We start from the raw sequence: 56,587 nt of genomic DNA, 5'->3' as shown, positions 1-56,587 counted from the left end.
GCGGTCACCAGATACTGTCCGGTGTTCTGCACGGCGAGTCCGCGTCCGCTCCATTCCGGTCCGACGTACTCGGCTATGGCGGTGAACGCCAAGCCGTTGTCGGCCACCGAGATGACACTCGCCACCGCCATGAGCGCGGGCGCGAGTGGGCTGTCGAACCAGTCGGCGATCGCGAGCGCGGACATGGCGGCGACACCGGCCACCGCGATCACGCGGACCGGTCGCATCCGCGACATCCAGGCGTCCGACCACCGTCCGGCGACGATCCGGCCCAGTGCACCGATGATCTGGGTCACGGTGATCAGGGTTCCGGCGCCGGCCGGTGACCACCCGTGCGCGACGATCAGCCAGGTCGGTACGAAGGTCCACAGCATGGACTGGGGGATGACCAGCAGCATGCTGACGATGTGGATGCGTGCGAGGAAAGAGTTGTCGCGGTAGGGATTCGTGCGCGGGGGAGGGTTGCCGACCGTCGACGCGGGAGCCGGCCGACGCGGCGGATCGGTGATGCCGACGACCACCGCGACGAGTCCTGCAGCAGTCACCACGGCTGGGATCGCCAGTGCCGCAGCGGGTCCCGAACTCGCTGCGACAACCGGCATGGTGAGAGCGCAGACGCCGATCCCCAGCGGTTGTGCCATCTGCCGGATGCCCATCGCAGTCCCACGCTGGTGTGCGGGAAACCAGCCGACGACGATGCGACCGCTGGCACCGTTCGCCGCCCCCGAGCCGAGACCGCCCACGAAGAGCGCGGCACCCACGACGGCATAGGACGCATCGGCTGACGCGGCGACGGTCGCCCCGGTCGCGCCGGCGAGCGAGATCGACAGCGACAGCAGGAGGATCCGTCGTTCGCCGTAGCGGTCCAACAGGATTCCCCACGGGATCGTCGCCGCCATCAGTCCGACCGTCGGGATCGCGGCAAGCGCCGAGGCCTGGGTGAGGGTGAGTCCGGCGTCGGTGTGCAGCGTGGGGATCAGGTAGGCGACACCGCTGACCACACAAGTCGTGGTGAGCGCGGCGAGCAGCGAGCACCCGAGGATGATCCACCTTCGGGCAGTGGTGATGTCGTCGACATCGGTCATGGTCTACTCACCTCGCTGCCTGTCCGGACCCGGTGAACCGGGGTTGGATTTCTCAATATATGAAACAGTGTGACCACATTGTAAAACCGGCACCGACGTCCGCCAACTCGTCTCCCAACGTGTGGGATCGGCGGTGCGATAGGGTCTGGACATGCGCTTAGGTCGAATTGCGAGTCCTGACGGCGTGGCCTTCGTGTCCGTCGAGGGCGACGGAGACGACGCCGTCGTCAAGGAGATCGCCGAACATCCCTTCGGTACGCCGACGTTCACCGGCCGGTCGTGGAAGCTGGCGGATGTCCGGGTGTTGGCGCCGATCCTCGCCAGCAAGGTGATCTGCATCGGCAAGAACTACGCCGCACACGCGGCGGAGATGGGCGGCGAGGCGCCCGCCGACCCGGTGATCTTCCTCAAGCCCAACACTTCGATCATCGGCCCCGAGGTGCCCATCGTGCGTCCGCCGTCGTCGCAACGGGTCGATTACGAGGGGGAGCTCGCGGCCGTCATCGGACGCCCGTGCAAGGACGTGAAGGCCGCGCAGGCCAAGGACGTGATCCTCGGATACACGGTCGCCAACGACGTAACCGCCCGCGACCACCAGCAGGCCGACGGTCAGTGGACCCGCGGCAAGGGGTACGACACCTTCTGTCCGCTCGGCCCGTGGATCGACACCTCGCTCGATCCGTCGGACGTCGAACTCGTGACGGAACTCGACGGCGAGGTCAAGCAGCGGACCCGGACGTCGCTGATGCTCCACGACGTCGGTGAGATCGTCGAGTGGATCTCGCGCGTGATGACCCTGCTGCCCGGCGACGTGATCCTCACGGGCACCCCGGAAGGGGTCGGGCCCATGGTCGCCGGTCAACGTATCTCGGTGACCGTCGACGGTATCGGTACGCTCTCCAACCCGGTGGTGGACAAGTGACAGCTCCCAGCACGGCCCGTGTCAACGGGATCGACATCTCCTACAGCCTCGCCGGGTCGGGCCCGCTCGTGGTCATGGTCATGGGAACCGGAAGTCCCGGCCGCGTCTGGAAGGCGCATCAGGAACCCGCGCTGGTGAAAGCCGGCTTCACCGTCGTGACGTTCGACAACCGCGGTGTCGCACCGTCGTCGGAGTGCGCCGAGGGTTTCACGCTCGACGACATGGTCGCCGACACCGCGGCCCTGATCGAACACCTCGGCCGCGGTCCGGCGATCGTGATCGGCACCTCGTTGGGTGCCCGGATCACCCAGGAGCTGGCGCTGGCCCGCCCCGACGTGGTCAAGGCGGCGGTGATGGTTGCGACGTACGGCCGCAACACCCCACTGCAGGAAGCGATCTCGGCCGGTGAGCGGGCCCTCTACGACAACAAGATCAAGCTGCCACCGGAGTACGAGGCCGCCATCACCGCGCATCTCAACCTGTCGCCGCACACGCTCGACGACGACCGCACCGCGCGAGACTGGCTCGACATCATCGGCTTCTCCCAGCAGACGATCACCCCGGGCGTCCGCGCACAGCTCGAACTCCACAACAAGGAGTCCAACCGTCTCGCGGCGTACCGCGGCATCACCCGGCCCGCGCTGGTCGTCGGATTCGCCGACGACCGGACCCTGCCGGCGAAGCTGGCGCGCGAAGTCGCCGAGGCCATTCCAGGCGCGGAGTACGTCGAGATCGAGCGGGCCGGTCATTTCGGTTATCTCGAACAGCCGGCCGAGGTGAACCGGGTCCTGGTGGAGTTCTGCGAGCGCCACCGGGCCTGACGGCGGGCGTGCGGGGGCGGCGGTCGGCTTCGATACGCTGAGCCTCATGACCAGTAGTGAGGCCGTTCGCGTCCGATTCTGTCCATCCCCGACCGGCACTCCCCACGTGGGACTCGTGCGGACCGCGCTCTTCAATTTCGCGCAGGCCCGGCACGACGGTGGCACCTTCGTCTTCCGCATCGAGGACACCGACTCGTCGCGAGACAGCGAAGAATCCTACGAGGCCATCCTCGACGCTTTGCGCTGGCTCGGTCTCGACTGGGACGAGGGGCCGGAGGTGGGCGGACCCTACGGTCCCTACCGGCAGTCCGAGCGGCGGGAACTCCATGCCGACGTCGTCGCCCGCCTTCTCGAGGCCGGCGAGGCCTACGAGGCGTTCTCGACCCCGGAAGAGGTTGAGGCCCGGCACCGCGCCGCCGGACGCGACCCCAAGCTCGGGTACGACAACTTCGATCGTGACCTGACGCCCGAGCAACGTGCGGCCTACCTCGCCGAAGGACGTAAACCCGTTGTCCGCCTGCGGATGCCGGACACCGACCTCACCTGGGACGATCTCGTGCGCGGCACGACGACGATCAAGGCGGGTACCGTTCCCGACTTCGCGCTGACCCGTGCGACCGGCGATCCGCTCTACACGCTGGTCAACCCGGTCGACGACGCGATGATGAAGATCACCCATGTGCTGCGCGGCGAGGATCTCCTGTCGTCGACTCCGCGGCAGCTCGCGCTGTACGACGCGCTGATCCGAATCGGCGTCGCCGACGCCGTGCCGGCCTTCGGGCACCTGCCCTTCGTGATGGGTGAGGGCAACAAGAAGCTCTCCAAGCGCGACCCCCAGTCGAACCTCTTCCACCATCGCGACCGCGGTTTCATCCCCGAGGGTCTGCTCAACTACCTCGCGCTGCTCGGCTGGGGTTACAAGAGCGATGTCGACGTCTTCAGCCTGGCCGAGATGATCGCGGCTTTCGATGTGCGACAGGTCAACTCGAACCCCGCACGGTTCGATCAGAAGAAGGCCGACGCCATCAACGCCGAGCACATCCGGATGCTCGAGGTCGCCGACTTCACGGCGCGGCTGCGCTCGTATCTCGTCGCGCAGGGCAAGCTCCCCGAGAGCGCCGACGACGAGACCTTCGCGGCTCTGGCCGAACTGGTGCAGACGCGTATCCAGGTCCTCGGCGACGCGTGGGACCTCATCTCCTTCGCCTACGTCTCCGACGACGAGTTCACGATCGACGAGAAGGCGGCGAGCAAGAACCTGGGCGCCGACGCGGTGCCGGTCCTGGACGCCACCATCGCCGCGGTCGAGTCGCTGGACTCCTTCACCACCGCCGCACTGCAGGACGCACTGAATGCTGCGCTGGTGGACGATCTGGGGCTCAAACCGCGCAAGGCGTTCGGTCCGGTACGCGTGGCGGTGACCGGCTCCCAGGTCAGTCCGCCGCTCTTCGAATCGATGGAGATCCTGGGTCGCGACAAGACGCTCGCGCGGCTGGCCTCGGCACGGGAGATCGCAGCCAAATAGTGCCGCTGAGCTGCACGTTTGTGGACTTACGGTGACCCTTTGATACTCTCTTTCTCGGCAGTTTTCCGCAAGGAGAATCAAGCCAATGGGGTATGGTGTAATTGGCAACACAGCGGTTTCTGGTACCGCCATTCTAGGTTCGAGTCCTGGTACCCCAGCGGACAGAAAGAGATCGAGACCGTGCTAAGGTCTTGATCGCCGGAAGTTCCCATGGCCCCGTCGTCTAGCGGCCTAGGACGCCGCCCTCTCAAGGCGGTAGCGCGGGTTCGAATCCCGTCGGGGCTACGAGAAACACCCTTCCTCTGCCATGCAGGGGGAGGGTGTTTTTCATTGCGCGACAGACCATCTCGTCCGTGTTGCGATAATCACACCGAAACACGGACGAGGGTCAGAAGGTGTCGCGCCGGGACTGCGGTCAGAGGAATTCGGCGGTGGTGCCCGAGGCCGGCATCTCGGGGATGCCGAGCTTGCGGTGGTCCCAGGAACGGGTGCGGGACGGACGGATCCGGACGGCGACGCGCTTGTTCATCATCTGCTCGACGAATGGTCGCGATTCTTCGGTGTAGGGCGCTGTGTAGCGTTCCCAGACGCTGATGCCGACCTTCAGGCACGAGTCCGGGTCGTCGAGGATCTCGGCAGTGCCCTCGAAGGTGACGCCGCGCAGTGTGTCGTAGGTGTCACCGTCCTCGATCATCACCGAGCACCGGTTGTTGCGACGGATGTTGACTGCCTTCTGCGACTTGGATTTGGTCTCGAACCAGATTTCGCCGTCGATGATCCCGTACCACATCGCCACGAGGTGGATGCTCCCGTCCGCTCCGGTGGTGGCAAGGGTCGCGGTCCGGCTGCGCGCCACGAACTCCGCGATCTCGGCCTCGGACATGACGATCTGATTGCGTTGGTTGACTCCCATTCCCCGACGCTAGCCCACCGGCGGGTTCATCGGAACCGCTCCGGGTGCAACGGCTCTGGGTCAGGGACGTGCGGCCTGGAGGCGTTTGTGGATGGCGTCGGCGGCGGCGAGCAGATCGGCGGCCCAGCGTGCACCGGGTCGTCGGCCCATCCGGTCGATCGGCCCGGACACCGAGATCGCGGCGACCACGTCACCGTTGCCGTCGCGCACGGGAGCCGACACACTCGCGACTCCGGCGGCGCGTTCACCGGCACTCTGGGCCCACCCGCGCCGGCGGATCTCGTGCAGTGCGCGCTCGCTGAAGACGCTGTCCGGCACGAGCGCGCGCTGGGTGGCAGGGTCGGCCCAGGCGAGGAGGACCTTCGCCGCGGACCCTGCGCTCATGGGGAACCGGGTGCCCACCGGCACGGTGTCACGCAGGCCGGTCGGTGGTTCCATCGCGGCGACGCAGACGCGTTCGGCACCTTCGCGGCGATAGACCTGAACCGATTCGCCGGTGATGTCGCGGAGCCGGGGGAGGACCATGAGAGCCGACTCGGTGACGGGATCGTGTGCCGAGGAGGCGAGTTCGCCGAGGACGGGGCCGGGCTGCCAGCGGCCGGTGACATCCCTGGTCAGAAAGCGGTGCGTCTCGAGTCCGACGGCGAGTCGATGTGCCGTCGCCCGGGGCAGACCGGTGCGTTCGCAGAGTTCGGAGAGATTGCACGGCGCCTCGGCGATCGCGTGCAGCACCGCCACGGACTTGTCGAGCACTCCGATTCCGCTGCTGACCGCGGATGCGGTATCCTTTCCCATAGGACGATACTAGCTGTCCAAATAGTGAGATGCACGTTCGAAACACAGCCAGAACGTCAACACCGCGTGCAGAGTCCGAAGAACCCGAGCAGATAACGAGTGAAGCCATGAGCAACAGCCCAGCCCAGCCGCTGACTCTCGCCGAGAAGGTGTGGCGCGACCATGTCGTCGTCCCCGGTGACGTCGATGCGTCCGGCAACACCAATCCCGACCTGATCTACATCGATCTCCACCTCGTCCACGAGGTCACCAGCCCCCAGGCCTTCGAGGGTCTGCGCCTCGCCGGTCGTCCGGTCCGCCGACCGGATCTGACCATCGCGACCGAGGACCACAACGTCCCGACGGTGGACATCGACAAGCCCATCGCCGATCCCGTGTCGCGGACCCAGGTCGACACGCTGCGCAGCAACTGCGAGGAATTCGGCGTCCGCCTTCATCCCATGGGTGACGCCGAGCAGGGCATCGTCCACGTGGTCGGGCCGCAGTTGGGCCTGACCCAACCCGGCATGACCGTCGTGTGCGGTGACAGCCACACCTCGACGCACGGTGCCTTCGGAGCGATCGCGATGGGTATCGGTACCAGTGAGGTCGAGCACGTCCTGGCGACGCAGACCCTCTCGCTGCGCCCGTTCAAGACGATGGCGATCAATGTCGACGGCGAGCTCCCGCCCGGTGTGACGAGCAAGGACCTGATCCTCGCGATCATCGCGAAGATCGGCACCGGCGGCGGGCAGGGTTACGTGCTGGAGTACCGCGGGGAGGCGATCCGCAAGCTCTCCATGGAAGCGCGGATGACGGTGTGCAACATGTCGATCGAGGCAGGCGCCCGGGCGGGGATGATCGCACCCGATGAGGTCACCTACGAGTTCCTCAAGGGCCGCCCGCATGCCCCGTCGGGTGCCGATTGGGATGCTGCCGTTGCCTATTGGGACAGTCTGCGCACCGATCCCGGTGCCACCTTCGACGCCGAGGTGCACATCGACGCCGCCTCGCTGACCCCGTTCGTCACGTGGGGGACCAATCCGGGACAGGGTGCACCGCTCGGCGCCGCGGTACCCGACCCGGCGGAGTACGGCGACGAGGTCAAGGCGAGTGCCGCGGCCAAGGCGCTGGAGTACATGGGCCTCGAGCCCGGAACGCCGCTGCGCGACATCAAGGTCGACACGGTCTTCGTCGGCTCCTGCACCAACGGGCGGATCGAGGACCTGCGCGAGGTCGCCGGCATTCTCAAGGGGCGCAGGGTCGCGGACGGGATGCGGATGCTCATCGTGCCCGGTTCGATGCGGGTGCGTGCACAGGCCGAGGACGAAGGACTCGGCGAGATCTTCCTCGCGGCCGGCGCCGAATGGCGGCAGGCCGGGTGCTCGATGTGCCTCGGCATGAACCCCGACCAGCTCGCCCCGGGCGAGCGGTGTGCGTCGACCTCCAACCGCAATTTCGAAGGGCGCCAGGGCAAGGGTGGCCGAACGCACCTCGTGTCTCCGGGAGTGGCAGCGGCCACCGCGCTGCGCGGCACCTTGTCCGCGCCCGCCGACCTGGACTCGCAGCCGGCGCCCGCCGATCTCGGTTGAGTCACGGTCCGACCCATATCCCAGCCACATCATTCGAACAGGGGCTTTTCTCATGGAACCGTTCACCGAACACACCGGTATCGGTGTCCCGCTGCGTCGCAGCAACGTCGACACCGACCAGATCATCCCGGCCGTCTATCTGAAGCGGGTGACGCGCACCGGCTTTGAGGACGGTCTGTTCGCCGGTTGGCGGACCGATCCCGACTTCATCCTCAACAACGAGCCCTGGAGCCGCGGGTCGGTCCTGGTCGCCGGTCCCGACTTCGGCACCGGGTCGTCGCGTGAACACGCGGTCTGGGCGCTGTCCGATTTCGGCTTCCGCGTGGTGATCTCGTCGCGTTTCGCCGACATCTTCCGCGGCAACTCGGGCAAGGCGGGTCTGGTGGCCGCGCAGGTCGAGCAGCCCGACGTCGAACTGCTGTGGAAGCGCCTCGAGGAGAATCCTGGCCTCGAAGTGACGGTGAGCCTTGTCGATAAGACGGTCACCGCCGGAGACCTCGTGGTGCCGTTGGCAATTGATGACTACACGCGGTGGCGTCTGATGGAGGGTCTCGACGACATCGGACTCACGTTGCGCGAGGTAGAGGCGATTTCCGAGTACGAGTCGGCGCGTCCGGCATTCAAGCCGCGCACCCTCGCGGACTGATTCCGCACCGCCGCGGCGGGGTCATCTCGCCGCGGCGGCACCGTCGTGAGCTGCCATGCCATTTCGCAACACGGCGTCCTAATTGGCGTGGAAGATGGACGTTTTCACATCCGACGTTTACCGTGTGTTGGTAGCTGGCCGAAACTCGGTCAGATCAGCTTGCGGAGGTACTCATGAACAAGGCGGAGCTCATTGATGAGCTGACCAAGAAGCTCGACGCGGATCGCAAGACTGCGACTGAAGCCGTCGAGCTCGTCGTCGACACGATCGTGCGCGCAGTCAACAAGGGCGAGAGCGTGACGATCACCGGCTTCGGCGTATTCGAGAAGCGGAAGCGCGCACCGCGCGTCGCCCGTAACCCGCGCACCGGCGAGACCGTCAAGGTCCGCGCGACCTCGGTGCCGGCGTTCCGTCCGGGCGCTCAGTTCAAAGCTGTTGTGGCGGGCAAGCAGAAGCTGTCCGCGACCGGTCCGGCTGTGAAGCGCGGAAGCGGGGCCACCACCACGGCAGCCAAGAAGGCTGCGCCGGCGAAGAAGACGGCCGCCAAGAAGACGACCGCCGCCGCCAAGAAGACCACGGCGGCCAAGAAGGCTCCGGCGAAGACCACGGCGGCCAAGAAGACCACCGCGGCCAAGAAGGCTCCGGCGAAGACCACGGCGGCCAAGAAGACCACCACCGCGGCGAAGAAGGCTCCGGCCAAGAAGGCGGCGCCGGCGAAGAAGGCCACCGCCGCAAAGAAAGCTCCGGCCAAGAAGACTGCCGCGAAGAAGACCGCGGCGAAGAAGACCACCCGTCGCTGACCTGCGGACAACCGCGGTCGACGATCCCTATTCAGCCCCCGGCGTACTTCCCCCGCCGGGGGCTGAATCGTGTTCGGGGTCAACCGGCGGGGGGCGCGGGAACTCAGGCTGTCGGGAGCGGCCCGGCGATGTGATCGGCCGCCACCAGCCGGCCGTCGAACAGGGACAGAACCCACACACTGCCCTTGCGGTTGGAGGCCTTGGGAAGCGGGATCGAGTCGCGCTCGGACCACCAGTCCATGAGGGGCGGGATCACCTTGCCCTGACTGCAGACCGCCAGGGTCGACGTCGTGTCGGCGGCGAGTTCGAGGATCCGGCGTTGCGCCGCTGCCGGATTGGTCCGATACGTCTCCTCCGACAGATCCGGCTCGCTGTGCAACTCGACCCCCAGCCGGTCGCGTAGCGGTTCCAGGGTCTGCTCACAGCGGACGCGATCGGCCGAGTGCACCCGGCTCGCCCCGAACGCGATCAGCAATGGGGCGAGGGCGGCGGCTTGCGCCCGGCCGAGTTTGTCGAGGGGCCGCAACCGGTCGTCGCCCTTGTAGGTCGAGCGCCGGCCGGCCTTGGCGTGCCGTACCAACAGGAACGTGTGCAGGTCCGCGGGTAGCCGCACGAACTCCTCGAGGATCGTGCGATCGAGCGGATAGCTCAACATCTCCCGGGCCTCGTCGACGGGGAGCCACCGCAGCTCGTCGACCTCGTGCCCGGCGACGAACTCTCCGTCGGACGCTCGCGCCGACCAGTAGCGCACATGCTTGCGGGTACTGCCGAGGTCGTAGTGGACGTCGTCCAGGTGCCGGCCGAGAACGACGTGTTGGCCCGTCTCCTCGGCGATCTCGCGCACCGCCGTGTCGATGAGGGTCTCGCCCGGCTCGGCCTTTCCCTTGGGCAGCGTCCAGTCGTCGTACTTGGGGCGGTGGACGACCGCGATCTCGACATCGTCGATCTCGGCGGCATCGTTCCCGGTCGGACCGGGGACAACCGGTCGCCAGACCACACCGCCGGCGGCCCACACCTCATTCGTCTTCTTCGCCATGTCGATGGTGATCGTAGAGGTCGAAGGTTACGCGTCGGTGCCGGTCACGAACTGGTCTCCGGCCGACGACGATTGCGCCGCATCATCTGTCGCTGATGGTCGCGCACCTCTTCGCCCTCGGCAGGTGAGGCCACCCAGCTCCCGTCGGACTGCAGGACCCAGCAGCGGGTCCGCGGATCGAGGGCGGAGGCGAAGATGTCACCGAGTTCACCGGCCAGACGCTCGTCACGGACGTTCACCATGACCTCCACGCGCCGATCGAGATTGCGGTGCATCATGTCCGCGCTGCCGAACCAGTACTCGTTCTGCGCACCGAAATACAGGATTCGGGAATGCTCGAGGAACTGCCCCAGGATCGACCGCACGTGGATGTTGTCGCTGTAACCCTCGACCCCGGGCCGCAGCGCGCTGATGCCACGGACGACGACGTCGACGGGTACCCCGCTCTGCGAGGCCCGGTACAGCGCATCGATCACCTGCTCGTCGACCAGTGCATTCGCCTTGAGCTGGATTCTCGCGCGCGTGTCGCCGTCGCGGAACAGCTCGATCTCGCGATGGATCCGTTTGATGATGCCCGCCCGGATGCCGTGCGGCGCAACGAGGATGTTGCGGTATTCCTGCTTGCGGGAGTAGCCGGTCAAGGTGTTGAACAGGTCGGTCAGGTCGGCGCCGATGTCGGGGGCGGCGGTCAGCAGGCCCACGTCCTCGTAGAGCCGCGCGGTCTTCGGGTTGTAGTTGCCGGTCCCGATGTGGCAGTACCGCTTGATCGTCGAGCCCTCGCGACGCACCACCAGGCAGGTCTTGCAGTGGGTCTTCAAACCGACGAGGCCGTAGACGACGTGGACGCCGGCCTGTTCCAGTTTGCGGGCCCACTTGATGTTCGCCTGCTCGTCGAAGCGGGCCTTGATCTCCACCAGCGCGACGACCTGCTTCCCGGCCTCGGCGGCGTCGATGAGCGCGTTGACGATCGGGGAGTCGCCGGAGGTGCGGTACAGCGTCTGCTTGATGGCCAGGACCTGCGGGTCGGCCGCGGCCTGCTCGATGAACCGCTGCACGCTCGTCGAGAACGAGTCGTACGGATGGTGGACGAGTACGTCACCGTCGCGAAGAGTAGAGAACACGCTCTTGGGTGTCTCTCGCTCGCCGAACGCGGGGTGGGTGGCGGGGACGAACGGACGGTCCTTGAGATGCGGGCGGTCGAGCGCGTAGATCTCGAAAAGTGATGACAGATCGAGGAGTCCGGGCACCTGGATGACGTCGGCGGGGTCCACCTCGAGCTCGCGCAGCAACAACTCGAGCATGTGCTCGCTCATGTCGTCGGCGACCTCGAGCCGCACCGGCGAGCCGAACCGACGGCGCGCGAGTTCTCGCTCGAGCGCCTGGAGGAGGTCCTCGTCGCGGTCCTCTTCGACCTCGAAGTCGGCGTTGCGGGTGATCCGGAAGACGTGGTGCTCAACGATTTCCATACCCGGGAACAACGTCCCGAGGTTGGCCGCGATCAGACTCTCCAACGGTAGGAACACCGCGCTCCTGGCGGCCTTGTCGTCGTCGGACGCCCGAGCGGGCGACAGCCGGTCGACGCGGATGAAGCGGTTCACGTTGTCCGGTACCTTGACCCGCGCGAAGTGCTCGCCGCTCTCGTTGACGTCGCGGACCGTGACCGCGAGGTTCAGCGACAACCCGCTGATGTACGGGAACGGATGAGCGGGGTCGACCGCCAGGGGCGTCAGGACCGGAAATACCTCGTCCTGGAAATAATCGGTCATCCGCGCCTGCTGCTCGGCGGTGAGCTGCGACCAGGACACCACGTAGATGTCGTTGTCGGCCAACGCCGGTCGGACCGAATCGAGGAAGACGCGCGCGTGCCGGTCGGCGACGGTCTGCGCGCGTCCGGCGATGCGCATGAGTTGTTCTCGCGGCGACAGGCCGTCGGCGGACCGGACCGACAGGCCGGTCTCGTCGCGCCGCTTGAGTCCGGCCACCCGCACCATGAAGAACTCGTCGAGGTTCGAGGCGAAGATGGCGAGGAACTTCGCACGATCGAGGAGCGGCAGGGAGGTGTCCTCGGCGAGTGCGAGCACCCGGGAGTTGAAGTCCAGCCAGCTCAATTCCCGGTTGAGGTAACGGTCCTCGGGCAGGTCGGCGGATTCGTCGGGCACCAGGGTGGCGGCCGGCGGGGCATGCGGGATCGGTGTCGTGGTGACCGTGGCGGTCTGCGATACGTCATCGTCGGCGGGGCTCACCCCCCAATGATGACCCATCGCCGTCCCCGGCGTACACGCCCGCCGGTCGGACGCTTGTCGATTGCGGGTCGGGGTCAGAGATGACGCAGCGCAGCGACGGTGTGCGGTCCGAGGCCGAGCTCGCGGGCGACGCCCAGGTCCGCCGCGGTGTCGACGTCGGTGCGCAGGTCGGCCCACTCCCGGCCGGCCGGGTCGAGTTCGACGGCGCCGGCGGCCCGGTGGGCGGCCGCCGAACCGGGACCGAAACGGGGAGCGGGGACGCCGGTACCGGTGCCGTGCAGCAGCACCGTCCCGGATCCGTCCCGGTCGGTGACGAAGCTCGAGCGGTGTTCACCGGCGGCGCGCAACACGGCGGCGACGGACGTGCTCGTCGCCGCCGGCAGATCGGCCTGCACGTACATCAGGCCCGTCGACTCGGGCCACGCCTCGCGCGCCCAGCGCGCACCCTCGACGAACGCGGAGTTGAGACCGGCGTCCGCGGGTGCCCGGTGCGGCGACTCGCTCAGGCCGCGCATGCCCGAGCGCCGCGCCGCGGCGAGCACCTCGTCGTCGGGGCTGACGACGACGAGCCGAGAGATCCCGGCGCCGCGCAGGGCGTCGACGGTGTCGAGGAACATCGCCAGGACGAGGGAACCCCGGGCGACGGGGTCGTCACCCTCGAATGCGGTGGACAGCGTCGCCGCCAGTCGTGACTTCGCGCGGTGCAGATTCTTGACCGCCAGCACGGCCGCGACCGACGTCGCGACGGGCTCGTTGCCCCCCGCGTCGACGACCGTCGAGTCGGCGCCCGCGCCGACGGTGCTGTGTTCCATGCCGACCATCATGATGCACCGACCCCTGGTCGGTGACATTCCGGGTCGGCCATACCCGGCAGGCACTAGGGTGAGCAGGGTCGGCCGTCCGGCCGGCGCCGGCGGTGGGAATACGGAATTGGGCTTGCCCGGTGGGAGGTTGCGGTGCGCGCAGCGGTGATGGGTGCGGGTTCCTGGGGAACCTCGGTGGCGAAGGTGCTGGTCGATGCCGGTACCGACACCGTGATCTGGGCGCGGCGACCCGAACTCGCCGAGGCGATCAACACCGAGCACGTCAACGCCGACTATCTACCCGGCATCGCGCTGCCCGCCGCGCTCACCGCGACGAGTTCGGCGGTCGATGCCCTGCTCGGCGCCGACGTCGTCGTCTGCGGTGTCCCGTCGCAGTCGTTGCGCCCCAACCTGACGCAGTGGACGCCCTACATCGGGTCGGATGCGTCGTTGGTGTCGCTCGCCAAGGGCATCGAATCCAACACCCTGCTGCGGATGAGTGAGGTCATCGCCGAGGTGACCGGTGTCGCCGACGACCGGATCGCGGTGCTGACCGGGCCGAACCTGGCACGCGAGATCGCGGAGGGTCAACCGGCGGCGACCGTGATCGCCTGTGCCGACGAGGCGCGGGCGGTGACGCTGCAGAGCGCGTTCAGTACGCGATACTTCCGGCCGTACACCAACACCGACGTCGTCGGATGTGAGATCGGCGGCTCTGCGAAGAACGTCATCGCGCTGGCCTGCGGGATGGCCAGCGGCATCGGGTTCGGTCAGAACACCCTGGCGACGATCATCACTCGTGGGCTCGCCGAGACGATCCGATTGGGCGTCGCGGTGGGCGCGCAGATCGAGACGCTGGCGGGTCTCGCCGGGATCGGGGATCTCGTCGCGACGTGTTCGTCGCCGTTGTCGCGCAACCGCACGTTCGGCGCGCGGCTGGGGGAGGGTGCCACCATGGCGCAGGCTCAGGAGGCCACCAACGGGCAGGTCGCCGAGGGCGTCAAGTCGTGCTCGTCGGTGCGTGCACTGGCCGAGCGACACCAGGTGCCGATGCCGCTCACCGACGCGGTCCACCAGGTCTGTCACGACGGCATGTCGGTGGCCGACGCGGTCAATTCGCTGCTGGGCCGCAGCACCAAGCCGGAGATCTACCGGGACTGAGCGCCCGCCGCCGATCAGCCGAAGTCGAGCGGTCCCCGTTCGAGGGTGCGGTCGATCAGTCCCGAGATGTCGGTGATGGGTCCGTTGCCGGCGTTCGTCGGAATCCACATCGCGACATAGGGCCGGTGGTCGACGCACACATAGGCCTGGCCCGAGCCGTCGACCGTGTCCGTGATGAACCACTGGACCCCGGCCTGGCCGGCGGCGTGGATCTCCTGGAGATTGCTGGTGGGAGACAGCTCGGCAGGTCGGGTCACCCCGCACCGAAGTGTCATGTCGTCGCCCGGGCCGGTCGACGGCCACGTCGCGCGGTCGCCGGAGACCTCTTTGGTGCCGAAACCCTCGAAGGTGTCCGGTGCTTCGGTGAGCAAGCGGGTGCACTCCGCGGCGACCGGGCCGACGGAGTCGTAGGACTCGATCGGGGTCACCGGATCGGGGCGCATCGCGGCGAACACGATGAAGCCGGCGAGCACCATCACCGGAATGGCTACCAGGGTCGCGACGAGTGCGGGGCTGAGACGTCCGCCGCCGCCATACCGCGCGGAGTCCTCGGCGGATTCGCCGTCGACGGGATCCTGCTGGGTGTCATCCGAACCTGCTGACGTCACCCCACAACAGTAGGAGTCGGTCTGCCGAACCCGCGCACGGGGACCCGTCACGATCACCCGTCGTCGGCGGCCGGCCGACGCCCCTCAGCGCGTCGTGGGGACCACCGGGCAGGTCAGGGTGCGGGTGATCCCGTCCACCTTCTGGATCTGCGGAACCACGTTCTCGGTCAGGTGGGTGGCATCGGACGCGTCGACCCGGACGATCACGTCGTACGGCCCACTGACCTCTTCCGACGAGGCGACCCCGGCGATCTCGGCGATGGTCGCAGCTGCGAGGGCGGCCCTGCCGACCTCGGTCTGGATCAGTATGTATGCCTGAACCACGGACATCCTCTCCGTCTGTGTCGTACCCGGGCCACATCGTATGGGGCACATCGTCGACACGGGCTGTCGTACCGGCGGCTCGGCGCATGCGCGGTCGTCGGGCAGTGCACGACTGCCGCGGGCGGCCGGACTGTTGCGGATCGCTCTCGCCCGGCGGCCCCATACACTGTGGCACACATTGTCACCGACAACCCCGTGCGCGCGCGACCGGAAGAGGAAAGGCCCCGACGAGTGACCTTCGACGAGACAGGTCGGCAGGACCGCGCGATCGACCGGACCGACACGGTCGGGGCGATCGGTGAGCGTGCCGTGATCGCCGCGTTGACCGCGTCCGCGACCTCCGGTGAGCCCGCCGACGACATCGTGATCGGATCCGGTGACGACGCAGCCGTTCTCGACATCGGGGGATCGGCGGTGATCAGCACCGACACCGTCGTCGAGGGGCGCCACTTCCGATTCGACTGGTCGACGCCGGAGCAGGTCGGCGCCCGCGCGGTGGTGCAGAGTGCCGCCGACGTCGCCGCGATGGGCGGCCGCACAACGGGTCTCGTCGTGTCCATCGCGTGTCCGTCGGACACGCCGGTCGGCGTCGTCCTCGACCTCAACGACGGCGTGGTCCGCGCGGCACACGGACAGGGGGCCCGGGTGCTGGGCGGCGACCTCGTCTCGGCCGGTCAGGTGGTGGTGAGTGTCACCGCGGTCGGCGCGCTCGAGGGTCGGCCCCCCGTCTCGCTGGGCGGTGCCCGGCCTGGTGACGTCCTCGCGGTGAGCGGTCCGCTGGGGGCCAGCGCCGCGGGACTCGCGGTGCTGTCCGATCCGCGTCCGGTGGTCAGCGATTGGTCGGAACTGGTTGCACTGCACCGAGTTCCGAACCCCGACCTCACCCAGGGGCCGGTCGCCGCGGCGGCAGGTGCGCACGCCATGACCGACATCTCCGACGGTCTGGTCGAGGAACTGCTCACGATGTCGAGGGCTGCCCAGGTCGCCATGACCGTGCATGGCGACGCCGTACCGCGGCGCCCGGATCTGGCTGCCGCGGCAAGCGAACTCGGGGCGGACGTCGACCGCTGGGTACTGGCCGGCGGCGAGGACCATCACCTGCTCGCGGCGTTCGGCGGGCCCGCGGTGGTGCCGCCAGGGTGGACCGTCATCGGCTCGGTGGGGGAGAAGTCCTCGTCGGCGCCCGAGGTCTGGGTCGACGACCGCCGGGTCGGTGGGCCCGACGGTCTCGAACTGCACGGGTGGCAGTCCTTCGCCGACCCGACTGGTGACTGAGGTCCCCGGGGCGCACCATTAGAGTCGCCTCATGGCGATCTACGCACTCGACGACCGAGAACCGGTTCTGGGACAGGACACCTACGTGCACCCGGACGCGGTGGTGATCGGCGCGGTCACCCTGGGCGACGGTGTCTCGGTGTGGCCGGGCGCGGTACTCCGCGGCGACTACGGGACCATCACCGTCGGCGCCCGCAGCAACATCCAGGACGGCACCGTCATCCACTGCACGGTTCTCGACCCGACCGTGATCGGCGAACGGTGCGTCGTCGGACACAACGCGCACATAGAGGGCGCGACGATCGGAAACGACTGCCTCATCGCCTCGGGATCGGTGGTCCTGAACGGGTCCACGGTCGGCGACGGCGCGATCGTCGGAGCCGGCGCGGTGGTCCCGTTCAAGTTCGACGTTCCCTCGCGACGGATGGCGCTCGGTGTACCGGCCCGGCTCCGCGACGGCTACGAGGTACCGGAGGGGCACACCGAACTCAACTGCGAGATGTACTTCCAGAACGCGCAGCACTATCGCACCGCCCTGAAACGACTGGACTAGCGACCGCCCACGACGGAGGCAATCGAGTGACCGCACCACCCAAACCCCTTGCCGAACTGATCGACCCGGGCTGGGCGCAGGCGCTCGCCCCGGTCGAGCCGCTCATCACCGAGATGGGCCGGTTCCTGCGCACCGAGATCGCCGAGGGGCGGCGCTATCTGCCTGCGGGACAACATGTCCTGCGGGCCTTCACGCGCCCCCTCGACGACGTGCGCGTGCTGATCGTCGGGCAGGATCCATACCCGACGCCGGGACACGCCGTCGGACTGAGCTTCTCGGTGGCGCCCGACGTGCGCCCGATCCCGCGTTCCCTGACGAACATCTACACCGAATACTGCGCCGATCTCGGCTACCCCATGCCGACCACCGGGGATCTCACGCCCTGGGCGGACAACGGTGTGCTTCTGTTGAACCGCGTGCTCACGGTGGCCCCCGGCGAGCCGGCCTCTCACCGGGGGAAGGGCTGGGAAGAGGTGACCGAGTGCGCGATCAAGGCGCTTGCCGCCCGCGACGAGCCGCTCGTCGCGATCCTGTGGGGCCGGGACGCCGCGGGACTGGAGAAGTGGCTGCCCGACGTCCCGACCATCGTGTCGGCGCATCCATCACCGTTGTCGGCCTCGCGCGGGTTCTTCGGGTCCCGACCCTTCAGCCGGGCCAACGAGGAACTGTTGGACCTCGGCGCCGAACCGGTGGAGTGGCGTCTGCCGTGACCCTTCGAGGCTCGTCGACCTCGACGCGCTCCTCGCACCTCAGTACCTGCGGCCTGGCGGCCGTCGTGGACTACGAAAGAACACTGTTTGAGCGTCCACATCTCTGCTCCCTGAGGTGCGAGCGAAGCGAGCCACGAAGGGCTCCGCAACCTGTCTCACCAGGCCCTTCGTGGCTCGTCGCTGGCGCTCCTCGCACCTCAGGGAGCAATGGTTATGTAGTTCTTTCGGATCAGGGGGCGGTGGTGGCACGGCCCCGGGTGAAGTCCGGCGCGCGCTTGCCGACGAAGGCGTCAACTCCCTCGATGCCCTCGGGCAGTCCGGACCGTTCGGAGATGGAGCGGGCTTCGAGGGCGAGGTGCTCGACCAACGTGGTGTCGGCGGAGACGGCCAACAGATGCTTGGTCATCGCGTCGGCGTCGCGGGGACCCGACGCGATGGCCTCGGCGGCCGTGCGCGCGGCGGACTCGACCTCGTCGTCGGCGACGATCTCCGACAGCAGCCCCCACTGCTGGGCCTCGTCGGCGCTGATGACGCGGTCGGTCAGGATGATCTGGCGTGCCCGGGCAGCGCCGACGGCGCGGGGGAGGGTCCAGGTGAGACCCCCGTCGGGAGTGAGACCGATACCGCGGTAGGCGGGCCGCAGCCGGGTCGACGGACCACCGACGGCGACGTCGGCGTGCAACACCAGCGACATGCCCGCGCCGGCGGCCCAGCCCTTCGCGGCGACGACGACGGGGCGGTTCGCCTCGTACAGGGCGCCGACGAGCTGATGGAAGTTGTCGGCGATCTCGCGCAGATAGGTCGGGCGGTCGTCCGCACCGGCGAAGGCGCGGACGTTGCCGCCGGCGCAGAAGTTCTTGCCCAGCCCGACGAGCAGGACCGCCCCCACGTCACGCTGTCCACGCGCGACCTCGCGCAGTGCCTGGGTTCCCGCGGCGAGGGCGGCGTCGTCGAGCGAGTTGCCCGCGCCCGCCGTCGAGACCGCGAGGGTGAGGACGCCGTTGCGCTCGTGCACCAGAGCGTCGGTGTCGTCTACGGCAGCGGGGGCGGTGGGGTTCGATGAGGCCATGCGCGAAACCCTATCGCGCACACACCAAAGACCCGATGCCGGGGAGCTTGCGCTCATGGCATCGGGTCTCGTGCTCTCGAACTCCCACCCGCGGACGGGCGAGGAGGTCAGACAGCTGCGGTCTTGCCGGCCTTCAGGCAGGAGGTGCAGACGTTCTTGCGCTTGCGGTTGCCGGGGGCGACCTCCACGCGAACGGACTGGATGTTCGGGTTCCAGCGGCGGTTGGTACGGCGGTGCGAGTGAGACACCGACTTGCCGAAGCCCGGGCCCTTGCCGCAAATATCGCAGACGGCAGCCATCGTCGAACTCCCTTGGTAGATGATCATGGTCTGGTGTTCAGCCGCTCGGATCGATCGGCACCACCGGTGGGTGTGCGCGCTCGAGGCGAAAGGCAACCCTGCAAGGATAACCAGGTCGTGGTGGCGTGACCAAATCCGAGCCGATCCGCCACCCGGTCCCGCTCGGGCGCGCCGCACGGTCGGACACCCCGAGTAACCTTGCCCACAACCTCACCAGCCGGTCACGTTGCGCGCGAGAGCACAGTACGTCGCGCGCCGCGTCTGCGAGAAAGAGCCACCGTGTGATCGCCCGCACCGTCAACCCGCAGTTGCTGCGCGATTGGGCCCGAGTCTCGGTCGAACAGCTCGAGTCGCTGCGCGGCGAGATCAACGACCTCAACGTCTTCCCGATCCCCGATTCGGACACCGGGAGCAACATGCTCTTCACGATGCGGGCCGCGGCCGAGGCGGTCGAGAAGACGCCGCCCGACGCGTCGCTGCCCGAGGTCGCCCGCGCGATGGCCGACGGCGCGGTGGCGCAGGCGCGGGGCAACTCGGGGATCATCCTCTCGCAGGTGCTGGTCGGACTCGCGGACGGTGCGGAGATCCTGGGCGACACCGACGCCCTGACCTTCGCCGAGTTCTCGACGCTGGGTCTGCGTCTCGGTTCGCTCGCGGCGACCCGTGCGGTGAGTGAACCGCGCGAGGGCACGGTCCTCACGCTGGTGCGGGTCGCCGCCGAATCGGCCGCGGCGCACGAGCACGAGTCCCCGGCCGACCAGGTGCGCGCCGTCGCCGACGACTGTGCCGAAGCGCTCGAACGCACCCCGGAACAGCTGTCGGTGCTCGCGAACGCGGGCGTGGTGGACGCGGGCGGGCGTGGCTTCCTCGCGATCGTGGACGCCATGGTCAAGGTCATCACCGGCGTCTCGCACCGCCGCCGGCGTTACCGGGGCATCCTCACCGACAGCACCACGCTGGGTCACGGACCGGACGACAGTTGCCTCGACGGGAGCGACCAGGACTTCGAGGTCATGTACCTCCTCGACGGCGCGGCCGGCGAGCAGATCGCCGAACTGCGCGAACGTCTGGACGAACTCGGCGACGCGGTGGTGATCGTCGGCGACAGTTCCAGCGGTGAGGGCGAACGCTTCTCGGTACATGTCCACACCTGCCACCCGGGTGCGGCGGTCGAGGCCGGCGCGGGCATCGGGCAGCTCTCGGATGTCCGGATCACCTGCTTCGCTCTCGATGCCATTCGGGCACAGGCGGATTCGGCTGAGCCGCCGCCCCGGCACAAACGGGCGGTGGTGGTCGTCGTGTCCGGTGACGGCGCGGCCGAACTGTTCGGCGAGGCCGGTGCGGTCGTGCTGCGCGCCGACGACGGACTCTCCGCCCACGAGCTGGGCCGCGCGATCCGCGACACCGACAGCGCGCATGTCGTCGTCATGGCCAACGGCGCATTGACATCGCAGGATCTCGTCACGGTCGCCACCGAGGTGCGGTCCACCCAGCGTTCGGTCCTGATGCTGCCGACGTCGTCGATGACCCAGTGCCTCGCCGCTCTCGCCGTGCACGATCCGAGCGAGGTCCCCGACGTCGACGCCTACGCGATGGCCGAGGCCGCCGCCGGGGCACGCTGGGGATCGCTGCAGTCGGCGACCACGAGGATGATGACGCTGGCGGGGATGAGCGAGGTCGGTGACGTGCTGGGGCTGATCGGCGACGACGTGCTCGTCGTGGCGCCGGATCAGACGTCGGCGTGCACCGCCCTCGTCGACCTCATGCTCTCCACCGGAGGCGAGCTGGTCACGGTGCTTGCCGGCGTCGAGGTCGACGAGGCCGCCCTCGAGGCCGTCGCGGAGCAGATGCGGCGCAGCTACCCCGGCATCGAATTGGCGGTGTACCGCACCGGACAGCGCACCGATCTCGTCCAGGTGGGTGTGGAGTGACCGAACTGGCACTGTCGGATTCGCTGTCCGACGTCCTGGGGACCAAGCCCGCCGAACAGCTCGCCACCGTCGGCGTGCACACGGTCGGGGAGCTGTTGCGGTACACGCCCCGCCGGTACATCCGACGCGGCCACGTGGTCGACCAGGAGCGGCCCGAACCGGGTGAGTGGCTGACGATCGTCGGACGGATCACCAAGTCCGATCTCATCAAGATGAGGAGCCGCAAAGGGTCGTTCCTCAAGGTGAAGGTCACCGACGACAACGACGTCTACGAGGCCAGCTTCTTCAACGCCCACCGCCTCAAGGGGCTGTTCCGACCCGGTGCACGGGTGATGATGGCCGGCGCGGTCAAGTACTTCCGCGACCAGATCCAGTTGTCGCATCCGGAATGGATGATCCTTCCCGACGGCGATCCGGAGATCGAGGACGTCGTCGGTTCCAAGATGCTGACCGAGATGTACGCGATCGAGGAGCAGATCACCGGAGAGCGCGGCGATCACCCCCTGGTCACCATGTTCGACCGCGACATCCTGCCGATGTACCCGGCCAACAAGAACATTCAGACCTGGGACATCCTCGGCGCGGTCCGTCGGGTCCTGAGTGAGAGCGCGCCGATTCCCGACGCACTCACCGAAGCCGAACGCCGCGCGCGGGGTCTCGTCAGCACCGACGAGGCGATCCGCAAGATCCACCTGCCCGATGCCGAGGACGACGTGAAGGTCGCCGCCCATCGGCTGAAGTTCGATGAGGCGCTGGCCATCCAGACCGTGCTGGCGCAGCGCCGGTTGGCGGGGCGGAGCGAGTCGGCGCCACCGTGTCCACGCGTGCCCGGCGGTCTCGAGGACAAGTTGCGTGACCGACTCCCGTTCACCCTGACCGACGGTCAGGTCGAGGTGGGGGAGGAGCTCGCCGAGGATCTGGCCCGCGCGCAGCCGATGTCGCGGCTGTTGCAGGGCGAGGTCGGGTCCGGGAAGACACTCGTGTCGTTGCTGGCAATGCTGCGGGTCGTCGACAACGGGTACCAGTGCGCCATCCTGGCCCCGACGGAAGTGCTTGCCGCACAGCACTACCGGACGATGAAGACGATGCTGGGCGACCTCGCCGAGGCGGGCGAACTGACCGCGGCCGACGGCGCGACGCGCCTCGCGCTGCTGACGGGTTCGATGAAGACCAAGGGCCGGCGCGAGACGCTCCTCGACGTGGTGACGGGCCAGGCCGGGATCGTGATCGGGACCCACGCGCTCCTCGAGGACAAGGTCGAGTTCTTCGACCTCGGACTCGTCGTGATCGACGAACAGCACCGCTTCGGCGTGGAGCAGCGAGATGTGTTGCGCGGCAAGGGCCGCAACGGGCGGATACCGCATTTCCTCGTGATGACCGCGACGCCGATCCCGCGGACCGTCGCCATGACCGCCTTCGGTGACCTCGAGACCTCGGTCCTCCGGGAGCTGCCGCGCGGCCGGCAGCCGATCACCACGTCGGTGGTGCCCACCGGGAAATCCTCATGGGTCGACCGGGTGTGGTCGCGCGCCAACGAGGAGATCGACGCCGGCCGTCAGGTCTATGTCGTGTGCTCGCGCATCGGCGACGGGCCCGAACCCGAGTCCGACGACAACGAGGAGAAGGGCCCGCGGCCGACCTCGGTCCTCGAGCAGTACGAGGCCCTCGTCGCCGGCCCGTTCGCGCACCGACGCGTGGAGCTCCTGCACGGCCGCCTACCCGCCGACGAGAAGAACGCCGTCATGGATGCCTTCGGTCGGGGCGAGGTGGACGTGCTGGTGTCCACCACCGTCATCGAGGTGGGTGTCGACGTGCCCAATGCGACCACGATGGTCATCGTCGACGCCGATCGGTTCGGAGTGAGCCAGCTGCATCAGTTGCGCGGTCGTGTGGGACGTGGGCGGCATGCGGGTCTGTGCCTGCTGATGACGAATGCCCGGGACGGCTCGCCGTCGATGGACCGCCTCCGCGCCGTGGCCGGTTCGAACGACGGATTCGAGCTCGCGCGAGTCGATCTCGAGCAACGCCGGGAGGGTGATCTGCTCGGGTCCCTACAGTCGGGCGTCAACACGTCGTTGCGGTTCCTGTCCCTGCTCGAGGACGTCGAGGTCATCGAGGACGCCCGCGGACTCGCGGAAGAGGTGGTGAGCGAGGACATCACGCTGCTCGAACACCGACCGCTCGCGGATCTCGTCGACGGAATCCTCGTGCCGCACAAGATCGCGTACCTCGACAAGTCCTGACCGGCTCGGCCCGAGCCCAGTTGTCGCGCATCGGTGCGCCTGGCGCCACGTTCTGCGACACCGGTACCGGGCCGATCGACACACGGAACCAGAAGGTTGCCGCGTGCGTCTGAGAATGCATGGTGATGCGTTCGCCGACGCTGCGACGACTCCGCATGCGGATCCGATGGATGCGCTGGACGCCGCGGGACTCGCCGTCCTGGTCGCCACGGCAGTGGGCGGTGCTCGTCGCCGCCGTCGTCACGGCGGTGGTGGTCGCCGTCGGCGTCGACGCCTTTCGGGCCGGTCCCGACACCGACCCGAGGATTCGGGCGATGGCGGGGCAGGCGGCGTCGTCGCTCGCCTCGATCCCGATCAGTGCGGGTCGTACCGACCGACAGGATTACGACCGGGCCGCGTTCGGCAGCGCCTGGTCGGACGCCGGGTCCGTTCCCGGAGGCGGCAACGGGTGCGACACCCGTAACGACGTGCTGGCTCGGGATCTCCACGACATCCGAGCCGGCCCGACGCCGAGTTGTCCTCGTGCCGTACTGGCGGGCGAACTGCGGAGCCCGTACACCGGCGACTTCGTCGTCTTCCGGCGCGATCGGAGCGCGTCGGCGGTGCAGATCGACCACATCGTCCCGCTGTCGTATGCCTGGGACATGGGAGCGTGGGCGTGGCCGCCCGACCGGCGGCTGGACTTCGCGAACGACCCCGCCAATCTCGTTGCCGTCGACGGGCGTTCGAACCAGGAAAAGAGCGACTCCGAACCCGCGCGCTGGATGCCACCGGCCCGTGGATTCTGGTGCCAGTACGCGATTCAGTTCGTGATCGTCACGGCTACATACGGATTGGCGATCGACGAACCCTCCCGACGCGTCCTGTCGGAGGCGCTGCGGTGTGCGGACTGACGACCATGCGCCGCCGCGTCAATGCGCCCCCGCGCCCTCCGAGTTGTGCAACAGGTTCAGTCCGACGACACCCGTGAGGATGAGGAAGATGCATCCGAGCCGAGCGAGGCCGGCCGGTTCTCGCAGGAACAGGATTCCATAGATCGCGGTACCGACCGCGCCGATCCCCACCCAGACCGCGTAGGCCGTGCCCAGGGGGATCGAGCGGATCGCGTAGGCGACACCGGCCATGCTCACGATCACCCCGATGATGAACAGGGCCGTCCACATCGGACGTGTGAAGGTGTTCGACTTCTCCAGAGCTGCCATGTAGATGATCTCGACCAGACCCGCGGTCACCAGGACAAGCCACGCCACTTCGCGATCGCTCCCGTCTTCGGACATCTGTACGGCGTCACAGTAGGCGGGAGACGGGCGGGATGCGCGCCGAGATCAGTCCGAGAACGACGGAGGTCCTCCTGCCGGCCGCTTCACCTGTGCGAATGCCGAGACGCCCGCGAGCGTCACCAGAGACGAGAAAAGTGCGTCCGCTTCGTCACCGGTCGGGATGTCGGAGAGGACGGGACCGAAGAAATGGTTGCCGTCGATCCCGGTGATGGGGCTGCCGCCGGCCTCGCCCAGCGCATCCTGACTGCGTTGATGCGACGCGCGCAGGGCGTCGTCGAACGACTCGTCGTCCATTGCCTCGGCCAGGCCGGCGGGGAGGCCGGTGTCGACGAGGATCTCCGACACCGCCGCGGGCGTCATCTCGTCGCCCACATGGTGGAGCCGTCGGCCGATCGCCGAATAGAGGGGTTCGAGCGAATCGGTCCCGGACTCGTCGACGGCCGCCATCAACACACGTCCGAGTCGCCGCGAGGTGTCGAGTTGCTGCCGCTGCTCGTCGGAATCCGGCTCCTGGTCCTCATTCAGGATGGCCAGACTCATCACGTGCCAGTCGACGGAGGCATCGTGTGCCTGAGCCCGATCGATGAGCCATCGCGATGCGACCCAGGCGAAGGGGCACACGGGGTCGAAGTAGAAATCGAAGTGGGTCATGAGAACTCCGGAGGTCTCGGGCGGATGTGCAAGGGGATTCAGGACTGTGCGGTCAGGGAATCGATCGCGGCGCGCAACTTCTCCGCGGCATCACGTGCGACCGGTTCGAGGTCGGGTTCGCCCGAGACCTGGACCATGAGGTCGGGGTTCATCGCCTCGACGAGCGTGTGGTCGGGGTTGCCCGGGTCGGCGCGGACGACGACGTTGCACGGCAACAGCAACCCGATCTGCCGGTGGACGCCGAGCGCCCGATGCGCCAGCGGCGGATTGCAGGCACCGAGAATCAGATAGGGCTCCATGTCCTCGTCGAGTTTCGTTTTGAGCGTCGCTTGGACGTCGATCTCGGTGAGGATGCCGAATCCCTGATCGGCGAGCGCGGCTCTGGTCCGTTCGACCGCCTCCGGGAAGGGGTGCGGCAGCGTGGTGGTCAGCGCGAGTGACATCGTGTGTCCTTTCTTGTCGGCCCTCAAGGGGCGTGTACCCGATTCGGGTGAGGTCAATGCTTGAAGCTGATCGACGGGAGGATCCGGCGCAACCAGGATGGTGTCCACCACGCCGCCCGGCCGGTGATGCGTAGCAGCGCCGGCAGGAGGGTGAGGCGGATCAGGACGGCGTCGAGCAGGACTGCCACACCCAGGATGATCCCCATCTCCTTCGGAGGGAGTGGTTGGGCCAGGGCGAAGGTGAAGAAGACGGCGACCATGACCGCAGCTGCGGCGAAGATGATCCGCCCGGAGTGGGCCATGCCGTCGACCTGCGCGGTCGATGGATCCCCGGAGCGTTCGTAGTGTTCTTTGGCGGTGGCGAGGAGGAACACGGTGTAGTCCATCGCGATCGCGAAGATCATGGCGAAGAAGAACACGGGGGCCCAGCCGTCGAGAAATCCCTGAGGTGTGAAGCCCAGCAGGTCTGCCAGGTGCCCGTCCTGGAAGATCAGCTTCGCGACGCCGAACGCCGCGGCGGTGGACAGCAGGCTCACCACAGTGCCGATGAGTGCGATCAGCGGCGCTTGGAGTGACACCAGCAGCAAGACGAAACCGAGGACGAGAATGACGGCGACGACCAGCGGGAAGTAGTCGTTCAGAGCGTGCTGCAGGTCGAGGTTCTCGGTGGGCGCGCCGCCGACGAGAGCGCCGTCGGGCAATGCGTCACGCAGGTCGTCGACGATTGTGGCCATCTGGCCGGCGGACGGGTCGACGGTCGGAAGAGCCTGCATGAGAACGAGGTCCGAGTCGTCCGCGGCCGGCGTCGCGGGAGTGACCATGGTGATCCCCGGGGACTGCGCCGCGACCGCGGCGGCCTGCTGCGCCTCGTCGGCGGGTGCGACGATCTGCAGCATCCCCGGTGCGCCCTCGCCCATCTGCGACTGCACGAGTTCATAGCCCTGGCGGACGGGCGCGTCGGCCGGGACGACGCCGATGGAGGGCATAGCGACCTTCAACCCGACGACCGGGATCGCGAGCGCGACGAGAACAACCAGGGAGCCGGTGGCGACAGCCCACGGATGGCGCTGCAGGAAGCCGCCCCAGCGTGCGAACACCGGCGATCGGTGCTGCTGGCGGCGCGCGTACGGCAGCGAGACCGCGTTGATCCGGCCACTCAGGGCGCCCAGCGCGGCGGGTAGGAGAGTGAGGGTTGCCGCGAGGACGAAGGCCACCGCGAGCATGATGCCCACCGCCATCGTGCGCACCGCCGGTGCCGGAACCAGCAGCACGGCCGACAGGCTCACCAGAACCGTGATGCCGGACAGCAACACCGCCTTGCCTGCGGTGTCCATCGTCTGCGCCACCGCCGCGCGCATGTCGTCGCCGTGCTCCCGGACCGAGTCGCGGAACCGCGACACCAGGAACAGTGCGTAGTCGATGCCCAGCGCCAGCGCGAACATCATCGCGAAGTTCATGGCCCACACCGAGATCGGGGTGACCTGGTTCAACAACACCAGGCCGCCCGCGGATGCGACGAGACCGGCGATGGTCAGCAACAATGGGAGACCGGCCGCGACGAGCGACCCGAAGGCGAGCACCATGATCGTCAGCGTGACCGGCCATGAGAACAGCTCGGCCTTGATCATCGCGTCGTGATTGGCCTCGTTGAAGTCGCTCCACAGGGCCGAGGCACCCGTCGGGTACACCTCGATCCCGTTTCCGGACAGGGCGATCAACGCGTCCTTGTGCTCATCGACAGCGCGCACCATCTCGTCGGTGTCGGCGGCCGCGCCCACTATGACGATCCCGGTGTGGCCGTCCGGGCTGATCGACATGCCGGGCTGTGGCGGGACGACCTGGGCGAACCGGCTGTCCGTCCCCGCCAGTGCAGCGATCTCGCCGACCACCTCTCGAATCGCGGGACCGTCGACCGTGTCGCGCTCGGAGTGGACGACCACATGGACCGCTGCCGACGAGTTCCCGCCGAAATGTTGCTGAGCCAGCTCGCGGACCTGCACGGACTCCGACCCGTCGGCCTGCCAGCCCGCGCCCGCGAGTGCGGAAAACACCGACGGCGCCGCGGCTCCCAGGACGAGCAGGACGAGGAGCCACACGCCGAACACCCAGCGGGCGTGCGCGGCCATGGCCGCACCCCACCGGCCGAGGCCCCCGGGCGGGGAGCCCGCGGGGTCGGTAGTGGTCGCCTCGTCGGACAGAGGTGTGATCGGCGCCATGGATTTCCTTTCGTATATACCCCTCGGGGTATCCGTCTGGCGGCCAACATACCCATGGGGGTATCTTGACGTCAAGAATTCAGCACCCAACCGGACGTCGGTGGTGCACGACAGCGAGGAGGCCTCGATGGCCGATGACAAGAGGCCCCACGTGGCCGTCGGCGACGATGCGATGAGTGCCGTCCTCAACCGTCTACGCCGAGCGCAGGGGCAGCTCGCCGGCGTGATCGCGATGATCGAGGCCGGGCGTGACTGCAAGGATGTGGTCACCCAGCTCGCCGCGGTGTCCCGCGCGCTCGACCGCGCCGGCTTCAAGATCGTGGCCTCGGGAATGCGGCAGTGCATCGAGACCGTTGACGGTGAGCAACCGCCGTTGACCGAGGCAGAGCTGGAGAAACTCTTCCTCGCACTCGCCTGAGGCGCCGACCGTGGATCTCGTTGGGGACTCCGAAACTGCGGCGTTACTCTGAGAACGGCACTGTCCGGGCGGTTGCGCCCGGAACCACCGAAGTCGAGGATGTTGATGAGCGCACCCACCGCAGAGCAGTCCGTCGCCGAAGGCGGCTCCGGCGCCGAGAAGTCCGACACCGAGAAGGTCGTTCTCGGGCTTGCCCGTGCCGCCAAGTCGGCGTCCCGCTCGCTGAGCGGTCTGACGACCGCGGGCAAGAACGAGGTCCTGCTCGCCGCGGCCGACGCCATCGAGGCGGCCACCGACACCATCCTCGCCGCGAACGCCGAGGACATCGCACGTGCCGAGGCGGCCGACATCGAGGTGAGCCTGCTCGACCGGCTGCGGCTCGACGCGTCGCGCGTGGCCGGTATCGCCAACGGTCTGCGGCAGGTCGCCGTGCTCCCCGACCCGATCGGTGAGGTGGTTGCGGGGAAGACCCTCCCCAACGGGCTGCAGCTGCGTCAGCTGCGCGTGCCCCTGGGGGTCGTGGGCATCGTGTACGAAGCGCGCCCCAACGTCACCGTCGATGCGTTCGGGATCTCCTTCAAGTCCGGGAACGCGGTGCTGCTGCGTGGCTCGTCGTCGGCCGCGTCGTCGAACGCCGAACTCGTGCGCGTGCTGCGGGAGACCCTGTCGGCCAAGGGGGTCAGCGCGGATGCGGTGTCGCTGCTGCCCAGCGACGATCGGTCCAGCGTGACCGCGCTCATCCGGGCGCGCGGACTCGTGGACGTGGTCATCCCCCGTGGCGGCGCGGGCCTCATCGAGGCCGTGGTGTCGAATGCGACGGTCCCGACGATCGAGACCGGCGTCGGCAACTGCCACGTCTACGTCCACGCACTCGCCGACCTCGATGTCGCGGCGCGTGTCATCCTCAACTCCAAGACCCGCCGGCCGAGTGTCTGCAACACCGCGGAGACCGTGCTCATCGACAAGGCCGTCGCGGCCGACGCGCTGCCGCGGATCACCTCGGTGCTGCAGACCCAGGGCGTGGTCATCCACGGCGACGAGCCGGGTATGGAGCCGGCCACCGAGGACGACTGGTCCATGGAATACCTGTCGATGGACATCGCGATGAAGGTGGTCGACGGGCTCGACGCCGCGGTCGCCCACATCGACACCTACGGAACCGGCCACACCGAAGCGATCATCACCACCGACCTGGCGGCCGCCGACGAGTTCACCCGGCGGGTGGATGCCGCCGCCGTCATGGTCAACGCATCGACCGCCTTCACCGACGGCGAGCAGTTCGGCTTCGGCGCCGAGATCGGCATCTCCACCCAGAAGCTCCATGCCCGCGGCCCGATGGGTCTGCCGGAACTGACCTCGACCAAATGGGTGGTCTGGGGCAACGGCCACGTGCGGCCCGCCTGATGAGCGCGACGACCCCGGACGCGGGGACCGCGGGATACACCGGCTCGGGCCCGGCCGTCGTGCCGTCGTTCGAGGGTGTCGACGACGTCGTCGGTCGCCTTCGCGCGACGGGTTACCTCGCCGACGACGCGACCGCGACCTCGACCTTCCTGGCCGACCGTCTCGGCAAGCCGTTGCTGGTCGAGGGGCCGGCGGGTGTCGGCAAGACCGAACTCGCCCGGTCCATCGCGGCGGCCACGGATGCCGAACTCATCCGCCTGCAGTGCTACGAGGGCATCGACGAGGCCCGCGCGCTGTACGAGTGGAATCACGCCAAGCAGATCCTGCACATCCAGGCGACGGGGGACCGCGCGTGGGATGAGGCCAAGGCCGACATCTTCTCCGACGAGTTCCTCCTGCCGCGGCCGCTGCTCAAGGCGATCTCGCGCGAGGGTGCCACCGTGCTCCTCATCGACGAGGTCGACAAGGCCGACGTCGACATGGAGGGTCTGCTGCTGGAAGTGCTCAGCGATTTCGCGATCACCATCCCGGAGATGGGAACCGTTGCCGCTCAGCGTCGTCCGATCGTCTTGCTGACATCGAACGCGACCCGTGAACTGTCCGAGGCACTCAAGCGTCGTTGTCTGTACCTCTACATCGACTTCCCGGATGCCGAGCGCGAGAAGGAGATCCTCGCGTCGCGGGTGCCGAACCTGTCGGATTCGCTGAGCGCCGAGCTGGTGCGGATCGTCGGTGTCCTGCGCACACTCGACATCCGCAAGAAGCCGTCGGTGGCCGAGACGATCGACTGGGCGAACACGCTGTTGGCGCTGGGAGCCGGGGAGAAGGCCACGGCGAAGAGCGGTGGCGGATTCGACGACGGACTCATAGCGCGGACGCTCGGTGTCGTGCTGAAGCACCGGCCGGACCTCAAGACGGCTCTCAAAGAACTCAAGCTGGGCTGATGACGGCTCCGCTCGTCGCGCACCTCACCGATTTCGTCGACGAGTTGCGTCGTCGCGGGATCGTGGTCGGGCCGTCGGCGCTGATCGATGCGGCGAGTGCCATGGAGGTCCTCGACCTCCTCGAACGCCCCCGTCTACGCGAGGGGCTCGCGACGACACTGCTCGTCGATCACGCCCATCGCGGTGTGTTCGACCGGGTCTTCGACCTGTGGTTCCCGGTCGGCGCCGGAATGCGCACCGTGACCGAGGATCTTCCGCGCACCCCCGACGGCGAGCTCGATGTCGAGGCGGTCCGGGACGCGCTGGCGGAGATGCTCGCCGACGACGCGTCGGCGAACGACGGCCGGCTCGACCAGGCCATCGCGATGATCGTCGACGAGTTGGGGCGTTACGGATCGACTCGGGGCGAGGCGTTCTCGGCCTATCAGGCCATCACCGCGGTGAGTCCGCAGACACTGATCGCGAAGATCGCGGCGGCCATGGCCGGGGATGGCGACGGGGACGGCGGGCGGGCCGGTACGGAACCGCTCTACCGGCAGGCGGCGCGCCAGAAGGCCAACGATCTGCGTGCGGCGATCGAGCGAGAGACCCAGCGGCGCATGGCCGACCGCAACGGCCGCGAGAAGGTCGGTGCCTATGCGGTGCCCCCGTTACCGGAGAACGTCAACTTCCTGTCGGCGGGTGCCAAAGAACAGGTGGAGATCCGCAAGACCATCGAACCACTGGCCAGATTGCTGGCCGCGAAGCTCGAGACGAGGCGACGGCGCGCTCACCGCGGCGCGGTCGACGTCCGGAAGACGCTGCGCGCCTCGATGTCCACCGGTGGGGTGCCCATCGAACTCAGTCACCGCAAGCCCCGACCGGGGCGGCCCGAACTCATCATCATCTGCGACGTCTCGGGGTCGGTGGCCGGGTTCAGTCAGTTCACGTTGCGCTTGGTGTATGCACTGCGGCAACAGTTCTCGAAGGTGCGGGTGTTCGCCTTCGTCGACACCGTCGACGAGGTGACCGATTACTTCGACCACGGCGAAGAGGATTTCGGTGCGGCGATGCACCACATGATCTCCACCGCGCGGATCTCCACCCGCGACGGTCACTCGGACTACGGCAACATGCTGGCCGGGTTCGTCGCCGACTACGGCGATACGCTGACCCACCGGGGTGCGTTGCTGATCCTCGGGGACGGGCGGAACAACTATCACGATCCGCACGCCGACGCGCTCGCCGAACTGGTGGAACGGGCCCGGCACGCCTACTGGCTCAACCCGGAGGCCAAGCAGCACTGGGGCACGGGTGACTCGGTCGCGACCGATTACGCGGACGTGATCGACATGTTCGAATGCCGGAACGCCACACAACTGGGCACGGTCATCGCCGACCTCCTGCCGATCTGACCAGCGCTGCCGATTCGCATCAGTGCTCGACGCGTAGACTGACCGTCCATGTCACCCGACCGCCCGCGTGCGCGCCGTATCGGCGTGATGGGCGGCACGTTCGACCCGATCCACAACGGGCACCTCGTCGCGGCCAGCGAGGTCGCCCACCGGTTCTCGCTGGACGAGGTGATCTTCGTCCCGACCGGCCGTCCCTGGCAGAAGATCGGCGAGGCGACGACGGTGAGCCCGCCGGAGGACCGCTACCTCATGACGGTCATCGCGACCGCGTCGAATCCGCAGTTCAGCGTCAGTCGTGTCGACATCGACCGCGACGGCGACACCTACACCGTGGACACGCTCCGCGACCTGCGAGCGCTGCTTCCGGAAGCCCAGCTGTACTTCATCACCGGTGCCGACGCGCTGGAATCCATCCTGTCGTGGCAGGACTGGGAGGAGCTGTTCGGCCTCGCCCGATTCGTCGGCGTGAGCCGCCCGGGGTACGAGCTCGACGCCACGCACCTGGCCCACCATCTCGAGGCCATGCCCGCCGACACCCTGCATCTGCTGGAGATCCCGGCGCTGGCGATCTCGTCCACCGAGTGCCGGACGCGCGCGTTGCAGGGTCGGCCCGTCTGGTACCTGGTGCCCGACGGCGTCGTGCAGTACATCGCCAAGCGGAAGCTGTATCGTGCGCCCCGGGCGTCGTCGCCCGGTGTCTCCGCCCCGGCGCTTCCGGGGGCCAACCGCCCCGAGCGGCTCCCGCCCGAGGAAATTCCTCCCGGGGAGTTGCAGGGCGATACCGACGGGTTGGGCCGCGACCTGGGCGAACAGGCCGTGACCGAATGAGAGGACAAGTGTGACTGCGTCAGCTGAAGCGCTGGAGATGGCCAAGGTGGCCGCCCTGGCCGCGGCCGAGAAGCTCGCCCATGAGGTGACGGTGATCGACGTGTCGGAGCAGTTGGTGATCACCGACGCCTTCGTGATCGCCTCCGCCGACAACGAGCGTCAGGTGAACTCGATCGTCGACGAGGTCGAGGAGAAGCTGCGGGAGGCCGGCCACAAGCCGCTGCGGCGCGAGGGCACGCGCGAAGGTCGTTGGGCACTGCTCGATTACGCCGACATCGTGGTGCACATCCAGCACACCGATGAACGACGCTTCTACGCGCTGGAGAGTCTGTGGAAGGACTGCCCGGTGGTCGAGGTGGACGGGCTGTCGTGAGTGGCGGTCCCGACTCACACGACACCGCCGTCGAACGTCTCACCCCGGTGGTGCGGCGCCTGATCCTGTTGCGGCACGGGCAGACCGAGTACAACGCGGCGAGTCGGATGCAAGGCCAGATCGACACCGACTTGTCCGAACTCGGTGTCCGGCAAGCTGGTTCGGCGGCGGTCGAGCTCGCCAAGCGGCAACCGGTGGTCATCTGGTCGTCGGACCTGCGGCGGGCCCGCGACACCGCCGAGGCACTCGCGCATCGAACCGGTCTGCCGGTGACCACCGACGTACGCCTACGGGAGACACACCTCGGTGAGTGGCAGGGTCTGACGCACCTCGACGTCGATGCCGCGATGCCGGGCGCGCGCGCCGTCTGGCGCGATGACGCGACCTGGACGCCGCCGGGTGGGGAGAGCCGCGTCGACGTCGCCCGCCGCTCCACCCCCCTGGTCGACGAGTTGATCGAGCTGCTGCCGGAGTGGGGCGTCGGCGACAACCCGGAGGCGCCGGTGGTGCTGGTGGCCCACGGGGGAGTGATCGCGGCGATGACCGCGGCGCTGCTCGGGCTGCCGGTCGAGAACTGGCCCGTCTTCGGGGGGCTCGCGAACACGAGTTGGGTGCAGCTGTCGGGGCACAGCATGCCCGGCGAACTGCCGCGGTGGCGCCTGGACGTGTGGAACGCGTCCGCCGAGGACTCCGACCCGGCGGTGCAGTGAGCGACGTCCGCCGATGACCGAGGCCGCCGGACCCGGTCCATCCGCTGCCGATGCGCGGGAGCGATGTGTGCTGGTGTTGTCCGACTCGCTCGCGTACTACGGTCCGCAGGGCGGTCTGCCCGCGGATGACCCTCGGATCTGGCCGATGCTCGTGGGCGCTGCGACGCGTTCGGAGGTGCGGCTGTTCGGCCGGATCGGGTGGACGAGCCGGGACGTCTGGTGGGCCCTCACCCAGGACCCGAACATCTGGGCCACCGTGCCCCGCGCCGACGTCGTCGTGCTCGCATTCGGAGGGATGGACACGCTGCCCTCGCCGCTTCCGACGGCTTTCCGGGAGCAGATCCGCTACATCAGGCCGAACGGGTTGCGGCAGCGAATACGCGCGGCCTATGCGTGGATACAACCGCGGGGGTCGCACCTCGGTTGGCCGCTCGCGCTGCCGCCGCACGTCACGATCGAGTACCTGGAGAAGATCCGCGCGGCGCTCGCCCAGTTGCGTCCGGACCTCCCGATCGTCGTGTGCCTGCCGCCCACCCACCGCAGTCCGTATTACGGCAACGTCCATGCCGGGCGGATCCCGACGACCGCGGCGATGTCGCGATGGGCGTCGAGCCACGGCCTACCGTGTGTCGACTTCTACCCGGTCACCAGGGACGCCTTCGACGACGACACCGCCGAGATGAATCCCGACGGAATCCACTGGGGTTTCTCGTGCCATCGGGGCATCGCCGACCTGGTCGCCCCGGTCGTCGACGCCGTCCGGCGGCGCGCGAATCGCGACGCCGCGGGCCCGACCCCGACGCCCGTGGAGGCCCGGCGCGTGAACCCGTTAACGTAGACGCGTGCCTGTCGTCGTCGTCACAGACTCCTCGTCCCGACTGCCGCGGTCGGTGACCGAGCACTACGGGATTCGGCAGGTCCCACTGCACCTCGCCGTCGGCGACGAGGACTACCGCGAAGGTGTCGACGACATCCCGGCCGACATCGTGACGACGCCGGGCGTGACCACCTCCGGTGCCAACCCCAACGACCTCTCCGAACATTTCGAGTCCGCGCTCGAGGCGAGTCAGGGCGCTGGCGTCGTCGCCGTTCACATGTCGCGCCGGTTGTCGGGGACCTGGAGTTCGGCGCGGATGGCCGCGGAGAAGTTTTCCGGGCAGGTTCGGGTCGTCGATTCCCGATCTGTCGGTCTCGCAGTCGGTTTCACCGCCGTCGCGGCTGCCCAGGCCGCCGCCGGGGGAGCCGACCGGGACCGCGTGTACGAGTCCGCCATCCGACAGGCCGCGACCGTCGACTCGCTGCTGTGTGTGCAGCAGCTCGACAATCTGCGCAACAGTGGCCGGATCAGCGCCGCGGGCAAGCTCTTCGGATCGGCGCTGTCCATCAAACCGATCCTGCACATGGTCGACGGGACCCTGACGCTGAAGGAACGTCATCGCACGTTCTCCAAGGCGCTGGACAAGATGGTCGATGCGGCCGCCGACTCCGCGGGCGGCCGCGCGGTCACGGTCGGCATCCAGCACTGTCAGAGCCCGGACGTGGCCGAGGAACTGCGCGCGGCCGTCCACGCCAGGCTGCGGGTGGTGACCTCCGAGCTGACCGTCGATCTCGGTCCCATCCTCGGCACCCACGTCGGCCCCGGCGCGGTGGGCGTCGTGATCGCCGCGCACCTCGAACCGATCGAGGGTCTCGGCGAGTCCTAGAGGTCGGCCCCCCGGGCTCGGCGTCATCCACAGCTCGCGGTGATCGTCCACAGATCGCGGGCTCCGCGGTTCGCGTGCGGAGCAGCGGCGGCTGTGCGACCTAGCGTGTGGCGTCATGAGCGCATCAGGACGGCGGAACCCGCTGGACCGGCTGGCGCCGGTGGCCGATCTGCCGGGCCGACGGGATGGTACGGCAGGCATCGACCCCGAGTCGCCGCCGCTCGCGCCGGACATCGACGACCCGCTCGGCCCCGTCGAGGAACCCGAGCATCCCGGGTGGGGGATCGGCGGGATGCCGACGTGGCTCGACACGACGGCGCGAACCCAGCGTCGACGGACGGACGCCGACGGCGGCAACAGTGTCGGGGGCGACGGTGCCGAGGATGACGATGACTCCGACGACGATCCCATCCCTCGGCGGCGCTTCGCGGTCGCGCCACCGGCAGCTCTCGCGCTGATCGCGGTCGGTGTCGTCGTCTGTGCCGTCGCGGCCTTCGGACTGTTCCGCGGGTCGGAGTCGGCGCCGGTCGTGGATTTCGGTGCGGTGGCCGGTACCTCGTCGATGTCGGACCCGTCGACGCCGCCGGCCGTGCCGACCGAATCGACCCCGGCGCAGATGGTGGTCAGTGTCGTCGGTTTGGTGCACGCGCCGGGTCTGGTGCAACTCACGCCCGGGGCGCGGGTCGCCGACGCGATCGACCGGGCGGGGGGCGCGCGCAAGAACGCGGATCTGCTGTCGCTGAACCTCGCGCAGGTCCTCCGGGACGGCGATCAGATCCTCGTCGGCTACGCGGGCGGGCAGGGCGAGATGTCGCTGCGCAGTGCCGTCGTCGGGGCCTCGGGCGCGCCACCCGCACCCGCGGGTGCACCCCCGGCAGATGCAAGTGCTCCCGCCGGCGGTTCGGGTGGTCCGCCGGCCACCGGCGGACTCGTGAACCTCAACACCGCCACCGAGGCCGACCTCGACGAGTTGCCCGGGGTGGGGCCGGTGACCGCGAAGGCCATCCTGTCGTGGAGGGATCGCAACGGGCGCTTCAGCTCCGTGGACCAGCTGGCCGAGGTCGACGGGATCGGTCCGGCACGCCTGGCCAGACTGCGCGATCTCGTGACGGTCTGACGGGTGGACTACCGCCTGCTGGTACCGGCGGTGGCGGTGTGGTCGGTGACGGCGTTCGGGCTGGTGATGCCGCCCGGGTACACGCTCGGGCTGGCGATCTGTTCGGGCGCGGTGGCCTCGGTCGGCACGCTGGTCTGTGCCGGCGGCCGGTTCGGATGGGACGCGGTCGGTTTGATCATCGTCGTGGCCGGACTCGCCGCGGTGTGCGCGACTTCCTTGGCGATCCGGCAGGAGGTCCGCTCCGATCACCCGCTGGCCGCGTCGACCGGGAAGTCGACGGTCGTACTGACCGTGCGTGGGGACCCGGTGGTTGTCGGGCCCTCGTCGGCCGGACGCGTCCGTCTGCGCGTCGACGTGCAACAGGTTGGTTCGCATCGTTTTCCGACGGCTTCCGCCGACCTGATGGGGGATCTCGGGGAGTGGTCGGGACTGTTGCCCGGGCAACGGGTGCTCACGGTCGCGCGGGTGCGGCCGCCGCCCGAGCACTCGCTGCTGGTGGCGACCCTGACTGCGCAGCAGCCCCGGGTCGTCGGCTCGCCGCCCGCCCACCAGCAGGTGGCCGGTGCGATCCGGGAACGGTTGCAGGTGTTGGCCGCGCGGGCGCTCGACGAGGACGCGGCCGGACTCCTGCCCGGCCTCGTGCTCGGCGACGAGAGCTCCCTCGACGACGGCCTGCGGGACGATTTCCGCGACGCCGGCCTGAGCCATCTGACCGCGGTGAGCGGCAGCAATTTCGCGATCGTCTGCGGGGCAGCGCTTCTCGTGGTTCGTAGTGTGGGTGTGCCACCGCGGGCGGCCGCGGTCGTCGGGCTGGTGGTGATCCTGGCATTCGTGGTGCTCGTCCGGCCGTCGCCTAGTGTCGTGCGTGCCGCGTTGATGGGCGCGGTGGGTGTGTTGGCGCTCTTCGCCTCTCGTCGGGCGCAGGCGTTCCCGGCGCTCGGTGCGGCGGTCGTCGGCGGACTCCTGTGGTGGCCCGAGCTGGCGCTGCAACCGGGGTTCGCCTTGTCGGTCGCCGCCACCGCCGCCATCGTGCTGTGGGCCCCACGACTCCGTGACCGGTTGCGCGAGTGGCGTTGTCCGCCCGGTGTCGCCGAGGTGATCGCGATGGCGGTCACCGCGCAGGTGGTGACGGCGCCGATCGTGGTCGTGGTGACCGGCACGTTCTCGGTGGTGGGGATCGTCGCGAATCTCCTGGTCGCCCCGGTGGTCGCGGTGATCAGCGTGGTCGGCACCCTCGCCGCACTCATCGGCGCGATCGGTCCGCCCGACGGTGTCGGCGCGCTCGTGGGTGAACTACTGGTGCGCGCCCTCGCCCCCGAACTGTGGTGGATGGTCGCGTGCGCGCGCACCCTTGGTGGCGTGGGCTGGGCGAGTGTGGAGGTGCCCTCGCCGTTCGGATGAGGCTGCCCGCGGTCAGACCTCGCGATCGGCCAGTGCGCCTGCGGTGCGGTTCCACACCATGTAGCCGACGCCGACCGCGGCGAACCAGACCGCCCCGACGACGAGCGCGATCCGACCGTCGCGATCGAAGAACAGCAGGACGAAGAGGAGAGCGAGGAAGGCGAGTGCGAGCCAGGTGGTGACCGGGGCGCCGGGGACCCGGTAGTCCGAGCGCGGCAGTTCACCGCGCGCGACCTTCCGGCGGTAGGCCATCTGGCACAGCAGGATCGTCGACCAGATGACGATGATCCCGACCGTCGACACCGCGGTGATGTAGGCGAAGGCGTGTACGGGATCGACGACGTTCACCACCACGCCGATCGCCCATGACCGCGGCACTCAGCGTGATGCCGACGGCCGGGACCTTGCGGTTCGAGAGTCGGGTCAGCTGCCGCGCGGCGTCGCCGGTGTGGGCGAGGGAGCGCAGCATGCGCCCGGTCGAGTAGATGCCCGAGTTGCACGACGAGAGGGCAGCGGTGAGCAAGATGAAGTTGACGATGCCCGCGGCGCCGGGGATGCCGATGTAGGAGAAGACCGAGACGAAGGGGCTCTCGCCGGCCTGGAAGTCCGTCCAGCTGCGGACCGAGAGGATCACCAGCAGCGAGCCGACATAGAAGATCCCGATGCGGAACGGAACGGTGTTGATCGCCTTGCGCAGCGTGACACGCGGGTTCTGCGCCTCGCCCGCGGTCACGCCGACGAGCTCGACGCCGACATAGGCGAACATGACGATCTGCAGGCTCAGCATCGCGTTGCTGAAGCCGGTCGCGAAGAAGCCGCCGTCGTTCCACAGGTTCGTCACCGACGGACCGGTCTCGGGCCCCAGCCCGGCGATCGGGAGCAGCACACCGATGCCGACGATGATCATGCCGAGGATGGCGGTGACCTTGATGGCGGAGAACCAGAACTCCGCGCGTCCGAACACCCCGACAGAGATCAGGTTCGCGCCGAACAGCACGATGAGCGCGCGATGAGGGCGGTGACCCACACCGGCACCGAGGGCCACCAGTAGTTGATGTACTTGCCCGCCACGGTGATCTCGGCCATGCACGTCGTCGTCCACACGGCCCAATAGGTCCACCCCTGGCTGAAACCGGCGAACCGTCCGAGGAACTCGTCGGCGTACTCGCTGATGCCGCCGGAGATCGGCCGGTAGATGAGGAGTTCGCCGAGAGCGCGCATGACGATGAAGATCGCGAGGCCGGCGAGCGCGTACGCCAGGATGAGTGCCGGTCCCGCCTTCTCGATCGCGCCACCCGCGCCGTAGAAGAGGCCGGTGCCGATCGCGCCGCCGATGGCGATCATCTGCACGGTGCGGGCGGTGAGCCCGCGTTGGTATCCCTCGTCGGTGTCGGCACCCGTGTCGGTGCCGGGATGCTCGACAGTCACGCGGGCAACTCCTCCGAATGTCGGTGGGCCGATGGCAGAAGCTCACCGTAACGGCCCGCGATCGACCGGATTCACTCGCCCACAGGACCCGTCCACTTTGTCGTATTCAGTTGGCCGGGCGGCGGTCCGGTGATCGTGTCGGCGCCGTCTGGCACCATTGTCGCCGTGACCGATCGCCTGCACCTGCTGCTCGGAGACGACGACTTCCTCACCGGCCGGGTGATCTCGGCCGTGGTCGACGCCGCGTCGAAAGCGGCGGGCACCCCGGTGCCGGTGACCCGGGTACGTGCCGGCGACGTGAGCGAACACGAACTCGCGGAGCTGCTCAGTCCGTCGCTTTTCGCCGAAGAGCGGATCGTTGTCGTCGAGGCCGCCGCCGACGCGGGCAAGGAGCCGGCCGCGCTCATCGCCGCGACCGCGTCGTCGCTGCCCGAGGGCATCACGCTGATGGTGATCCATCACGGCGGGGGCCGGGCGAAGTCGATGGTCCCCGCGTTGAAGAAGGCCGGGGCCGTTGAACACGAGACGACCGCCCCGAAGTGGCCGTCGGAGCGGATGACGTTCGTGCGCAACGAGTTCCGATCGTTGGGCGTGAAGGTAGGCGCCGATGTCGTCGAGCAGGTGGTCGAAGGCGTCGGATCGGAACTGCGCGAGCTGGCCGCCGCGTGTGCGCAACTCGTGGCCGACACCGGCGGCAAGGTCGATCGCGACACCGTGCGCCTGTACTACCAGGGCCGTCCCGAGGTGACCGGTTTCGAGGTGGCCGACCGGGCGGTGACGGGCGACCGTGCCGGCGCGCTGGAATCCCTGGCCTGGGCACTGCACCACGGCGTGCCGCGGGTGCTGCTGGCCGACGCCCTCGCCGAGGCCGTCCACGCCATCGCGCGCATCCGGCCCATGGGGTCGATCAACCACTTCGATGCGGCCCGCGAACTCGGCATGCCGCCCAACCGGGTCAAGAACGTGCAGGCGAAGGCCAAGGCGTGGGATGCGGAGTCGATCGCGCGGGCGGTCGGCGTGGTCGCCGCGCTCAACGCGGATGTGAAGGGACAGGCCGCCGACCCCGATTACAGCCTGACCCACGCCGTCGCCATGGTCGCCGACCTCCGGCCGGACGGGCGTCGGCGGAGCTGATCGTCGGGGCCGGACTTCAGTTGGGGCGCGAGAGTGGCTTCGACTCGGCGCCTCGCTCCGCTCGGGGCCGGCTCAACCAGCGGGGGAAGCGTACCGGCTCTACCAGCGGTAGGGCGCCAGACAGAAACATCGATCACCCCGGCAACCGCGTGGATGCTGCCGGGGTGATCGAGGTATGGAGATGTGGCGACGGATCAACCGTCGGACCGACCGGGGTCGGCGTCAGATCAGAGCTTGTTGACCGCGAGGGCGATGGCCGACTTCTTGTTGGCGGCCTGGTTGGCGTGGATGACGCCCTTGCTGGCAGCCTTGTCGAGCTTGCGGCTGGCGGTCTGGCCGAGCTCGGCGGCCTTCGCCTTGTCGCCGGACTCGACAGCCTCACGGAAGCTGCGGATCGCGGTACGAAGGGCCGACTTCACCGACTGGTTGCGCTGGCGGTTCGCTTCGTTGGTGCGATTGCGCTTGATCTGAGACTTGATGTTTGCCACGCGTGTTACCTCTGTCGTTGCTGGTGGATATGTCTGTCCGTTCGGGTCGGGCGGTCGGCCCTGGGGGCTGAACTCGCACCGGGCGGTGTCGGCGCGTGAAGTATATCCACGGCGTCACCGCGACAGCGCACAACATTACCAGCCGGGGTCAGCCCGCCAAAATCCGTGCGTCGGGAACGACGGGCCGCCGCGTCGGCCAATAAGAATCATCGTGAACTTATGTCTACGGTGGACCCATCATGTCCGTCGTTTACGTACACATCGGCCTTCCCAAGACCGGGACCACACACCTCCAGGATCGCCTCTGGCGAAACCGCGACCTGGCCTTGCAGTCCTCCGGGCTGCTGTACCCGGGCAACGTGATCTCCGATCACTTCCATGCCGCGGTGCACCTGCAGCCGGAGCGATACCTCGACTGGGTCGATCCCGCCTTCGCCGGCACCTGGCCGACGCTCCTCGGACAGATCCGGGCCTGGCCGCAGATCTCGTTGCTGTCGCACGAGCTGTACAGCACCGCGACCGTCGACCAGATCGAACGGCTGATGGCCGACCTGTCCTTCGCCGACGAGGTCCACGTGATCGCGACCGTCCGCGACCTCGGCCGCCAGCTCCCGTCCGTGTGGCAGGAGAACGTGAAGAACCAGCGCCGGGCGTCGTTCGACGAGTTCGTGGATTCGGTGGCCTTCGCTTCCGAGGGGCGCCGGACCGGCGGTCCCGTCGTCGTCAATACCCCCGCTGACGATGCCCCGGCCGACGAGGTCGACGAGGAGCCGTTCTGGGAGTTCCAGGACTACGTCGGCATCCTGGAACGCTGGTCGCGTGTCGTCGGACCCGAGCGCGTCCACATCGTCACGGTGCCGCCCCGCGGGGCGGCGTCGGGGGACACGCTCTGGGATCGGTTCCTGCGCGTGATGAACATCGATCCGGTCCCGCTGCCGATCCCGGTCCCCAGCCTGAACAGCTCGCTGTCCGCGCCGCAGGCCGAGTTCCTGCGCGGCCTCAACCGCCGCCTGCAGCCGGACGTCATCGAGTGGCGCCGATACGAGCGGATCATCAAGGGGCAGGTGATCGGGGAGATCCTGTTCGAGGCACCGTCCGGCCCGCCGCAGGGACTCTCGGACAAGAGCCGGGAGTGGGCGGCGGGGGAGTCCCGGCGGATGGTCGCGGCGGTCCGCGACGCCGGCTACGACGTCGTCGGTGACCTCGACGATCTGGTGGTGTCGCCCGAACACGACGCCGGGGACGTGCCGCCGCCGTCGGACGGCGAGGTGCTCGACGTCGCGCTCGACACGATCGCGGCGATGGTGCTCGCGGCGCCCGTGCCCAAGGTCGGACCCCGTGCGCGGACGCGGGCGGCGAATGTGGTGCGCCGGGTCAAGCGGCGGGTGATCGCCGCGCGCCGATCATCCTGATCGGCGGCCCCGGAACGGCGGTGCGGCTTCGTCGATGACACGGCCGGTCGACGTCCTGCCGATTTCGGCATTCTGTAGCACCATGGCAGTTTATGACCCCCGCATCGACAAGTGCGCCAGCCAAGAAGGCGGCGCGTAAGTCCGCAGCCGCGAAAGCGGCGTCGTCCACCTCGCCGGGACGGACGGCCTCCGCCAAGTCCGGTTCGACCAAGGGTTCCGGTTCCGGCAGCCGGTCGGCGAAGGGCGCGGGCGACGCAACCACCGGGGAGAACTTCACCGGCAACTTCGGCGGGTACGCAAAAGGCCCGTACGGCAAGGCATATGACGAGATGTTCGATGCCGCCGGCGAGGTGCGGACACCGTACCGCGGTATCTACAAGGCCATGGCCGACGAGGATCAGTCCGACCTCGTGGAGGCCCGTGTGGAGGCCCTCGGGCGTGCCTATCTCGACCAGGGTGTGACGTTCTCGCTGTCCGGCAAGGAACGCCCCTTCCCGTTGGATGTTGTGCCACGGGTGATCTCGGCCGCGGAGTGGAACAAGCTCGAGGCGGGTATCACCCAGCGCGTACAGGCGCTGGAACTCTTCCTCGACGACATCTACGGCGAGCAGGAGATCCTGCGCGACGGGGTGTTGCCCAAGCGACTCGTCCACTCCTGTGAGCACTTTCATCGACAGGCAGCAAACATCCGGCCGCCCAACGGTGTTCGCATCCACGTCGCGGGTATCGACCTGATCCGCGACGAGAACGGCGACTTCCGCGTCCTCGAGGACAATCTGCGGTCGCCGTCGGGCGTCTCCTATGTGCTCGAGAACCGGCGCGCGATGGCCCGCGTCTTCCCGGATCTGTTCTCCAAACACAAGGTGCGTGCGGTCGCCGACTACCCGAGCCACCTCCTGCGCGCGCTGCGCGCGTCGGCGGCGTTCAACGAGGCCGACCCGAACATCGTCGTGCTGACCCCGGGCGTGGCCAACTCGGCCTACTTCGAGCACTCGCTCCTCGCACGCCTGATGGGCGTCGAGCTGGTCGAGGGCCGTGACCTGTTCTGCCGCGACAACGTCGTGTACATGCGCACGACCGAGGGGGAGCAGCGGGTCGACGTCATCTACCGCCGCATCGATGACGACTTCCTCGATCCCATGCAGTTCCGGCCGGATTCGATGCTCGGCGTGGCGGGGCTGCTGAACGCCGCACGCGCGGGCAACGTGGTGATCTCCAGTGCGGTCGGCAACGGCGTCGGCGACGATAAGCTGATCTACACCTACGTGCCGGAGATCATCCAGTACTACCTCGGCGAGAAGCCGAGTCTCCAGAACGTCGACACCCTGCGCTGCTGGCTCCCCGACGAGTGCGAGGAGGTGCTCGACCGCATCGACGAACTCGTCGTGAAACCCGTTGAGGGATCGGGCGGTTACGGCATCGTCTTCGGCCCCGACGCGACCGGCGCCGAATTGGACGCACTGGCACGCAAGGTCCGCAACGATCCGCGCGGGTGGATCGCGCAACCGGTCGTGCAGCTGTCGACGGTACCGACGAAGATCGGTGACGACATCCGACCGCGCCACGTCGACCTGCGTCCGTTCGCGGTCAACGACGGTGAATCCGTGTGGGTCCTACCCGGCGGACTGACCCGGGTGGCGCTGCCGGAGGGATCGCTCGTCGTCAACTCGAGCCAGGGCGGCGGTTCCAAGGACACCTGGGTGCTGGCCTCGCGCACCTCCGAGGGGGACCGGGAGTTGTCGGGTGCGAAGGTCGTGACGACGAGCGGTGTCGCCGCCGCCCGGCCGGCGGAGAGCGCCCCCGACCCGGTGCACACGCAGACTCAACAGCAACAGCAGGGTTCGATGATGCAGCAGTTGTCTGGGACGCAGCAGATGGGTTCCATGATGCAGCAGTTGGGTGGGACGCAGCAGATGGGTGGCATGACGCCGCAACCGAATCCGACGGCCACGTCCGGCGACATGACACAGCAGCAGGGCGGTGACGTCCGATGATGCTGGCGCGGAACGCCGAATCGCTCTACTGGATCGGCAGATACGTCGAGCGCGCCGACGACATGGCGCGCATCCTCGATGTCGCGATCCACCAGATCCTCGAGGACACCACGGTCGACGTCGACCGGCAGGCACGCCTGATCATCCAGGTGCTCGGGCTCACCGCGCCGGAGGACGACGACGAGCTCGATGTCTGGTCGCTGACCGAACGCGTCGCCTACGACGCCGACGCGGTGGGGTCGATCGTCGACCTGATCCGGGCGGCGCGGGAAAACGCCCGTGGCGCACGCGAAGTCACGTCCAGCGAGTTGTGGGAATGTCTCAACACCACCTACAACGGACTCGACGGCGCCGAACGGCGCTCGCGTCGCCTCGGTCCCCACGAGTTCCTGTCGTACGTGAAGAACCGGGCGGCGATGTTCGCGGGCCTCGCCGACGCCACCCTCAGCCACGACGACGGCTACCGGTATCTGCTGCTGGGTCGGTCGGTGGAGCGGGTCGACATGACCATCCGGATGTTGCTGTCCCGCGCCGGAGATCGGACGACGTCGCCGGCCTGGGTGAACGTCCTCGTGTCCGCCGGCGGGCACGACACCTTCCTGCGGACCTACCGCGGTGTGTTGGACGCCGAGAACATCGTCGAGTTCATGCTTCTCGACCGGCTGTTCCCACGGTCCATCTTCCACGCCCTCAGCGTCGCCGAGCGCAATCTGGGCCAGCTCGAGAGTGGGCCGAGCCGGGTCGGGGCCCAGGCCGAGGCGCAGTTGCTGCTGGGCCGCGCGCGCAGTTCGCTCGAGTTCCTCGAGCCCGGGAAGTTGCTCGACGATCTGCAGGACCGGCTCGTCGACCTGCAGGACACCTGCCGCGCGGTCAACGAGGCGGTCACGAAGCAGTATTTCCATGTGTCGCCCTATGTCTCGTGGGCCGACGCCCGCGTCAGCGACGGGCATGTCATCGAGGAGAGTGAGCTGTGAGCTGGCGTCTGCGTGTTGTCCATTCCACGGGTTTCGCCTACCACAGTCCGGTCACCTCGTCGTACAACGAAGCCCGGCTCACTCCGCGCAGCGACGCCCGCCAGAACGTGATCGTCAACCGGGTCGAGACGGTCCCGGCGACGAGGTCCTACCGGTACACCGACTACTGGGGTACCGCGGTCACCGCCTTCGATCTGCACGCGCCGCACAACGAACTCGAGGTCTCGGGGCTGTCGGTCGTCGAAACCGAGGCCGGACAACGTCCCGACGAGGAGGATCAGGTCTCGTGGGACGACGTGAACAGCGATCACGTCATCGACCGGTATGACGAGATGCTGTCTTACACACCGTATGTCGCCCGCAACCGGTCACTGCTGTCGACCGCGAAGAAGGTGACCAAGGGGCTCACCCCCGAGGAGGCGGTCGAGGCGGTGTGTCGCTTCATCCACACCGAGATGGAGTACGTCCCCGGCACGACGGGCGTGCACACCACCGCGGTCGACGCGTGGACCGACCGCAAGGGCGTGTGTCAGGACTACGCGCACCTCACCCTGCTGATGCTCCGCGGGCTGGGCATCCCCGCCCGGTACGTGTCGGGGTATCTCCATCCCGAACCCGACGCCGAGATCGACAAGACGGTGCAGGGTCAGAGTCACGCCTGGATCGAGGCGTGGACGGGCGGCTGGTGGGGCTACGACCCGACCAACGACACCCCGATCACCGAGCAGCATGTGTCGGTGGGCGTGGGTCGTGACTACGCCGATGTGTCGCCGCTGAAGGGTATCTACACCGGCGGCGGCGCGACCGACCTCGACGTCATCGTCGAGATCACCCGGCTCGCCTAGGGTTTCGTCCTCCGGGTCACCGCCAGCCGTAGTGCCCGCGGAGTTCCTGGGCGACGGCGTCGAACGTCGTGCGGTCGAGGATCGCGCCTTCCCGGCGGATGCCGTCGTCGTCGACGACGAGTACACGGTCGAGGCGCACGAAGCTCGGCCGGCCCTGGGAATCCCATGCGCCCGACCCGACGGGAAGCCAGTTGCCGTCGTCCCGGTGGTCCTTGCTCGACAGCATGAGCCCGAGCACGGTGTCGGACCGGTCGGCCCGGGCGTCCCGGCCGACGACCAGGACCGGCCGGTCCTTTCCCTGGTTCGGGTCGTCCTCGTAGGCGACCCAGGTCCACACGATCTCGCCGGGGTCGGCGTCGCCGTCGAGGTCGGGGGAATAGCTGATGGTGCGGGCGAGATCGGTTGTCGGCCGAAGTGCGGGCCGGGCGTCGCGACTGGTCATCGTCAGGAGTCCTCTCCGGAGATGTGGGGTAGCAGGAAGTCCTCGATCGCGTCCGCGGTGAGGGCTGCGGTGGGTTTCCTCTTCGGGTTGAGGTCGTGTCCGACCTTCTCGAGTTCGACGATGTGTGTCGGCGCGTCGATGAGGCCGATCGCGCGGGTCATCTCGTCGGTGGTGCCGAACGGGTCGGTGCTCCCGTGGACCACGAGGGTGGGGACGGTGATCGACGGCAGGTGTTCGGTGCGCAGTCGGTCGGGCTTGCCCGGCGGATGCAGCGGATACGACGTCAGCAGCAGGCCGTCGGCCAGAGTTGTTCCGTCCTCGGCGACGGCCATCGAGGACTGTCGCCCGCCATAGGAGTGGCCACCCACGATCAACGGCCCGTCGGACTCGGCGCGCAGCGTTGCGCACGCGGCACGGATGCCGTCCCGGTCGGCGGCGGCGGTGGACGGGCTGGGCGGGCCCTTGGGCCGGCGCCGTCGATACGGCAGGTCGATCCGGGCGACGACGAACCCGCGGTCGCACAGTTCCTCGGCCAGGGCACGCAGGATCACGGCGTCGCGGTTGCCGCCTGCGCCGTGGGCGAGGACGAGCGTGGCACGTGCCGGGATCCCCGGGCGGTGTACCTCGGCGGCGACGTCGTCGGACTCGATGGTGGTGACGGTGGACGCGGACACGGCTGCCACCGTAGCGCCTTCGGAGGTGCTCGCGGACTTCTCCGATCCCTGAGGAGGCCCGGAGCCTGCGGAGGGCCGTCTCCCCGATCCCTGAGGAGGCCCGGAGCCTGCGGAGGGCCGTCTCCCCGATCCCTGAGGAGGCCCGGAGCCTGCGGAGGGCCGTCTCGAAGGGTGCGACGTGGCCGGACGCGCCACGCGGGGTGCTCATGAGAAACTGGAGGACAACCCGTATCCGTACCCGTTCTCTACCGAAGTTCTCGTTCGAGGAGTAGTTCCATTCCCACCTTCGCCGACACCACCTTCACCGATCCGGCACGTATCCGGAACTTCTGCATCATCGCCCACATCGACCACGGCAAGTCGACGCTGGCAGACCGGATGCTGCAGCTCACCGGCGTCGTCGAAGAGCGGCAGATGCGGGCGCAGTACCTCGATCGAATGGACATCGAGCGCGAGCGCGGCATCACCATCAAGGCGCAGAACGTCCGTCTGCCCTGGACGGTGAAGTCGGCGGAGGGCGACGAGGACTACGTCCTGCACCTCATCGACACCCCCGGGCACGTCGACTTCACCTACGAGGTGTCCCGCGCTCTGGAGGCGTGCGAGGGAGCTGTCCTGCTCGTCGACGCCGCGCAGGGCATCGAGGCCCAGACCCTCGCCAACCTGTATCTGGCGATGGAGAACGACCTCACCATCATCCCGGTGCTCAACAAGATCGACCTGCCCGCGGCCGACCCCGAGCGCTACGCTGCCGAACTCGCGCACATCGTGGGTTGCGAGCCGGAAGACGTGCTGCGTGTGTCGGGCAAGACCGGCGTCGGGGTCACCGAGCTGCTCGACGAGGTCATCCGGAAGGTGCCGGCTCCGGTGGGCGACTCCGACGCTCCGGCGCGCGCGATGATCTTCGACTCGGTGTACGACACCTATCGCGGCGTGGTCACCTACGTCCGGGTCGTCGACGGCAAGATCGTGCCGCGGGAGAAGATCCTGATGATGTCGACCGGCACAACGCACGAGCTGCTCGAGGTGGGCATCGTGTCCCCGGAACCGAAGCCGACCACGGGACTGGGTGTCGGCGAGGTCGGTTACCTGATCACGGGTGTGAAGGACGTCCGCCAGTCGAAGGTCGGCGACACCGTCACCACCGCCCGCCGGGGTGCCGAGCAGGCGCTGACGGGGTACCGCGAGCCGCGCCCGATGGTCTACTCGGGGCTGTACCCGCTCGACGGATCCGACTACCCGGTCCTGCGTGAGGCGCTCGAAAAGCTGCAACTCAATGACGCCGCCCTGACCTTCGAGCCGGAGACCTCGGTCGCGCTCGGCTTCGGGTTCCGCTGCGGCTTCCTCGGCCTGCTGCACATGGAAATCACCCGCGAGCGTCTCGAGCGCGAGTTCAACCTCGACCTGATCTCGACCGCCCCCAACGTCGTCTACCGGGTGGTGATGGAAGACGGTTCGGAGCATGTGGTGACCAACCCGTCGGACTGGCCGGAAGGCAAGACCCGGCACATCTACGAACCCATCGTCAAGACCACCGTGATCGCGCCGAGTGAGTTCATCGGCGCGATCATGGAGCTGTGTCAGTCGCGTCGAGGTGAGCTCGGCGGGATGGACTACCTGTCGGAGACACGCGTGGAACTGCGGTACACGCTGCCCATGGCCGAGATCATCTTCGACTTCTTCGACGCCTTGAAGTCGCGGACGCGCGGCTACGCCAGCCTCGACTACGAGGAGGCGGGCGAGCAGGAAGCCGACCTGGTGAAGGTCGACATCCTGCTCCAGGGCGAGGCCGTCGACGCGTTCAGTGCGATCGTCCACAAGGACGCCGCGTATGCCTACGGCAACCGGATGGCGATCAAGCTCAAGGAGCTCATCCCGCGTCAGCAGTTCGAGGTCCCGGTGCAGGCCGCCGTCGGCTCGAAGATCATTGCGCGCGAGAACATCCGAGCCATCCGCAAGGACGTGCTGGCAAAGTGCTACGGCGGCGACATCAGCCGTAAGCGCAAACTGCTCGAGAAGCAGAAGGAGGGCAAGAAGCGGATGAAGACCATCGGTCGCGTCGAGGTCCCGCAGGAGGCCTTCGTGGCCGCGCTCTCCACCGACGCGGTGGGTGACAAGCCGAAGGGGAAGTGATGGGCGACGGGCAGACCGGGAGCGGGGAGACGATGACCGCAGCACAGGGCACCAATCCGGTACTGGCGCAAAGCGGCCTGCCCTACGATCTCCCCGACTTCGCATCGATCTCCGACGATGACTTCCTGCCGGCGTTCACCGAGGCCATGGCGTCGCATGTGGCCGAGGTGGAGGCGATTGCGGCCGATCCCGCGGCACCGACCTTCGCCAACACGATCGAAGCCCTGGAGCTGTCGGGGCGCGACCTGGCCCGGGCGTCGGGGATCTTCTTCAACCTCGTCGGGCCCGACACGAACCCCAGACGCAACGAGATCTCCCAGGAGCTGTCGACGCTCCTGACCGATCATGCGAACACGATCGCGATGAATCCGGTTCTCTTCGAACGGATCTCCGACCTCCATTCGCGCGCCGACGAACTCCATCTCACCGAAGCCCAGCGCCGGTTGCTCGACAAGCGGTACCGGGAATCGGTCCGCGCCGGAGCCGGACTCGACCCCGACGCACAGGGTGAGATGCGGGAGATCGCTTCTCGCCTGGCCTATCTCACGACGACGTTCTCCCAGAAGATCCTCGACGACACCAACGACTCGGCGGTGCTCGTCGACGATGCCGCCGAACTCGACGGTCTGTCGGCCGGACAGATCGCCGCCGCCCGCCGCGCCGCCGCCGAGGCCGGGCACGACAGCGGATACCTCCTCACGCTCGAACTCCCGACGAGCCAGTCGGTGCTCACCGAAGTGACGAATGCCGATGTGCGCCGGCGGGTGTTCGACGCGTCGGTGGGGCGGTGCGCCCGAGGCAACGAACACGACACCCGGGAACTGGTCCTCGAGATCGTCCGCCTGCGGGCACGCCGAGCAGAGATGCTCGGCTACCGGGACCACGCCGAGTACGTGATCGCCGAGCAGACGGCGCCGGACCCGGGTGCCGTCGACGACATGCTGCGCGAGCTCAACTCCTCGGCCATGCGTGCCGGTGGCCGCGAACTCACCCGGCTCACCGAGTTCGCGGGTGACGCGACGATCGGCCCCGCCGATCTCACCTTCTGGCTCGATCGGGAGAAGCGGTCGCACTCGGCGGTGCCGCTCGACGACTTCGCGGACTATTGCGAACTGGACGCGGTGCTGACCCGGGGCGTCTTCTTCGCCGCGAACAAGCTGTACGGCCTCAGCTTTCGGGAGATCACCGATCTCCCGCTGTACCACCCGGATGTGCGCGCCTGGGAGGTACGCGACGACGCGGGCGTCGGTATCGGGCTCTTCCTCGGCGACTTCTACGCCCGGCCGTCGAAACGCGGCGGGGCGTGGATGAACAACATCGTCGACCAGTCGTCGGTCCTGCACACCCAGCCGATCATCGTGAACGTGTTGAACCTGACCAAACCCGATGCCGGACAACCGTGCCTGCTCACGATGGATCAGCTCACCACGCTCTTCCACGAGTTCGGGCACGCCCTGCACGGGTTGCTGTCGTCGGTCGACTACCCGTCGCAATCCGGGACATCGGTACCGCGGGACTTCGTCGAGTTCCCGTCGCAGGTGAACGAGATGTGGGCGCTGCACCCGGACGTGCTGGCGAACTACGCCCGGCATCACGAGACCGGAGAGCCGATCCCGGCCGAGCTCGCCGATGCGGCGCGGGAGTCGGCGGGAGCCGAGTCCGCGCACGGCACCATCGAATACCTCGCCGCATCCTCACTGGACCTGGCCTGGCACCGGTTGTCGGTGGCGGAGGCCGAGGCGGTGGCCGACGTCGAGGCCTTCGAGGCGCAGGCGCTCACCGACGCGGGCCTGCACACCGAGCTGATCCCGCCGCGCTACCGGAGCTCGTACTTCAACCACATCTTCGGTGGCGGCTACTCCGCCGGCTACTACAGCTACATCTGGTCGGAGGTGCTCGACGCGGAGACCGAGCAATGGTTCCTTGCCGAGGGCGGGTTGCGTCGCGAGAACGGCCGCCGGTTCGCCGACGCCACTCTCTCCCGCGGCGACAGCGTGGATCCGCTTGTCGCACATGAGGGCCTGATCGGTCGCCGGCCGCGCATCGAACCGCTGCTGCGGCGCCGGGGGCTCGCGGCCTGATCGGGTTCCGGTCATGACGACGACGCGCACCCCGCGCCGGGACCTCTCGGCGTTCGCGGTGCTGAGCATCGTGACCGCGATCGTCGTGATCGGGCTCAAACTGATCGCGTGGCGGATCACCGGCTCGGTCGGTCTGCTCTCCGACGCGCTGGAGTCCACCGTCAACCTCGTTGCGGCGATCGGAGCGTTCGTCGCGCTGCGGGTGGCGGCGAAGCCGCCGGACCGGAGCCACAACTTCGGGCACACCAAGGCGGAATACCTCTCGGCGGTGTTCGAGGGGGTGATGATCGTCGTCGCGGCGGTCGTCATCGTCGCGACGGCCGTCGACCGCCTGCTCCACCCGGAGGAACTGGACGAAGTCGGCATGGGACTGGCGATCTCCGTGGGCGCGACGGTGGTCAACGCGGTCGTCGGCTGGGTGCTCATCCGCGCCGGTCGACGTCATCGGTCGCTGACCCTCGAAGCCGACGGCCGGCATCTCATGACCGACGTGTGGACGACGGCCGGCGTGGTGGTCGGTGTGTTCCTGGTCGCCGTGACCGGCTGGCTGCCGCTCGACCCGCTGATCGCCATCGCGGTGGCTGCCAACATCCTCGTCGTGGGCGGACGGTTGGTCTGGCGATCCGGTGCGGGACTGATGGACTCGGCGCTGCCCGACGACCTGCGCGCCGCGATCGACGCCGTCCTCGCGCGTCACCGCGCCGACCGGATCGACTTCCACGACGTCCGCACGCGGGAGGCCGGCCATGAACGGTTCGTCCAGTTGCACATGCTCGTCCCCGGTGACTGGTCGGTGCAGCGCGCGCACGACCTGGCCGAGACGATCGAGGACGAACTCCGCGCCACGGTCGACGATCTCACCGTGACCCTGCATGTCGAACCGATCAACGACCCACGCGCCTACGAGGACTGGCGGCTGGACTGAGCGCGTTTCGGCTCGTCGCGCTCAGTGATTCGCGGGCTGGAACGTGGCCTGATGGGCCGCCTCCTCGGCCCGGATCACGTGCATCACCGCGTTGATGAGGGCGAGGTGGGTGAACGCCTGCGGGAAGTTGCCGAGGTGCTGTCCGGTCTTGGCGTCGATCTCCTCGGCGTACAGCTTGAGCGGGCTCGAGTAGGACAGCAGTCGTTCACACAGCGTCTTCGCCCGCGGCAGTTCGCCGATCTCGACGAGGGCCGACACCAGCCAGAACGAGCAGATGGTGAACGTACCCTCTTCGCCGCTGAGGCCGTCGTCGGTCTCCTCGACCCGGTAGCGGAGCACCAGTTCGTTCTCGGTGAGTTCGTCGGCGATCGCGAGAACCGTTGCGCGCACCCGGGGGTCGTCCGGCGGCAGGAATCGCAGCAGCGGGACGAGTAGTAACGAGGCATCGAGCGCGTCGTCGCCGTAACGCTGGGTGAACACCCCGCGCTCGTTGACCCCGTGCGCCAGGACGTCGGCCCTGATCTCCTCCGCGATCGCCGCCCATTCGCGCGCGTGCGCCTGCTCGCCGTGCATCGTCGCGAGGCGTGACCCGCGGTCGAGCGCGACCCAGCACATCACCTTCGACGACGTGAAATGCTGCGGCTCCCCACGCACCTCCCAGATGCCGCGGTCGGGGTCCTTCCAGTGCTTGATCGCTTCTTCGACCTGGGCCTTCAACACGGGCCACAGCGTCTCCGGCACCGCTTCGTGCGATTTGATGTTGAGGTACACCGAGTCGAGCATCGTGCCCCAGATGTCGTGCTGTGCCTGGTTGTACGCGCCGTTGCCGATACGGACCGGCCGGGCGCCGTCGTAGCCCGAGAGATGGGTCAGCTCTTCCTCTTCCAGGGTGCGCTCGCCGCCGACGCCGTACATCACCTGCAACGGATGACGTTCCCCGTTGGTGATCCCCGAGACATCGGCGATGAAGGAGAAGAAGTCGTCGGCCTCCCGGTCGAGACCGAGCGTGTACAGACCCCACAGGGCGAAGGTCGAGTCACGTACCCACGCATATCGGTAGTCCCAGTTGCGTTCGCCCTGAGGCGTTTCCGGCAGCGACGTGGTCGCGGCGGCGAGCAGCGCACCGGTCGGGGAGTAGGTGAGTCCCTTCAGCGTGAGGGCCGAACGCTGCAGATGTGAGCGCCACGGATGATCGGGGAAGCTGCCGATGTTGATCCATTGCCGCCACGACTCGCTTGTCGCCCACATCTTCTGGGCGGCTTCCTCGAAGTTCTGCGGCGCCGGCTGCCGGGACCAGCTGAGTGCGACGAAGCGGTTGTCGCCTTCGACGAGCCGGGTACGCGCCCGCGCTTCGCGACCCTCCAGACCCAGCCGGAGGTCCGTGGTGAGTTTCAGGGTGGGCGTGTCGGCATCGGTGTCCTTGGCGGTCGCGATCGCCTCGCCGTAGGCCGGTCCCGAGTACTCCCACTTCGTCGTCCCGCGGTGGTAGTCGAAGGCGGGTTCGCAACTCATGTGCAGTTCGACGGTGCCGGACACGCAGCGCACGGTGCGCAGCAGGATGTGCTCGGCGTCCCAGTCGGTGGGCGTCCGGCGGTGCGTCTTCGAGCGACGTTCGTTGTCGTGCCACGGACCCATGACCAGTGCGTCACGGACGATGATCCAACCGGTGTCGGTCTGCCAGGTGGTCTCGACCATCAGGCTGCCGGGCAGGTAGCGCCGATCCACCGGGACGTTCACGCCGTAGGGCGCCAGTCGGAAGTGGCCGGCACTACGGTCGAGGATGGCGCCGAAGACGCTCGGGGAATCGGGCCGGGGTATGCACATCCACTCGACGGAGCCGTTGCGCGCGATGAGACAGTTGGTCTCGGTGTCAGACAGGAACGCGTAGTCGCCGATCGGCGGGAAGGCGCTCGTGTGCGACGGTGCCGGGGGAGCCGCCGGGGAGACGTCGGCGTCGGCCGCGGTCCCGGATGCCCGCGGCGGCACGGTCGGCAGGGACGTTACGGTGGAGTCATCTGCGACAGACATGAGTTCCATCATTGCGACGGGTTCTCGCCGACGCCACTCGGCTCCCGTGAGCGAGACAGTGGCGGTGATCACGGACTCGGAGCGACGCAGATGCCGCGGACGGGTGTACGGCTCCCCGCGGGAACGGATGCACGGATGACGGGGTGATGAGGTGTCGGCGTTCTTCGACTGGTGGGACAGCGTGGAGGAGTGGCTCACGGGCCTGTCCTTCGTGCCCCAGTTGCTGGTGACCGTCGCCGTCGTGATCCCGGTGGCGATCCTCATCGCCTACGTGCTCAGTCTGCTGGTCGACGCCGCCGCCACGCTGGTCGACCGACGCCGCTTCGCCGACGACGACGGGACCGGATTATGAAGAAGATACTGCGTTCGCCGGTCACCTTCGCGCTGCTCGCGCTGCTGGTCCTGGTCATCATCGCCTGGCTTGTCACGGGCTGAGCGTCCCGAGCTGGTCGTCGCCGGTTGATCGGTGGTTCGGCGACCCTTCGTGACGGCCCTCCGCAGGCTCCGGGCCTCCTCAGGGAGCGGGTGGTGTTCCGGCCCTCCGCAGGCTCCGGGCCTCCTCAGGGAGCGGGTGGTGTTCCGGCCCTCCGCAGGCTCCGGGCCTCCTCAGGGAGCGGGTGGTGTTCCGGCCCTCCGCAAGCTCTGGGCGCTCCTCAGGGAGCAATGGCTATGTCGTTCTTTCGGATCAGGGAGCGGGAGCAGCGGACGGCTCAGTGTCCGGCGGGCACCACTCGTTGATCCGCCGCCGTGCGGTAGAGCGACCCGATCGCCTCGATGACGTCCGGATGGGTGCCGAGGGGACCGGCGACGAGGGTGTCGTCGACCAGGGCGTCGAGAACCGACTCGACCCGCTCGGTGAGCAGTCCGGCCGACAGGAAGTACGGACTCACCGCGATACGTCGGGCACCGCCGGCGCGGAGTCGGCGCACGGCCGAGACGACGGCGCGATTGTGCGGCCCCAGCTTGGTCGCGAAGACCACCTCGACCGGCCGGTGGAGCCGTGTCGAGAGTTCGATCGCCCGTAGGCGCACCGAACGATCGGCGGCCGGGTCGGAGGACCCGACCGCGGACAGGATCACACCGTCGTGCGGGCCCAGGCCGGCCTCGATCAGACGGTCCGCCAGTGCCCCGGCCAACGACCGGGTCCCCATGACGTCGGTCTGCCGGGCGGTCGGTCGTCGCGACGCGATGATCGACGGTAGGTCGATCTTGTGGTGGTACCCCGCCGACAGCAGCATCGGTACGACGACGGGACCGTGGTGCGGCGAATCCGACCCGCCCAGCTGTCCGAGAACGTCGCCCACGAGTGGCTCGTCGAGGTCGAGATAGGAGAGCACCACCTCGACACCGGGCAGGCTCGACGCGACGGCGTTCCGCACACGGCGCGCGGTCGCGCCGAAGCGCGGATCGCGACTGCCGTGTGCGGCGAGGACGAGAGTCGGTGTCACACCAACTCTTTGAGATGGAGCGGCGCCAAGGCGTCGCCCACGAGGCCTGCGGCCAGCGTGTTCCCGCCCTGCGGGTCGATGAGCAGGAAGCTGCCCGACTCCCGGTTGACCTGGTAGTCGTCGGCCGGGATCGGCTCGGCGGTCTGCACCGAGATCCGCACGATCTGGTTGAGCTCCACCGACTCCGGAGCCTCCATCAGGGCGAGGTTCTGCTCGTCGAACAGCGCGTCGAGGGCGCCGACGATCGCCTGGGTGGTCTTGGTGCCGTGCTTGAGGAGCAGGCGAGCGCCCGGGCGCAGGGGCTTCTCGGCGAGCCAGCAGACCGTTGCGCTGAACTGCTGCAACGGTTCCGGGGCGTCAGCGGCG

The 56,587-nt window shown here is 68.3% G+C and carries 53 protein-coding genes, 2 tRNA genes and 1 pseudogene (2 of these 56 cut by a window edge); 35 read left to right on the top strand and 21 right to left on the bottom strand.

All coding sequences use genetic code 11. The annotated features are described in order from the left end of the window. Window positions 1-1,085 carry the 5' portion of an MFS transporter gene (locus tag LEL84_RS07030; RefSeq protein WP_226513655.1) on the bottom strand. It extends 145 nt beyond the left edge of the window, so the window shows 1,085 of its 1,230 coding nt (coding positions 1-1,085); it begins with the start codon at window positions 1,083-1,085; its stop codon lies off the left edge, out of view. 151 nt (window positions 1,086-1,236) lie between these two features. On the opposite strand from LEL84_RS07030, the gene LEL84_RS07025 reads away from it, so the two are divergent. The 5 genes from LEL84_RS07025 to LEL84_RS07005 all read left to right on the top strand — a co-directional run bounded on the left by LEL84_RS07025 (window position 1,237) and on the right by LEL84_RS07005 (window position 4,638). Beyond that, a complete protein-coding gene (locus tag LEL84_RS07025; protein WP_058252129.1) occupies window positions 1,237-2,007 on the top strand; it encodes a fumarylacetoacetate hydrolase family protein in 771 nt (256 codons plus the stop codon). Then, a complete protein-coding gene (locus tag LEL84_RS07020) occupies window positions 2,004-2,828 on the top strand; it encodes an alpha/beta fold hydrolase (RefSeq protein ID WP_226513654.1) in 825 nt (274 codons plus the stop codon). Before LEL84_RS07025 ends, LEL84_RS07020 begins: the two co-directional genes overlap by 4 nt. A 46-nt stretch (window positions 2,829-2,874) precedes the next feature. Beyond that, window positions 2,875-4,353, top strand: a complete 1,479-nt coding sequence (gene gltX / locus LEL84_RS07015; RefSeq protein ID WP_068970241.1) for a glutamate--tRNA ligase — start codon at window positions 2,875-2,877, stop codon at window positions 4,351-4,353. Window positions 4,354-4,439: 86 nt separating this feature from the next. Continuing rightward, window positions 4,440-4,511: transfer RNA gene (locus LEL84_RS07010), tRNA-Gln, on the top strand. 54 nt (window positions 4,512-4,565) lie between these two features. Then, window positions 4,566-4,638: transfer RNA gene (locus tag LEL84_RS07005), tRNA-Glu, on the top strand. Window positions 4,639-4,768: 130 nt separating this feature from the next. On the opposite strand, the gene LEL84_RS07000 is transcribed toward LEL84_RS07005, so the two are convergent. Together LEL84_RS07000 and LEL84_RS06995 are read right to left on the bottom strand one after the other, a co-directional pair. Beyond that, entirely contained in the window at window positions 4,769-5,266 is a 498-nt protein-coding gene (locus LEL84_RS07000; protein WP_058252126.1) for a PPOX class F420-dependent oxidoreductase, read from the bottom strand. A 60-nt stretch (window positions 5,267-5,326) separates the two neighbouring features. Continuing rightward, on the bottom strand, window positions 5,327-6,061 hold the full coding sequence (locus tag LEL84_RS06995; protein ID WP_058252125.1) for an IclR family transcriptional regulator: 735 nt from the start codon (window positions 6,059-6,061) through the stop codon (window positions 5,327-5,329). A 107-nt stretch (window positions 6,062-6,168) separates the two neighbouring features. Here LEL84_RS06995 and leuC point away from each other — a divergent pair, with 107 nt between their 5' ends. The 3 genes from leuC (at window position 6,169) to LEL84_RS06980 (ending at window position 9,078) form a co-directional block, all read left to right on the top strand. Continuing rightward, window positions 6,169-7,632, top strand: a complete 1,464-nt coding sequence (gene leuC / locus LEL84_RS06990) for a 3-isopropylmalate dehydratase large subunit (RefSeq protein ID WP_078112920.1) — start codon at window positions 6,169-6,171, stop codon at window positions 7,630-7,632. A gap of 52 nt (window positions 7,633-7,684) precedes the next feature. After that, on the top strand, window positions 7,685-8,278 hold the full coding sequence (gene leuD, locus LEL84_RS06985; RefSeq protein WP_165629836.1) for a 3-isopropylmalate dehydratase small subunit: 594 nt from the start codon (window positions 7,685-7,687) through the stop codon (window positions 8,276-8,278). A gap of 173 nt (window positions 8,279-8,451) precedes the next feature. Then, window positions 8,452-9,078, top strand: coding sequence for an HU family DNA-binding protein (locus tag LEL84_RS06980; RefSeq protein WP_058252122.1), 627 nt, complete (start codon window positions 8,452-8,454; stop codon window positions 9,076-9,078). 103 nt (window positions 9,079-9,181) lie between these two features. Here LEL84_RS06980 and LEL84_RS06975 read toward each other — a convergent pair whose 3' ends face one another. The 3 genes from LEL84_RS06975 to cofC all read right to left on the bottom strand — a co-directional run bounded on the left by LEL84_RS06975 (window position 9,182) and on the right by cofC (window position 13,169). Continuing rightward, window positions 9,182-10,114 carry an NUDIX hydrolase gene (locus LEL84_RS06975; protein WP_165629837.1) on the bottom strand — a complete coding sequence of 311 codons (933 nt, stop codon included), beginning with the start codon at window positions 10,112-10,114 and terminating at the stop codon, window positions 9,182-9,184. A 44-nt stretch (window positions 10,115-10,158) separates the two neighbouring features. Beyond that, window positions 10,159-12,357, bottom strand: coding sequence for an RNA degradosome polyphosphate kinase (locus LEL84_RS06970; protein WP_065632752.1), 2,199 nt, complete (start codon window positions 12,355-12,357; stop codon window positions 10,159-10,161). A 74-nt stretch (window positions 12,358-12,431) separates the two neighbouring features. Beyond that, window positions 12,432-13,169 (bottom strand): 2-phospho-L-lactate guanylyltransferase, encoded by a 738-nt coding sequence (cofC, locus tag LEL84_RS06965; protein ID WP_065632753.1) that lies wholly within the window; start codon window positions 13,167-13,169, stop codon window positions 12,432-12,434. Window positions 13,170-13,313: 144 nt separating this feature from the next. Between cofC and LEL84_RS06960 the strand changes: the two genes are divergently transcribed. Continuing rightward, window positions 13,314-14,321: an NAD(P)H-dependent glycerol-3-phosphate dehydrogenase gene (locus LEL84_RS06960; protein ID WP_058252120.1), complete on the top strand. Its 1,008-nt coding sequence runs from the start codon at window positions 13,314-13,316 to the stop codon at window positions 14,319-14,321. 14 nt (window positions 14,322-14,335) lie between these two features. Here LEL84_RS06960 and LEL84_RS06955 read toward each other — a convergent pair whose 3' ends face one another. Continuing rightward, window positions 14,336-14,929, bottom strand: a complete 594-nt coding sequence (locus LEL84_RS06955; protein ID WP_068970242.1) for a DUF3515 domain-containing protein — start codon at window positions 14,927-14,929, stop codon at window positions 14,336-14,338. 84 nt (window positions 14,930-15,013) lie between these two features. Then, window positions 15,014-15,259 (bottom strand): Lrp/AsnC ligand binding domain-containing protein, encoded by a 246-nt coding sequence (locus tag LEL84_RS06950; RefSeq protein WP_058252118.1) that lies wholly within the window; start codon window positions 15,257-15,259, stop codon window positions 15,014-15,016. A gap of 225 nt (window positions 15,260-15,484) precedes the next feature. On the opposite strand from LEL84_RS06950, the gene LEL84_RS06945 reads away from it, so the two are divergent. From LEL84_RS06945 to LEL84_RS06935, 3 genes are read left to right on the top strand one after another with little or no spacing between them, the layout of a single operon-like run. After that, entirely contained in the window at window positions 15,485-16,528 is a 1,044-nt protein-coding gene (locus tag LEL84_RS06945; RefSeq protein ID WP_226513653.1) for a thiamine-phosphate kinase, read from the top strand. A gap of 31 nt (window positions 16,529-16,559) precedes the next feature. After that, entirely contained in the window at window positions 16,560-17,081 is a 522-nt protein-coding gene (locus LEL84_RS06940) for a gamma carbonic anhydrase family protein (protein ID WP_058252116.1), read from the top strand. A 26-nt stretch (window positions 17,082-17,107) separates the two neighbouring features. Then, window positions 17,108-17,791 (top strand): uracil-DNA glycosylase, encoded by a 684-nt coding sequence (locus LEL84_RS06935; RefSeq protein WP_226513652.1) that lies wholly within the window; start codon window positions 17,108-17,110, stop codon window positions 17,789-17,791. 229 nt (window positions 17,792-18,020) lie between these two features. Here LEL84_RS06935 and LEL84_RS06930 read toward each other — a convergent pair whose 3' ends face one another. Then, window positions 18,021-18,860 (bottom strand): enoyl-CoA hydratase/isomerase family protein, encoded by an 840-nt coding sequence (locus tag LEL84_RS06930; protein WP_205333485.1) that lies wholly within the window; start codon window positions 18,858-18,860, stop codon window positions 18,021-18,023. A gap of 107 nt (window positions 18,861-18,967) precedes the next feature. Continuing rightward, window positions 18,968-19,159, bottom strand: coding sequence for a 50S ribosomal protein L28 (gene rpmB, locus LEL84_RS06925; protein WP_004023092.1), 192 nt, complete (start codon window positions 19,157-19,159; stop codon window positions 18,968-18,970). A gap of 281 nt (window positions 19,160-19,440) precedes the next feature. On the opposite strand from rpmB, the gene LEL84_RS06920 reads away from it, so the two are divergent. From LEL84_RS06920 to LEL84_RS06910, 3 genes are all read left to right on the top strand, one after another. Further along, window positions 19,441-21,090 (top strand): DAK2 domain-containing protein, encoded by a 1,650-nt coding sequence (locus tag LEL84_RS06920; protein ID WP_068970234.1) that lies wholly within the window; start codon window positions 19,441-19,443, stop codon window positions 21,088-21,090. Beyond that, a complete protein-coding gene (recG, locus tag LEL84_RS06915; protein WP_137808991.1) occupies window positions 21,087-23,333 on the top strand; it encodes an ATP-dependent DNA helicase RecG in 2,247 nt (748 codons plus the stop codon). Before LEL84_RS06920 ends, recG begins: the two co-directional genes overlap by 4 nt. 125 nt (window positions 23,334-23,458) lie before the next feature. Next, window positions 23,459-24,226 (top strand): HNH endonuclease family protein, encoded by a 768-nt coding sequence (locus LEL84_RS06910; protein WP_388031250.1) that lies wholly within the window; start codon window positions 23,459-23,461, stop codon window positions 24,224-24,226. Between the two features lie 18 nt (window positions 24,227-24,244). On the opposite strand, the gene LEL84_RS06905 is transcribed toward LEL84_RS06910, so the two are convergent. From LEL84_RS06905 to LEL84_RS06890, 4 genes are read right to left on the bottom strand one after another with little or no spacing between them, the layout of a single operon-like run. Beyond that, window positions 24,245-24,610: a DMT family transporter gene (locus LEL84_RS06905; protein ID WP_336276194.1), complete on the bottom strand. Its 366-nt coding sequence runs from the start codon at window positions 24,608-24,610 to the stop codon at window positions 24,245-24,247. Window positions 24,611-24,658: 48 nt separating this feature from the next. Then, window positions 24,659-25,264, bottom strand: a complete 606-nt coding sequence (locus LEL84_RS06900; RefSeq protein WP_068970231.1) for a DsbA family protein — start codon at window positions 25,262-25,264, stop codon at window positions 24,659-24,661. Window positions 25,265-25,302: 38 nt separating this feature from the next. Further along, entirely contained in the window at window positions 25,303-25,707 is a 405-nt protein-coding gene (locus tag LEL84_RS06895) for a DUF302 domain-containing protein (protein ID WP_068970230.1), read from the bottom strand. A 53-nt stretch (window positions 25,708-25,760) separates the two neighbouring features. Continuing rightward, entirely contained in the window at window positions 25,761-27,923 is a 2,163-nt protein-coding gene (locus LEL84_RS06890; protein WP_068970229.1) for an MMPL family transporter, read from the bottom strand. A gap of 127 nt (window positions 27,924-28,050) precedes the next feature. Here LEL84_RS06890 and LEL84_RS06885 point away from each other — a divergent pair, with 127 nt between their 5' ends. The 11 genes from LEL84_RS06885 (at window position 28,051) to LEL84_RS06835 (ending at window position 38,215) form a co-directional block, all read left to right on the top strand. Then, window positions 28,051-28,341, top strand: a complete 291-nt coding sequence (locus LEL84_RS06885; RefSeq protein ID WP_197414683.1) for a metal-sensitive transcriptional regulator — start codon at window positions 28,051-28,053, stop codon at window positions 28,339-28,341. Window positions 28,342-28,446: 105 nt separating this feature from the next. Then, complete coding sequence (locus LEL84_RS06880) at window positions 28,447-29,745, top strand: glutamate-5-semialdehyde dehydrogenase (RefSeq protein ID WP_058252189.1); 1,299 nt, start codon at window positions 28,447-28,449, stop codon at window positions 29,743-29,745. After that, window positions 29,745-30,689: an AAA family ATPase gene (locus LEL84_RS06875; protein WP_175401209.1), complete on the top strand. Its 945-nt coding sequence runs from the start codon at window positions 29,745-29,747 to the stop codon at window positions 30,687-30,689. Before LEL84_RS06880 ends, LEL84_RS06875 begins: the two co-directional genes overlap by 1 nt. Further along, the gene (locus tag LEL84_RS06870) at window positions 30,689-32,083 is read left to right on the top strand and encodes a vWA domain-containing protein (RefSeq protein ID WP_065632726.1); all 1,395 of its coding nucleotides are present in this window, start codon (window positions 30,689-30,691) and stop codon (window positions 32,081-32,083) included. The genes LEL84_RS06875 and LEL84_RS06870 overlap by 1 nt, the downstream gene beginning before the upstream one ends. A gap of 48 nt (window positions 32,084-32,131) precedes the next feature. After that, window positions 32,132-32,911: a nicotinate-nucleotide adenylyltransferase gene (gene nadD, locus LEL84_RS06865; RefSeq protein ID WP_068970228.1), complete on the top strand. Its 780-nt coding sequence runs from the start codon at window positions 32,132-32,134 to the stop codon at window positions 32,909-32,911. A 10-nt stretch (window positions 32,912-32,921) separates the two neighbouring features. Then, window positions 32,922-33,284 (top strand): ribosome silencing factor, encoded by a 363-nt coding sequence (gene rsfS, locus LEL84_RS06860; RefSeq protein WP_004023080.1) that lies wholly within the window; start codon window positions 32,922-32,924, stop codon window positions 33,282-33,284. Beyond that, window positions 33,281-33,994, top strand: a complete 714-nt coding sequence (locus tag LEL84_RS06855) for a histidine phosphatase family protein (RefSeq protein WP_065632728.1) — start codon at window positions 33,281-33,283, stop codon at window positions 33,992-33,994. The genes rsfS and LEL84_RS06855 overlap by 4 nt, the downstream gene beginning before the upstream one ends. Before the next feature lie 13 nt (window positions 33,995-34,007). Further along, window positions 34,008-34,832 carry a diglucosylglycerate octanoyltransferase gene (gene octT / locus LEL84_RS06850; RefSeq protein ID WP_078112910.1) on the top strand — a complete coding sequence of 275 codons (825 nt, stop codon included), beginning with the start codon at window positions 34,008-34,010 and terminating at the stop codon, window positions 34,830-34,832. Between the two features lie 4 nt (window positions 34,833-34,836). Then, entirely contained in the window at window positions 34,837-35,697 is an 861-nt protein-coding gene (locus LEL84_RS06845; RefSeq protein ID WP_058252102.1) for a DegV family protein, read from the top strand. Between the two features lie 115 nt (window positions 35,698-35,812). Then, on the top strand, window positions 35,813-36,814 hold the full coding sequence (locus LEL84_RS06840) for a ComEA family DNA-binding protein (RefSeq protein ID WP_226513651.1): 1,002 nt from the start codon (window positions 35,813-35,815) through the stop codon (window positions 36,812-36,814). Window positions 36,815-36,817: 3 nt separating this feature from the next. Then, the gene (locus LEL84_RS06835) at window positions 36,818-38,215 is read left to right on the top strand and encodes a ComEC/Rec2 family competence protein (protein WP_226513650.1); all 1,398 of its coding nucleotides are present in this window, start codon (window positions 36,818-36,820) and stop codon (window positions 38,213-38,215) included. A gap of 12 nt (window positions 38,216-38,227) precedes the next feature. Here the strand turns inward: LEL84_RS06835 and LEL84_RS06830 are convergent. Next, a pseudogene (locus LEL84_RS06830) lies at window positions 38,228-39,643 on the bottom strand (amino acid permease). Between the two features lie 165 nt (window positions 39,644-39,808). On the opposite strand from LEL84_RS06830, the gene holA reads away from it, so the two are divergent. Continuing rightward, window positions 39,809-40,777 carry a DNA polymerase III subunit delta gene (holA, locus tag LEL84_RS06825; protein ID WP_226513649.1) on the top strand — a complete coding sequence of 323 codons (969 nt, stop codon included), beginning with the start codon at window positions 39,809-39,811 and terminating at the stop codon, window positions 40,775-40,777. A 227-nt stretch (window positions 40,778-41,004) separates the two neighbouring features. Here holA and rpsT read toward each other — a convergent pair whose 3' ends face one another. After that, window positions 41,005-41,265, bottom strand: coding sequence for a 30S ribosomal protein S20 (gene rpsT, locus LEL84_RS06820; RefSeq protein WP_004023072.1), 261 nt, complete (start codon window positions 41,263-41,265; stop codon window positions 41,005-41,007). Between the two features lie 239 nt (window positions 41,266-41,504). On the opposite strand from rpsT, the gene LEL84_RS06815 reads away from it, so the two are divergent. The 4 genes from LEL84_RS06815 (at window position 41,505) to LEL84_RS06800 (ending at window position 46,490) form a co-directional block, all read left to right on the top strand. Beyond that, complete coding sequence (locus LEL84_RS06815; protein ID WP_226513648.1) at window positions 41,505-42,677, top strand: sulfotransferase family protein; 1,173 nt, start codon at window positions 41,505-41,507, stop codon at window positions 42,675-42,677. A 92-nt stretch (window positions 42,678-42,769) separates the two neighbouring features. Next, window positions 42,770-44,671, top strand: a complete 1,902-nt coding sequence (locus LEL84_RS06810; protein WP_226513647.1) for a circularly permuted type 2 ATP-grasp protein — start codon at window positions 42,770-42,772, stop codon at window positions 44,669-44,671. Beyond that, window positions 44,668-45,645: an alpha-E domain-containing protein gene (locus LEL84_RS06805; protein ID WP_058252096.1), complete on the top strand. Its 978-nt coding sequence runs from the start codon at window positions 44,668-44,670 to the stop codon at window positions 45,643-45,645. Before LEL84_RS06810 ends, LEL84_RS06805 begins: the two co-directional genes overlap by 4 nt. Further along, complete coding sequence (locus LEL84_RS06800) at window positions 45,642-46,490, top strand: transglutaminase family protein (RefSeq protein ID WP_058252095.1); 849 nt, start codon at window positions 45,642-45,644, stop codon at window positions 46,488-46,490. The genes LEL84_RS06805 and LEL84_RS06800 overlap by 4 nt, the downstream gene beginning before the upstream one ends. Window positions 46,491-46,506: 16 nt before the next feature. Here the strand turns inward: LEL84_RS06800 and LEL84_RS06795 are convergent, their stop codons facing one another. Further along, on the bottom strand, window positions 46,507-46,932 hold the full coding sequence (locus tag LEL84_RS06795; protein ID WP_065631478.1) for a type II toxin-antitoxin system PemK/MazF family toxin: 426 nt from the start codon (window positions 46,930-46,932) through the stop codon (window positions 46,507-46,509). A gap of 2 nt (window positions 46,933-46,934) precedes the next feature. Further along, the gene (locus LEL84_RS06790; RefSeq protein ID WP_226513646.1) at window positions 46,935-47,615 is read right to left on the bottom strand and encodes an alpha/beta fold hydrolase; all 681 of its coding nucleotides are present in this window, start codon (window positions 47,613-47,615) and stop codon (window positions 46,935-46,937) included. 267 nt (window positions 47,616-47,882) lie between these two features. Here LEL84_RS06790 and lepA point away from each other — a divergent pair, with 267 nt between their 5' ends. The 3 genes from lepA to LEL84_RS06775 are packed head-to-tail and all read left to right on the top strand — an operon-like array spanning window position 47,883 to window position 52,745. Further along, on the top strand, window positions 47,883-49,739 hold the full coding sequence (gene lepA, locus LEL84_RS06785) for a translation elongation factor 4 (RefSeq protein ID WP_078112904.1): 1,857 nt from the start codon (window positions 47,883-47,885) through the stop codon (window positions 49,737-49,739). 32 nt (window positions 49,740-49,771) lie between these two features. Beyond that, on the top strand, window positions 49,772-51,820 hold the full coding sequence (locus tag LEL84_RS06780) for a M3 family metallopeptidase (RefSeq protein ID WP_226513645.1): 2,049 nt from the start codon (window positions 49,772-49,774) through the stop codon (window positions 51,818-51,820). A gap of 13 nt (window positions 51,821-51,833) precedes the next feature. After that, complete coding sequence (locus LEL84_RS06775) at window positions 51,834-52,745, top strand: cation diffusion facilitator family transporter (protein WP_226513644.1); 912 nt, start codon at window positions 51,834-51,836, stop codon at window positions 52,743-52,745. 21 nt (window positions 52,746-52,766) lie between these two features. Here LEL84_RS06775 and LEL84_RS06770 read toward each other — a convergent pair whose 3' ends face one another. Beyond that, complete coding sequence (locus LEL84_RS06770) at window positions 52,767-54,773, bottom strand: glycoside hydrolase family 15 protein (RefSeq protein WP_078112966.1); 2,007 nt, start codon at window positions 54,771-54,773, stop codon at window positions 52,767-52,769. 151 nt (window positions 54,774-54,924) lie between these two features. Between LEL84_RS06770 and LEL84_RS06765 the strand changes: the two genes are divergently transcribed. After that, on the top strand, window positions 54,925-55,125 hold the full coding sequence (locus LEL84_RS06765; RefSeq protein ID WP_055475487.1) for a hypothetical protein: 201 nt from the start codon (window positions 54,925-54,927) through the stop codon (window positions 55,123-55,125). 358 nt (window positions 55,126-55,483) lie between these two features. Here the strand turns inward: LEL84_RS06765 and LEL84_RS06760 are convergent, their stop codons facing one another. Then, window positions 55,484-56,221 carry a sirohydrochlorin chelatase gene (locus tag LEL84_RS06760; protein ID WP_226513643.1) on the bottom strand — a complete coding sequence of 246 codons (738 nt, stop codon included), beginning with the start codon at window positions 56,219-56,221 and terminating at the stop codon, window positions 55,484-55,486. Further along, window positions 56,218-56,587: the final stretch of a sulfate adenylyltransferase subunit 1 gene (locus tag LEL84_RS06755; RefSeq protein WP_226513642.1), read on the bottom strand. 926 nt of this gene lie beyond the right edge of the window; 370 of the gene's 1,296 nt are visible here — the last part of the coding sequence; its start codon lies off the right edge, out of view; it ends in the stop codon at window positions 56,218-56,220. Before LEL84_RS06755 ends, LEL84_RS06760 begins: the two co-directional genes overlap by 4 nt.

This window comes from Gordonia sp. WA4-43 (assembly GCF_020520305.1).
Taxonomy (GTDB): domain Bacteria; phylum Actinomycetota; class Actinomycetes; order Mycobacteriales; family Mycobacteriaceae; genus Gordonia; species Gordonia hongkongensis.
This window is presented reverse-complemented; position numbering and strand designations above follow the sequence as displayed.

Bases quoted from the DNA above. Each gene is read 5' to 3' on its own strand.
- LEL84_RS06810 (WP_226513647.1), top strand. From the start codon at position 42,770: ATGACCCCCGCATCGACAAGTGCGCCAGCCAAGAAGGCGGCGCGTAAG.
- leuD (WP_165629836.1), top strand. From the start codon at position 7,685: ATGGAACCGTTCACCGAACACACCGGTATCGGTGTCCCGCTGCGTCGC.
- LEL84_RS06780 (WP_226513645.1), top strand. From the start codon at position 49,772: ATGACCGCAGCACAGGGCACCAATCCGGTACTGGCGCAAAGCGGCCTG.
- LEL84_RS06995 (WP_058252125.1), bottom strand. From the start codon at position 6,061: ATGGGAAAGGATACCGCATCCGCGGTCAGCAGCGGAATCGGAGTGCTC.
- LEL84_RS06870 (WP_065632726.1), top strand. From the start codon at position 30,689: ATGACGGCTCCGCTCGTCGCGCACCTCACCGATTTCGTCGACGAGTTG.
- LEL84_RS06840 (WP_226513651.1), top strand. From the start codon at position 35,813: ATGAGCGCATCAGGACGGCGGAACCCGCTGGACCGGCTGGCGCCGGTG.
- LEL84_RS07025 (WP_058252129.1), top strand. From the start codon at position 1,237: ATGCGCTTAGGTCGAATTGCGAGTCCTGACGGCGTGGCCTTCGTGTCC.
- LEL84_RS06775 (WP_226513644.1), top strand. From the start codon at position 51,834: ATGACGACGACGCGCACCCCGCGCCGGGACCTCTCGGCGTTCGCGGTG.
- LEL84_RS06900 (WP_068970231.1), bottom strand. From the start codon at position 25,264: ATGACCCACTTCGATTTCTACTTCGACCCCGTGTGCCCCTTCGCCTGG.
- LEL84_RS06940 (WP_058252116.1), top strand. From the start codon at position 16,560: ATGGCGATCTACGCACTCGACGACCGAGAACCGGTTCTGGGACAGGAC.
- LEL84_RS06880 (WP_058252189.1), top strand. From the start codon at position 28,447: ATGAGCGCACCCACCGCAGAGCAGTCCGTCGCCGAAGGCGGCTCCGGC.
- octT (WP_078112910.1), top strand. From the start codon at position 34,008: ATGACCGAGGCCGCCGGACCCGGTCCATCCGCTGCCGATGCGCGGGAG.
- LEL84_RS06875 (WP_175401209.1), top strand. From the start codon at position 29,745: ATGAGCGCGACGACCCCGGACGCGGGGACCGCGGGATACACCGGCTCG.
- nadD (WP_068970228.1), top strand. From the start codon at position 32,132: ATGTCACCCGACCGCCCGCGTGCGCGCCGTATCGGCGTGATGGGCGGC.
- LEL84_RS06910 (WP_388031250.1), top strand. From the start codon at position 23,459: ATGCGTTCGCCGACGCTGCGACGACTCCGCATGCGGATCCGATGGATG.
- LEL84_RS06770 (WP_078112966.1), bottom strand. From the start codon at position 54,773: ATGTCTGTCGCAGATGACTCCACCGTAACGTCCCTGCCGACCGTGCCG.
- LEL84_RS06885 (WP_197414683.1), top strand. From the start codon at position 28,051: ATGGCCGATGACAAGAGGCCCCACGTGGCCGTCGGCGACGATGCGATG.
- LEL84_RS06905 (WP_336276194.1), bottom strand. From the start codon at position 24,610: ATGTCCGAAGACGGGAGCGATCGCGAAGTGGCGTGGCTTGTCCTGGTG.
- LEL84_RS06815 (WP_226513648.1), top strand. From the start codon at position 41,505: ATGTCCGTCGTTTACGTACACATCGGCCTTCCCAAGACCGGGACCACA.
- LEL84_RS06930 (WP_205333485.1), bottom strand. From the start codon at position 18,860: ATGGCCTCATCGAACCCCACCGCCCCCGCTGCCGTAGACGACACCGAC.
- LEL84_RS06980 (WP_058252122.1), top strand. From the start codon at position 8,452: ATGAACAAGGCGGAGCTCATTGATGAGCTGACCAAGAAGCTCGACGCG.
- cofC (WP_065632753.1), bottom strand. From the start codon at position 13,169: ATGGAACACAGCACCGTCGGCGCGGGCGCCGACTCGACGGTCGTCGAC.
- LEL84_RS06805 (WP_058252096.1), top strand. From the start codon at position 44,668: ATGATGCTGGCGCGGAACGCCGAATCGCTCTACTGGATCGGCAGATAC.
- rpmB (WP_004023092.1), bottom strand. From the start codon at position 19,159: ATGGCTGCCGTCTGCGATATTTGCGGCAAGGGCCCGGGCTTCGGCAAG.
- LEL84_RS06890 (WP_068970229.1), bottom strand. From the start codon at position 27,923: ATGGCGCCGATCACACCTCTGTCCGACGAGGCGACCACTACCGACCCC.
- LEL84_RS06895 (WP_068970230.1), bottom strand. From the start codon at position 25,707: ATGTCACTCGCGCTGACCACCACGCTGCCGCACCCCTTCCCGGAGGCG.
- LEL84_RS06975 (WP_165629837.1), bottom strand. From the start codon at position 10,114: ATGGCGAAGAAGACGAATGAGGTGTGGGCCGCCGGCGGTGTGGTCTGG.
- leuC (WP_078112920.1), top strand. From the start codon at position 6,169: ATGAGCAACAGCCCAGCCCAGCCGCTGACTCTCGCCGAGAAGGTGTGG.
- LEL84_RS06795 (WP_065631478.1), bottom strand. From the start codon at position 46,932: ATGACCAGTCGCGACGCCCGGCCCGCACTTCGGCCGACAACCGATCTC.
- LEL84_RS07000 (WP_058252126.1), bottom strand. From the start codon at position 5,266: ATGGGAGTCAACCAACGCAATCAGATCGTCATGTCCGAGGCCGAGATC.
- LEL84_RS06950 (WP_058252118.1), bottom strand. From the start codon at position 15,259: ATGTCCGTGGTTCAGGCATACATACTGATCCAGACCGAGGTCGGCAGG.
- gltX (WP_068970241.1), top strand. From the start codon at position 2,875: ATGACCAGTAGTGAGGCCGTTCGCGTCCGATTCTGTCCATCCCCGACC.